Source organism: Clostridium sp. (assembly GCF_036781005.1).
Lineage (GTDB): Bacteria > Bacillota > Clostridia > Clostridiales > Clostridiaceae > Clostridium_B.
Genome location: NZ_DAIQBT010000007.1, coordinates 1 through 57,671 on the forward strand (window position 1 = coordinate 1; position 57,671 = coordinate 57,671).

Consider the following 57,671-nt stretch of genomic DNA (forward strand, 5'->3'; position numbering starts at 1 on the left):
ACCAGGGACACGAGGATTTTCAGTCCTCTGCTCTACCGACTGAGCTATCTGGCCAAATGGCGACCCAGAAGGGACTTGAACCCTCGACCTCCGGCGTGACAGGCCGGCACTCTAACCAGCTGAGCCACTGGGCCGTAATGGTGGGCACAACAGGGCTCGAACCTGTGACCCTCTGCTTGTAAGGCAGATGCTCTCCCAGCTGAGCTATGCGCCCACGAAACTTTAATTACGTGACAAATAATATTATATATTCACATCTACATATTGTCAATACTTTATTATAATTTTTTAATATATTGCTAAAATCAGAGTCTGTTTTAAAAACTTGGATGAATTTCATCTATGAAGGTTAGATGTCTTTTAATATAATATGATTTATTTCTAAAAATTAGTACTGTCGATATTTGACAACAGAAAATTGAATAGAGATTTTGTTTAGACATATACTACTTTGGAAGGGAGTGTGAATAGATGCTGTTGTTAACCATAGTATATAATAAAGAAAGATATCATATAATGCAGGGAATAAGAGAGATAAAAGAATATTTTAAATACAAAGATATACTTATTGGAATATATGAAAGTATTGAGTGTAGTACTCACTTCCTTAAAATATTTTGTGATAGGGAAATCGATATTAAACTAAATAATATATTTGATATACATGCTGCCAACATTATATATAACATAGTGATAGATGAATTTTGTAAAAAAGATATGGCAGCTTTTTTGTCTGATGCATACTTTTTTTTAACACATGAGGAATTAGAAGAAATTAAAAAAGAAAGCTTAAAAGTATTAAGAGGAGAAATAGAAATTAAAGATGAGAACTCTATTTATTGTATAAATAAAAAGAATGATATAATAGATAAAATATGTGGATGTATAAATGAAAATAGGGAGATAAATATAGAGGGATTTATAACCTTTAGAATGAAAGATCTTTTAGAAGATTTAGAGGCAATTATTGATCGTGTAGTGGAAAAATATATGGCAGAAAAAGAATATAATGAGTTTATAAAGCTTTTAAAGTATTTTGTGGAAATTCAAGAAAGTAAAATCAACTATTTAAATATAATTGTCTTAAGTGATGGAAAATATATCATAAATAATGAGCGTGAAGAAGATATAACAGATAGTTTCTTTAAAGATTTGACGGAGTTAAAATACAATGACAACACAGATTTAGATGATATTTTAATAAGTGCACTTATAACAAACTCTCCTGAAAATATAGTGATACATTGTGTTCATAATTGCAAGAATAAAGAACTGATAGATACTATAAAAAATGTATTTACCAATAGAGTTAAATTTTGTGATGATTGCAAAACCTGTAGGCTTATAAAAAATAATTTAAACAGAGTATAGGGTATTAGTTCTTGTAAGATTTAGATAAAATTTATATATTAAAATACTGTTTCCACCTGAGTCTTTAGAGAAGTTAAATTAGTCAACTGTCGTATTTAAATAAAAACTTATGTCATTATATTGACATAATAATTTTAGAATAATATAATAAATTAAAATAGAAGTAAAGACTATGAAGAGGAAAGTAGATAGATTATTTGCTTTAAGAGAGAAGGATTATAAGCTGAAATATCCTTTAAGTAAAATTTATTGAAAACCACCTTGAAGTTGTATACTGAAATTTAGTAAGTATTTCCGTTACTCTGCGTTAAGGACATAGAGATGGTAGCATATAAATGTGCTTTATATGAAGCAAGGTGCTATTAATTTGGGTGGAACCACGGCAAAACTCGTCCCATTTTTAGGGAAGGGTTTTTTTATTTGCTGATTTTTATTATAGTAATTTATCCAAAGGAGGAATAGATGTGATAAAAATAAGTTTAAAAGATGGCAAAGAAATAGAAATTGAAAAAGGGGCAAGGGTAATTGATGTTGCAAAGAAATTAAGTACTTCTTTATCTAAAAAGGTATTAGGGGCTGTAGTGGACGGCAAAGTTGTAGAACTTGATTATGAAATCAATGAAGATTGTAAACTTGAAATTTTAACCTTTGAAGATGAGGAAGGAAGGAAGATATTAAGACACACAGCTTCTCACATACTTGCTCAGGCTATAAAGAGATTATATCCAGAAGTTAAGCTTGCTATAGGACCAGCTATAGATTCAGGATTTTATTATGATATAGATGCCGAATTTTCCTTTACCCCTGAATTGCTTGAAAAAGTAGAAAAGAAAATGAATGAAATAATTAAGGAGAATATAAAATTAGAGAGGTTTGAGCTTCCTAGAGAAGGAGCTATAAAGTTTATGGAGGAAAAAGATGAACCCTATAAGGTGGAACTAATAAAAGATTTACCAGAGGATGCCATAATATCTTTTTACAAGCAAGATGATTTTGTAGATCTTTGTGCAGGTCCTCATGTACCATCTACAGGAAGAGCCAAAGCCGTAAAGCTTCTCTCTATAGCAGGGGCTTACTGGAGGGGAAATGAAAATAATAAAATGCTTCAAAGAATATATGGTACTGTATTTGAAAAGAAAAGTGATCTTCAGGATTATCTTAAATTGATGGAAGAGGCAAAAAAAAGGGATCATAGAAAATTAGGTAAAGAATTGGATTTATTCAGCATACATGAAGAAGGACCGGGATTTCCCTTTTTCCATCCAAAGGGGATGATAATTAGAAATACCCTTCAGGATTTTTGGAGGGAAATGCACTATAAGGCAGACTACAACGAAATAATGACTCCTATTATATTGAATGAAGACCTGTGGCATAGATCGGGACACTGGGATCACTATAAGGAAAATATGTATTTTACTAAAATAGATGATGGAAATTATGCTATAAAACCTATGAACTGCCCAGGGGCTATACTTGTATATAAGAATGATATAAAGTCTTATAGGGATCTTCCAAAAAGATATGCTGAAATGGGAATAGTTCACAGACATGAAAAATCCGGTGCACTGCATGGCCTTATGAGAGTACGCTGTTTTACTCAGGATGATGCCCATATATTTGTTACTAAAGATAATATTGCAGATGAAATAATAAAGGTAATAGACCTCATAGATAACTTTTATAAAATATTTGGTTTTGAGTATTTTGTTGAACTTTCCACAAGACCTGAAGATTCTATGGGTAGTGATGAAGATTGGGAAGCTGCAACGGAAGGATTAAAAAATGCGTTAAAAATTGTAGGACTTGATTATAAGATTAATGAAGGAGATGGAGCTTTTTATGGTCCTAAAATAGATTTCCATTTAAAGGATTGTATAGGAAGAACCTGGCAGTGTGGAACTGTACAGCTGGATTTCCAGATGCCTGAAAAATTTGATTTAAATTATATAGGGGCAGATGGAGAAAAACACAGACCTGTTATGATACACAGGGTGGTATTTGGATCCATAGAAAGGTTTATAGGTATCTTAATAGAACATTATGCAGGAGCATTTCCTGCATGGATTGCACCTGTGCAGGTTCAGGTTATGAATATTACTGATGCTCAGGCAGATTATGTGGCAGAAATAGCTAAGACACTTAAAGAAAACAATATAAGAGTAGAGTGTGATATTAGAAATGAGAAAATAGGATATAAAATAAGAGAAGCACAGCTACAAAAGGTTCCTTACATGATTATTTTAGGCGATAAAGAGATGAAAGATAAAAATATATCAGTGAGAAGTAGAAAAGAGGGGGATATAGGAACTATGTCCCTGGAAGATTTTGTATTAAAGCTTAAAAAAGAAATAGATGAAAAAATAAGTTATATATAATGTATTTATTGGTTTATATTAACATGAAAAAATGTATTGACTAAAAGGAGTTAAAATAGTATAATTTAATGCGTCAAGAAGAAACAGCCGTTTCTCACCTTACAGTGAAGACTGGTAAGGTTGTAGGTATAAGAATTTCTTATCACTAAGGATTCTTTACTATATGAGTAATGTATTCAAAGCGGCTTTAGGCCGCTTTTTTATGTGTGACAATAAGGTTCTGTATATTTGCACCTAAGATATTTTTATTCTGAACTTCGGGATATTTGTATATTAGAACATAACTAAAGCTTTAAAAAAAGGTAGTAATTTTGTAAGTGTAGTAAAAGCATGATTGAGAGGAGGAATTTATTATGCCAAAAATGAAGACTAAAAAAAGTGTGGCTAAAAGATTTAAACTTACAGGAACAGGTAAATTGAAGAGAGCACAGGCTTTTAAAAGTCATATATTAACAAAAAAGAGCAGAAAAACCAAAAGAAATCTTAGGAAAACAGCATATGTTTCAGAAACTCAGGAAAAAGTAATGAAAAAGTTATTACCTTATGTGTAACTGAATAATTCTAAAAGGAGGTTTTTATTATGGCAAGAGTAAAAAGGGCGGTAAATGCCCGTAAACATCATAGAAAAATATTGAAACTTGCAAAAGGTTATTATGGCGGCAAGAGTAAATTATTTAAAACTGCTAACGAAAGTGTTATAAGGGCTTTAAGAAATGCCTATGTGGGAAGAAAGCTAAAGAAAAGAGATTTTAGAAAACTTTGGATAGTGAGAATAAATGCTGCAGCTAGAATAAATGGTTTATCCTATTCTAAATTTATGAACGGAATAAAAACTGCAGGTATTGATATTAATAGAAAAATGCTTTCAGAGATAGCTATAAATGATCCTAATGCATTTACAGAATTGGCTCAAGTAGCTAAAGCACAGTTAAATGCTTAAATTCAAGATCACATAAAAATAAGTGGAGCAAAGTTTTGCTGCACTTATTTTTATCCGAAGGTTGTAATTAGCTAACACCCCCTATCTTCTTCAAGTGGAGATAAGCACTACATAGGCAAAATCCACCTGAACCTAAGAATCACTTTGATAATTATGGAGAGGATTATATGGATATAATTAAAAGTAAAGATAATTCACGTATAAAAGAAGCTAAAAGATTAAAAGAAAAAAAATATAGAATTCTAAGGAAGGAATTCATAGTAGAAGGTTTCAGATTTATAGAGGAGGCTATTAATTCTGAATTTTGTATATCTGAAATATTTTTGAGTGAATATTTTATAAAAAGAGAAGAAAAGCTTCTTTTAGAAATAAATAATAAAGTGAACTGCCCTGTATATTTTGTTTCAGATGAATTATTAAGGAGCATAAGCTGTACTGAAAATCCTCAAGGAATAATTGCTGTGGTAAAAAACAAAGAATTAAGTATTAAAAATGAAGAGGGGTTTTATATTTTGGCAGATAAAATACAAGATCCAGGAAACATGGGAACCATAATAAGAAGTGCCCATGCATCAGGAGCACTTGGAGTTATAACTACTAAAGGGACAGTAGATGTGTATAATGAAAAAACATTAAGAGCTACTATGGGGTCTGTATTTTATATACCTATAATTCAAGATGAGTCTCTGGAAAAAATGAAATATTTAAAGCAGATAGGTTTTAAACTAATATCTAGTTCTTTGAATTCAAATATTAATTTTTATGATATGGATTTAAAAGAGAAAATTATAATTGCAGTAGGAAATGAAGGAAAGGGACTTTCAGAAGATGTGAGGAAAATTTCAGATATAGAAGTGAACATTCCAATGCCAGGAGGGGCTGAATCTTTAAATGCAGCTGTGGCAGCTTCCATAATGATGTTTGAAGTAGTAAGACAAAATATGTATTGACAAGATTTAAATGTGTATGTAAAATCTAAAGGTATAAGTAAAAATTAAATAGTATATTTTGAATACTGTGAAAGAGAAAGTAGATATATGAAAATTTTTTAGAGAGAAAAAGTCATGGCTGAAAACTTTTTTGAAATAGGAATATATTGAAGTTCGCTCTGGAGTACTTGCTGTGAATTAAGGTGTTTTTTAATCAATAACAGGTTGAGGATATCAAGTAGTAGCTAAGCGGGAAATACCGATAAATATACAAAGAGGATATTGTTTTTGATATCAATTTGGGTGGTAACGCGGAGTAGTTCGTCCCTTAAAGGGGAGGAGCTTTTTTTATTTTAAATTTAGTGTTATTTTTAGAAAGGAGTATCTAAGGTGAAAAAAAAATTAGAAGAGATAAAGGAAAATGCATTTAGAGAATTACAGAATAAAAGAAAAGAGTTGGACATAGAAAGTATAAGAATTAAATATTTAGGTAAAAAAGGTGAACTAACTAATATATTGAGAGGTATGAAGGAACTTTCAAAAGAAGAAAGACCTATTATAGGGAAACTTGCCAACGATATTAGAGTTTCACTTGAGAAAGCAATAGAGGAGGCTTCTGAAAAAGTAAAATCCAGTGCCAGGGAATCGAGAGTTAAAAGTGAGACTATTGATATCACTATGCCGGGAATAAAACAAACTATAGGAAGACGTCATCCTCTAGAACAAGTTCTGGAGGATATGAAGGAAATATTTGTTTTCATGGGATTTACCATAGAAGAAGGGCCAGAGGTAGAACTTGATTACTATAATTTTGAAGCTTTAAATATACCTAAGAATCATCCAGCTAGGGGAGAACAGGATACTTTTTATATAAATGATAGTTTGGTTTTAAGAACTCAAACTTCGCCTACGCAGATAAGAACAATGGAAAAACAAAAACCGCCAATAAAAATGATATCACCAGGGAAGGTTTACCGTTCTGATTCGGTAGATGCTACCCATTCTCCTATATTTTATCAGATGGAGGGGCTTGTAGTTGATAAAGGTATAACTTTTGCAGATTTGAAAGGCACCCTTGAATTGTTTGCCAGAAAGATGTTTGGAGATGGAATGAAAACGAAGTTCAGACCACATCACTTTCCTTTTACAGAGCCTTCTGCAGAAATGGATGCTACCTGTTTTGTATGTAATGGAGAGGGTTGTAGAGTGTGTAAGGGAGAAGGATGGATAGAACTCCTAGGCTGTGGTATGGTTCATCCTCAGGTTTTAAGAAATTGCGGTATAGACCCTGAAATATATAGTGGATTTGCTTTTGGTATGGGGGTAGATAGAATGGTTATGTTAAAGTACGGAATAGATGATATAAGAAATATGTATGAAAGTGATATGAGATTTTTAAATCAATTTTAGTATGTAGATTAACAGTATAGAATCTAACAAATTATACTTTTAGAGAGGAGATTTTTATATGAAAGTTCCAGTAAATTGGCTTAAAGATTATGTAGATATAAATATTACAGGTAAGGAGCTTGGAGACAGATTGACTCTAAGTGGTTCAAAAGTGGAAGAAGTGGTTACAACAGGAGAAGATATAAAAAATGTAGTTACAGGTAGATTAATAAAAGTAGAAAATCATCCTGGGGCAGACAATTTATTTGTATGTCAGGTAGATGTGGGAAAAGAGGAACCTATTCAAATTATAACGGCAGCTAAGAATATGAAGGAAAAAGATATAATTCCTGTGGCATTACATGATTCAATCATTTATGGAGGAGTAAAAATAAAAAAGGGAAAACTCAGAGGGCTTGTATCAAATGGTATGTTTTGTTCTGAGGAAGAACTTGGAATATCAGGAGATAAACAAGCAGAAGGACTTATGATTTTACCGGAGAATACTCCTATTGGAAAGGACATAAAAGATGTATTGAATATGACAAGTTCCATATTGGATTTAGAAATAACTTCCAATAGACCTGATTGTTTGAGTATTTTAGGTATAGCCAGAGAAACTTCAGCGACTTTAAATGGAAACTGTAGATTCCCTGAAGTTAAATATAGTGCTTCTTCCAGTGAAAATATACAGGATAAATTAAAGGTTGAAATAAAAGATAAACTTTGCAGGAGATATATGGCAAGAGGAATAGAGGGTGTAGAAATAAAGCAGTCCCCTTCATGGATGGAAGAAAGGCTGATGGAGTCAGGAGTAAGACCCATAAATAATATAGTGGATATAACAAATTTTGTAATGCTTGAGGTAGGAATACCTATGCATGCCTATGATATAAGAGAAATAACTTCAAAAAGTATAGTGGTTGAAAGAGCAGAAGAAGGAGAAAAATTTATTACACTTGATGGTGAAGAGAGAGTATTGGATAAGGATATACTTACTATAAAGGATGGAAGCAGAACCATAGGAATTGCAGGAATAATGGGGGGACTTAATTCTGAAATCAGAGAAGATACTTCCTCAGTTGTTTTTGAGTGTGCTAATTTTAATGGAACTAACATAAGGATATCTTCTCAAAAGCTTGCCCTTAGAACAGAGGCTTCCACAAGATTTGAAAAGGATCTGGATCCTAATTTAGCTGAGTATGCCATAGATAGAGCTTGCCACTTAATAGAAATGATTGGCTGCGGAAAAGTAATGCAGGGTACCATAGATGTATATGAGGAAAAGGTTTATCCTCATAGTCTGGAGGTTGATTGTAATTGGGTGAATAAATTTCTGGGAACCGATATAACAAAGGAAAATATGGCAGAGTATTTAAACAGATTGGAATTACATACAAAAGTGGAGGGAAATGTTTTAAAAATAGATGTTCCAACTTTCCGTGGAGATATAAATATAAAAGAGGACGTGGCAGAGGAGATAGCTAGAATATATGGCTATGACAATATACCTTCTACCATAATAAAGAGTGTGAGTACAAAGGGTGGAAAAAGTGAAAAACAAAAATTAGATGATAAAGTCATAGAAGCAATGATTTCAAGCGGATTCAGTCAATCTATAAATTATTCTTTCATTAGTAGAAAGGCCTTTGACAGAATACTTCTACCAAAAGACAGTTCTCTTAGAAATACGGTAACTATAAAGAATCCTTTAGGAGAGGATTACAGTATAATGAGAACCACTACCCTATCTTCAATGATGGAATGTTTAAGCAGAAATTATTCTAGAAAAAATGAATTGGTAAGATTATTTGAAATAGGAAAAGTTTATATGCCTAATAAGTATATGGATAAACTTCCCAAGGAAAAAAATATTATAACCATTGCTATGTATGGAAATTCAGACTATTTTAATTTGAAAGGTGCAGTAGAAAATATATTAGAAATTTTGAAGATAGAAAAATTTTCTTTTGAAAGAGAGAGTGAAAATCCAAGTTTTCACCCTGGAAGAACTGCTCTGATTTACATAAAAAAAGATTTAGTGGGTATATTAGGGGAAATTCATCCAAAGGTTTGTGAAAATTATGAAATTGAAGAAAGGTGTTATGTAGCAGAACTTAACCTAGATATATTATATAAGTATGCTAGTTCTTATAATAAATATACTCCTCTTCCTAAATTTCCGGCAGTATCTAGAGATTTGGCAGTATTGGTAGACGATAATATATTAGTACAGGATATAGAAAGTATCATAAAAAAACAAGGAGGTAATATGGTAGAAAAAGTAAAACTATTTGATGTTTATAAGGGAAAACAAATAGAGGATGGCAAAAAAAGTATAGCGTATTCCATATCTTATAGACTTTCAAATAAGACACTTACAGATGCTGAAGTTAATAAAGTGCATGATAAAATATTGAAAGCACTGGAATATAAACTGGGAGCGCAGCTTAGATAGAGTTATTCTTAGGCTTAGATTGAAATTAATTTTTTTTTCTAAGCCTTATAATATGTTTTTTATTGTATATTATGGTATAATCTATATAGAAATATATGGAATTTTTAAATAATATGTTTAATATGTAAAAGATTTATGATAAAATATCCCTATGGGTTTAGAAAACATCATGATCTGAGAGGGTGTTTAAATGAATGTAGTGACAGTTTTTATAAATGGAATTGAATATAATTTAAAGGGAGAGGAACAAGAAGAATATTTACATAAGGTTGCCAGTTATGTGGATAAGAAAATAAAGGATGTATTAAAAAATAATAATAAGTTAAGCACTTCCTCAGCTGCTGTTTTGTCGGCAATTAACGTAGCAGACGATATGTTAAAAACACAGAAAATCAATCATGAATTATTAAAAGAGTTGGATAAAATGAGAGAAGTTGAAAAATCCAATAGAGAACAGATTGATTTTTTAAAAGAAGAACTTAGTTCTTTGGAGCAAGTTAACATGGAACTTAAAATCAAACTTGAAAATAGCAGTGACAGCAAGAATATAAGTGAGAAAGAACATAAAATTAGCAAGTTGCAGGAAGAATTGAAAATTGAAAAAGAATCAACTCAGAAGTATATCAATGAAAATAGAAAACTTATGTCACAAAATAAAGAATTAAAATTTCAGATACAATCGGAAAAGTATAAAGTAATAGATCTTCAACATAAATTAATGGAAAATGAAATAAGTCTGGCAAAGGAAAGAAAGCAGAAAAACCCTCTTTTAAATAATGATGGAGTAAAATAAAAAAACTCAAGGCTTGTTACCTTGAGTTATAATAATTTAATATGAACAAACTAACAGCATGAATTGGATCCACATGTAGCTACTGCTCCCAGAGTTGCGTTGTTAACAGCAAGGGTACCAACGGTAACTGCACTAGTAACAGTGGCAACTACAGTATAGGTACAGCAGCAGTCATTGCAGCAGGTATCATTGCAGTCACATACGAAGAACGAAAATGTCTGGCTAGAGAGTAATGCTACTAAGTTAAATGCCCATGCAGGTCCTACTGGTGTAGGGGTAATTTGATTTCCACACTGTTTAAATACTTGGATATTTAAAGAACCGGTAAAAGCAACAGCTGCTACAAGGTTACTTGCAAATTCAAGCTTGATGCAAGGATCTTTTAATTTGCAGGTATTTAGTGTCAGTGTAGCAAGGGTAAAAGTAGTACCAAGAACAGTAGCTGCAGGTATAGTAATTGAATTAGGGCATCCGCATTTTATAATAGTTTGACACTCATGTTCTGGTTTTTTATTGCAAGGATCATAGTGACCTTTGCCACAAGGATCATATTGATCTCTGTTACAAGGATCACAATCATAATATCTTGACATAGAGTTCATAAAAGAAATCCTCCTTTTTATAATAAAGTTAAAATACATTAGAGTAAAATAGCTTGCGAATAATGATTAATAATTTTGTCATTGGCTTCTACTATAATATATGATTCCCAGAAAAAAAGGTGATCACATATAAAAAACTTAAAGTATTTCAGCAGAATTCTCTTCGTTATCATGGTAAGGGAACAATGGCTCTAAGTTTTGATCAGGATAAAATTTAGGAACAGGAGTCCTTTCAAATATTTCACATGGATTTTCTTCAGATTCTTCACATGGCTCATCTGGAATTGGACAGTAACTGTAAGCTGGAATGAGCAGCTGTACAATAAGTTCACATTTTACGATAATGTAATACCCCAAGGTAATATCCAAAACAAGATTTCCAGAGCAGTCTTCTGTCAATTCACCATCTAGTGCTTCTGCCACCATTTCAAGTTTAATAATATTTGAATCCATGTCTTTAGGATAGGCAGCAGGTGTAAAGTTACCGGAAGTTTCAGCTATTGAGTCGGGACAATAAAATTTTCCAATTACATCCGTTCTGTTAATTTCATAAAATTCAGTTTTATTTACATTATTACAATCAATGTAATCTGCATAGAAAGATATAACATAAGAAATAATAACTTTCTTGAAACCTTCATTCCTTTTAATTGGAATCCTATCTACAGAAATTAATTTTATATTAAAATCTCTGCTTCCAAGATATCTCTTAGGATCAGCTAGAGCATTACTTCTTAATTCACAATCTGTTTTATTTGTATCAGGTCCTTCATTATATACAAGGCACCTTTTAATCAGGCATTGATCAAAAACTTTAGGCACTTCAATACAAACTAATTCAGAAGGATCAGGTAAACGTCCTTGTTTGTTTACAAGACCAGGACGTGGTACAAATTTATTAAAGTTAATGGACATAAATTCTCCTCCTTTTAAATAATTATCTTCAAAAAATATGCACTTCTACACTGATATAGTATGCTTCATTATTTATAGTTGTGATTTTAGTAATACATTTTATAAAGATTTTATAAAATATAATAGGAGGTAGGTGAGAAATGTTATGATAAATAAATATCCCTGGATATTCATAAATAATAAAAAGGAAGTGTGGAAGTTTTATTTAAAAACAAATGGGGAATTAATGTATAAAGTAATGTATGAAAAAGGAAAATGGACTGAAGAAAAAGTTATTGATACAGGAATAATTGAGTTTGCAATATGTGTAGAAGATGGGCTAGTTCACATATTATATATCAATAAAAGAAATGAAGTAAAATACTGTATGAGAAAAGAAGGAAATTGGATTGGAGAAAAGGTCTATAACATAAAAAAAGACAATTTTCAAGTGCAGGACTTGAAAGCTGTAATTTTACAGGGCAAGATGCATCTGTTTTATTTGTTGGTAGCAGAAGATGGAAGCAAGCGGGGGATCTTGAAACATTGTCTTTGGGATGGCAAAAAAATAAAACTATATACCATTCAATATATAATTTTGTCAGATAAGGCTCGTCGGTACTATGAAATACAATTAAATAAAAAAAATTATATTGATGTGTTTTTTATTTCAAATAGAGGTCATGAATTGTCCTTGAATTATTGTACTTATAGAAATTCCTGGACTGAAGCTAAAAGGCTCTATGGAATTCAATGTGATAATATGATGTTTAAAGTACTGAATACTCCTTATGCTTATAATATAGTTAATAAAATCAAAGAGGGAGAGGTATATTCCCTGGAACATGTTCGGATTGAAGAAAATGTGAGTATGAAAAAATATGAAATTTATAAAGGGAATTTAGAACCTGTTGAACCTATTATATTTTATATGGATGATAAAATATTTACTTGTTGGCAGGAAGAAGGACATATTTTTTGTTCTCAATATAAGTTTGGGAAATGGGAGATTCCAATGAGATTTAATGAAGATTTAGAAACTCCTGTTAACGTGTATAATTTTTTGAATACAGTGGATACAAGTGGATCAGATATAGTCTATGGTATAGAGGATAAAGATTTATATATTTTTACCTTTGAAGAGTTAACCAAAAATCATGTATCTTTGGTAGAAGAACAAAAATCATCAAGTGACTCCAGCATTGGAGCAGAAGATAAAGGCATAGAAGAAATAAAAGATAAGTTTAAAAGGATATGTTATGAAAATAGTCTCCTTAAAGAAAAAATAGATTCATTTAGTATTAATATGAAGAAGAAAAAATTTGCTGTGCAGGAGTATGAAAATAAAATCAATAGAATACTTGAAGAAAAAAAGAAGTTAAAGGAGCATTGTAACTTTTTTATGGAAGTTAAACAGAATGTTCAAAAGGAATTGGATGAAACTAAAAGTGAATTAGAAAAACAAAGAATGTTTAATAGTAATATTAAAAATGATTTAAATAAAAAGGTTAAGGATAACAAACTTCTTAAGGAAAAAATAGATTCTTTAATAGAAGAGAATACTAGATTAAAGGAAGAATTAGATTTTGAGAGAGGTCAATCTCTAGTGACAAAATTATTTAGAAAGAAGGAGTAGTTTAATGTGCTCCTTCTTTAAATTATGTCGTATTATAGGATTAGGTAATTATTCGTGATATAAAGGGTTTGTTTTATATGTCTACAAGCAATTTTATAATTTATAAATATATATTTATATATGACTTTAATTCTAAGACCCTAGTATATTCTGAAAAATTTTATAACTATGGAAATATGTGGGGAAAGATACGGGGAGTATATTAGTTTCTAGAATAATTCATTTGTATTCTTCTTCATTATCTTCTATACACTCTTCCTCGTATTCTTCAGGATATTCATCTTCATATTCATATTCACTCTCATTTATTTTTGAGGTGTTTTTCGAACCAGGAAATAATGGTTTTAAGTTTTGATCTGGATAAAATTTAGGTACTGGAGCCTTATTGAATTTATCACATAGATTTTCTTCAGGCTCAGGTGCACATGGTTCCTTAGGTATTGGACAGTAACTATAAGCAGGTATCAGAAGCTGTACAACTATTTGACACTTAACTATAATATAATAACCTAAAGTGATATCTAGATATTTTTTATTATTGCATTCGGTTAACACTCCTTGAAGTGCTTCTGCTACCATTTCAAGTTTTATGATATTTGTATCACAGTCACTTGAATCATTGGAATTAACAGAGGTATTAGATGATTTAGATAGTGAATCAGGACAATAAAAACTACCAATTATGTCTTTTCTATTAATTTCAAAAAGTTCAGATCTGTTTACTGCATTACAATCAATATAATCTGCATAAAAGGATATAACGTAACAAAGAATTATTTTTTTAAATCCGATTTTACCTATGATAGGAATTTGTTCTATGGATTTTAATGTAATTTTGAAATCCCTGCAGCCTGCAAATATTTTTGGTTCATCCAGGGGGTTGCTCCTTAATTCACAGTCTGAGTTGTTTGTATCAGGACCTTCTTTATAAAAAAGACATTTTTTAATTAAACACTGGTCAAAAACTTTAGGTACCTCAATACAAACTAATTCTGATGGGTCCGGCAGGCAGCCTTGCTTGTTTACAAGTCCAGGACGTGGTGTGAAATTATTAAAGTTTATTGACATAGTTTTCCTCCTTTTGAGAAGTATACAATATTTACATTATATATTATGCTTAAAAATCATAGGTGTGATTTTTTTATAATAAATAATGATTCAATAAATACGGTACTTACTTCCTTCATTAATGGGATTTATACAGTTAAATAATTTAATTTGTATTTTATCTTTGAATATATTACCCACATCAATATCCTTTGTGTATGTAGTTATAGGATGAGTATATAAATTTTTAGTATCCATACATTTTTGTAAATTTTTACTTTTTATATTATATTATGCGTTAAGATACATTTTGTTAACTACTAATAGGAGCTAGTTTTTAACCAGCTCCTACCTATATAGATACTATCTTTTTTGTTTTAATCTATCAATTGGGAAATTCCATTCTGAATCCAATGTAGGATATGGTTTTCTAACCTGTCTTTTAACGCCATTTTTAACGCCATTTTTAACACCATTAGTATTATCCTTACAATCATCCAGACCCCAAATCTGTTGTTTTTGAAGTAATTTCAAGCATAAATATACAACTGATTTGTCAGTGAATTCTTCAAATTCCTCTTCATTGATAAATCCATCAATTGGTATACCTTTATCATTAATATCTGCATCAAAAATTGCAGACCATTCAAGTTCACAAAAAACAGGCTCATTAAAAACTTCAATATTGGATCTATCTGCCTCTCTTATATTCTTTCCTTTTCTTTTAGAATCAAAATATCTAGCAACTAAAGGAGGAAGATTTGGCAAAATTTGTGGAAAATTTGTAAAATTTACATCAGTATAAGCTTTGATTGGAATGTGAACAGTAGTATCTTTAATGCTTCCACCTATTCCAGATTTCGTTGTGCACTCTCTTACAGCATATTCTATATTTTTTCTTATATAACCTTCAATAAATACTTTACTAGTTGGTGCAATATATCTGCATTGAGTTAAAAATATTTGTTTTTCTATTCTTTTTATTTCATAAGCAGGTTCATTTAACTTTATTTTTGATTCTGAATCTATTTGAAGTACAAGTTCTGCTAGAACTCTTGGAACTTTATATTGACCTTGTGGCCATGGATAATTAGTAGCAGGTGTAAGAGTATCTGCACTTATAACTCTAGCATTACAATCAGAATCAGGACAAAAATTATTGTTATCCATTTTATTATCTCCTTTTTAAAAAAGTTCAGGATAATAATGTTGTTATTTATATCCTAATACATACTATTCTAAAATAAGAAAAATGTACATAAACAATCCATAATTATATTTGAAAAACACTTATCCGGTTTAGCAGTAACTTTATTGTATAATGTGGCTATTTTATGATACTATAAATAAGAATTTATCCAAATAAATTGTAAATTGTGAATAGTGAATTATAAATTAATACATGGGAGAGAAATTTATGGAAAGAGTAGAGTTATTGGCTCCTGCAGGAAATATGGAAAGTTTATATGCCGCAGTACAGTCAGGGGCAAATGCCATTTATTTGGGAGGAGATAAATTTTCTGCTAGGGCATATGCTCATAATTTTGATGATATTTCTATAAAAGATGCAGTTAAATACTGTCATTTATATAATGTAAAAATATATGTGACCATGAATACTTTAATGAAAGAAGGAGAATTGAAGGAGGCCCTTGAGTATGCAAAATTTTTATATAATATAGGGGTAGATGCTCTTATAATACAGGACATGGGTTTTTTTTATATACTTCAGAAGAATATACCGGACTTTGAGGTTCATGCTTCTACTCAAATGACAATACATAATGGAGAAGGGGCACTTTTTTTAAGCAATATGGGATTTAAGAGAATAGTACTTTCAAGGGAACTTTCTTTAAAAGAGATAAGACATATATCCCAGGAACTTAAAATAGAAACGGAAATATTTGTACACGGAGCCCTTTGTATATGCTATTCAGGGCAGTGTCTTATGAGTAGTATAATAGGAGGAAGAAGCGGAAATAGAGGCAGATGTGCCCAGCCTTGCAGACTTCCCTATAAAATAGTAAATAAAAAAGAATGTACTGAAAAGAGTGGATATCTTTTAAGTCCCAAGGATATGTGTACTATTGAAGATATGAATGAAATAATAGAAAGCGGTACATCTTCTTTAAAAATTGAAGGAAGAATGAAAAGACCTGAATATGTAGCTGGGGTTGTGACAGAATACAAAAATGCTATTAAAAATTTTTATAATGCATCCTCATCAATATATACAGATAAGGATGTAAAAAAGAGACTTCTGCAATTATTTAACAGAGAGGGTTTTTCAAAAGCCTATTTATATGGGAACACTGGAAAAGATATGATGGCATACTCTTTTCCTAAGAACACTGGAATTAAAATGGGAAGAGCGGAAAATGATAAATATGTTTTTCTATACCAGGATATATCTTTAAGTGACGGAGTTAGAATCGGAAATAAAGGATTTACCATTTCTAAAATAATTAAATATGATAAGGAAGTAAATAAGGCCTATAGGGGAGAAAAAGTAAAGATTGTACCAGCTAAATATAATAGTGGGGATATACTATATAAAACCTCTGATTCTCATCAGTTAACACAATTACAGGCTATTTATAAGGAGCCTTATGGAAAAAAGCTAGGTTTGAATTTAAAAATACAATTTCAAAGAGGTAAACCTATTGTACTTTGCACTAATTTTAAAGGGAAGTATTTTAAGGTAGGGGGAGAAAAGGTTCTAGAAGCAGTAAAACAACCTTTAAGTAAGGATAGAATATGTAAAAGTATAAATAAAACAGGGGACAGTATATTTAAGTTTGACAATATAGAATTTGAAAATTTTGAAGAAGGATTTTTACCCATATCAGATATAAACCAAATTAGAAGAAAGCTTGTAAATGAGATAGAGAAATATATACTAACTGTAAATAGAAAAAAGACTGCTTTTAACAGTTTACTTTTAAAAACAAAATTTAATGAAATTTCCATTCCTGAAAAAATGGTAGTTGTGGATAATGGTGAACAGTTGGAGGCTGCTCTTGAAATGGGTTTTAACCATATATGTATAAATCCTTTTAAAAGAAATACATCTGTTGATTTAGGAATTATTGAAACTGTGAAAATATATATTAAGATACCTAATATAGTAAGAATGGAGTTTGATTATATAGAAGAATTTATAAATAAAAACTTGAGCAAAATACAAGGAATAATTACTGGAAATCTAGGTGTGATAAGTAAGTTCAGAAATAAAGTACAAATCTTTGGTGATTATAAACTTAATATAACAAATAGCTATGCTTTTAGTATGTATAATAAGTTTACTAATGGAAATTGTTTAAGTGTAGAATTGAATAGAAATGAAATAAAAGAAATTGTTTCAAACAGTAATTTTACAAGTCAGGTTCTTGTATATGGAAAAGTAGAAGCTATGATAAGTGAATACTGTGCTATAGGAAGCATTTTTGGCGACAAATCTACTGATAGGGATTGTAGTAAAGTTTGTGAAAAAGGGGAATTCTCCTTTGTAGATAGAAAGAGAAAAGAATTTACATTAAAAACAGATGGATTTTGCAGGAATTATGTGTACAACACAGTACCTGTCAATCTGATTTCCAATATGAAGGATTTAAGGAGTATAGGCATCAAGTCTTTTAGAGCTGATTTTATTGACGAAAGTTATAAGAGTACAAAAGAGATATTAAAATATTTTAAGGAAGAACAGTTTAAAGGTGATTTTAGTAAATTTACAAGATCACACTATAGAAATGGAGTAGAATAGGTATAGTTTTAAACTTGAAAGGAAGGATAAATTTAAATGAATGAAAAATCACTAAGGATTCTAGAATTTTATAAAGTAAAAGATGAATTGAAAAAGTACACAACTACCAATGCAGCCAAAGATTTAGTAGATAATTTAAATCCCTATAACAACATATATGATGTGAGAGAACATTTGGAAGAAACTGAAGAGGCATTAAGACTTGTCATATCCAGAGGGAATCCTCCCTTTGAGGGAGTTTATGATGTAAGGCAGGGTATAAAAATGGCACAAAAGGGTTCTATACTTATGCCGGCACAAATTTTTAGAATAGGATCTATTTTAAAAGCTTCCAAAAGATTTGAAAAGTATATAAGGGTAAAAGAAGAAGGAGAAGAATTTAGAATTATAGAGGATATTTCCCAGGGCATTGTATTGTTAAAGGATTTAGAAGATAAAATTTTTGTTTCTATAGAAGGAGAAAATGAAATATCAGATAGGGCCAGTTCTCTTTTGTATAATATCAGAAAAAGTTTAAGAGATAAAAATGCTTCTGTAAGGGATAAGGTGAACTCTCTTGTAAGAAGCTATTCCCCTTATTTGCAGGATAATTTGTATACTATAAGAGGAGATAGATATGTACTGCCGGTGAAGGCAGAAAATAAGGCTTCAGTACCGGGGCTAGTTCATGATCAAAGTTCCAGTGGGTCAACACTTTATATAGAACCTATGGCTCTTGTGAATTTAAACAATGAAATAAAAGAATTAAAATTAAAAGAAAAGGCTGAAATAGATAGGATATTGTATGAGCTGTCCCGAGAAATACAGGATAATATAGAGGTAATCAAAAATAATGCAGATATAATATGGGAGTTAGATTTTATATTTTCCAAAGCTAAATTTGGCAGTGAACTAAATGGCAGCATTCCTATGATAAATGATAATTGTGTAATAGATATAGTAGAGGGAAAGCATCCTCTTATAGATAGAAAATCAGTAGTACCTATGGATGTACATATGGGTAAGGATTTTACTTGTCTTGTTATAACAGGACCTAATACAGGAGGTAAAACGGTAACGCTTAAAACCATAGGACTTTTACACATTATGGCTTTAAGTGGACTTATGATACCTGCCAGAGAAAATTCAACTGTAGGTTTTTTTACAGAAATATTTGCAGACATTGGAGATGAGCAGAGTATAGAGCAGAATTTATCCACTTTTTCCTCTCATATGACTAATATAGTCAACATAATAAACAATTCTGACAATAGATCCCTGATATTGTTTGATGAGTTGGGAGCAGGCACAGATCCCACAGAAGGGGCGGCACTAGCAGTATCTATACTGGAAAATTTAAAAGATAGAGGTTCTATGATAGTTGCTACAACTCATTATAGTGAATTGAAAGTTTATGCTTTAAAAAGCAGCGGAGTGGAAAATGCTTCAGTGGAATTTGATGTGGACACTTTAAAGCCCACATACAAGCTTATGATAGGAATACCCGGGAAATCAAATGCCTTTGAAATATCTAAAAGACTTGGACTTCCTGAATTCATAATAAAAGCTGCAAGGAAAAATATAGCAAGTGAGGCTTTAAAGTTTGAAGATCTGATTCAGAGTCTTCAAGAAAAAAGGATAAAAGCTGAAAATTATTTTAGAGAAGCAGAAATTTTAAAAAGAGAAGCGGCTAAAATGAAAGAAAAATATGAACAGAAAGCTGTTAGATTGCAGGAGGTAAGGGATAAATCCATTGCAGAAGCCCATAGTAAGGCCAGAGAAATAATAAGGGAATCCAAAGAAGAAGTGGACAGAATTTTAAAAGATATAAGAGAACTGGAGAAAATGGGATATAATTCATCTGTAAAACATGAACTGGAGGAACGAAGGAAAATACTCAAAGATAAACTGGAAAATGCTGAGGAAAATCTATATAAATCCAAAAAGGAAAATGGACAGCAGCTTAAATCTGTAAAAGAGGGTGAAGAAGTTTTCATTCCATCCTTAAATCAAAAGGTACTTGTGCTATCAAAACCTGATAATAAAGGGGAAGTACAAGTTCAGGCAGGTATTATGAAAATAAGTGTTAATTTGAAGGAATTGAGAGCAGCTAAAGGAAATACCAAAAATACGGATAAAAAATTAAAAAGAGAGGCTAATTTGAATTTAAAAAGTGTTTCCACCTCAGTGGATTTAAGGGGAATGGATTCCATAGAGGCATCCTATATTACAGATAAGTACTTAGATGATGCGTATATGGCAGGACTTAAAGAGGTCACTGTAATACATGGGAAAGGCACTGGGGTATTGAGGACTTCTATAACAAATATGTTAAAGTCTCATTCCCATGTAAAAAGGTATAGAATTGGTGAGTATGGTGAAGGTGGAACAGGAGTTACCATAGTAGAATTGAAATAAGGTTTTTGGGAGGAAAAAGATGATATTAGTCAGTGCATGTTTATGTGGTATGAATACCAAATATAATGGGGGGAATAATATTTCTCAAAAGATTTTGGAACTTATAGAAAAAGAGGGTATGATACCTGTGTGTCCAGAACAGTTAGGGGGACTTACCACCCCGAGAGAACCCTGTGAAATATGGGGTGGTACAGGATGCGATGTGTTGAATAAAAAAGCTGTTGTAATAACTCAGGATGGAAAAGATGTTACAGATAACTTTTTAAGAGGTGCCTATGAAACTTTAAATGCAGCTAAAACATTTAATATAAAAAAGGCCATATTGAAATCTAAAAGTCCATCCTGTGGATATAATAAAATTTATGATGGTAGTTTTAAAAAAAATATTATAAAAGGAAATGGGGTTACAGCAGAACTGCTTATTAAAAATGGAATAAAAATATATACAGAGGAAGATGTATAGATAAATACAAGGTACTTAAAGTACCTTGTATTTAATTATATCACTACCTTTATATATTCTACTTCAGGGTCTTCAGTACCTTGAACATATAATCCGGTATCCTTTAGTTTTTGTACATAGTCTACAATTTCTTTTGTTATTTCTTCTCCAGGACAAAGTATTGGTATTCCGGGAGGGTAGGCCATGAGAAACTCTCCACTTATCATACCTATGCTATTTTTTAGAAGAAGTGATTTTTTAGGAGAATTAAATGCATCTCTTGGAATCCGTATTTGTTTTGGTATGTTGGGAATATCTAAAAAGTCGGATTTTTTATTTTCTTTAACGAAATATTCACTGCTTATTTCTCTTAATGCATGTAAAAGAGTATCTATAGCTTCTTTGGTATCTCCAAAAGATCCTACTGCTAAAACATTATATAAATCGGAAAGTTCCATTTGGATGTGATATTTATTGGATAAGATCATATCCAGATCATATCCTGTAATTCCAAGTTCTCTGCAGTTTATAGTTATCTTGGTAGGATCAAGGGCTGCCACTCCTTCATTTCCCAGTATTTCTTCTCCAAAACAGTAAAATCCTTTAATTCTATTTATTTCATATCGAAGATAATTTGAAAGTTCAATGGATTTGTTTAAAAGTTCCTCTCCATGTAATGCTATTTGTCTTCTGGCACAATCCAATGAAGCCATTAAAATATAAGAGGGGGAAGTTGTCTGCAAAAGAGATAAAACCTGATGTACTCTATTTATGTCAATACGCTCCGAACAGACATGAAGCAGGGAACATTGGGTTAAAGCACCGATTATTTTATGGGTGCTCTGGGAGCACATATCTGCACCAGCCTCTATGGCAGACATAGGTAGATTATCATTAAAACCAAGGTGTGGTCCGTGAGCTTCATCTACTATTAAAGGAATATTATAACTGTGTACAATATCTGAAATTTTCTTTATATCTGTAGCTACTCCATAATAAGTAGGATTTATTATTAAAACGGCCTTAGCATCGGTATTTTTCTTTAAAGTCTCCTCCACAGTTTCAGGAGTAACTCCCTGTGCTATGCCTACTCTTTTATCCAGGGCCGGCTGCATATATACAGGTATGGCACCGCTTAGTATAATTCCAGCGGTGACTGATTTATGCACATTTCTTGGAATTATTAATTTGTCACCTGAATTTACTACAGACATAATCATTGACTGTATGGCTCCTGATGTGCCATGAATGGAAAAAAAAGCAGCATCGGAACCATAGGCATCTGCAGCTAATTGTTGAGCTTTTTTTATTGGACCTGTAGGGTGGTGAAGGCTATCCACTAGTTTAAATACAGTAACGTCAATTTTAAAAGGGTTTTCCCCTATAAATTGTTTGAATTCCTTATCCATACCGACACCTTTTTTATGCCCTGGTACATGGAAGGGTATGGTTTCTCTGTTCACATATTCCATCAGTGCATCAAATAGTGGAGTTTCACTTTGATCTAATCTATACACCTTGATAAAGCACCTTCTTTCATAAAAATATCCCTTTAACTTTTTAAATTAAAGGGCGTACCACACGTTTAATAAAAACTAATATCATTATATGTTAATTGATTTATAAATTCAATAATATGCAGTTAATTTTTATATAATAATAAAATGTATTAATAACATATTTATAAATTATGTACATAAAGTAAAATATAATAATATAAGTATTTTTCACTATAAAATTTATAGTATAATAGTAAATGCTAAATATTGCATGTAGGAGGTAAAAATATGTATAGAGAAAAGTATGAATTCTGGTTAAATTCATCTTATTTGAATGATGAGGAAAAGTTAGAATTAAAGAATATAGGGGATGAAAAAGAAATAGAAGATAGGTTTTATAAGGATTTGGAGTTTGGTACGGGAGGTCTCAGAGGGGTAATAGGCCTTGGAACTAATAGAATGAATATACATACTATTGGAAAAACCACTGAAGGATTATCAAGATACCTTATAGAAACATATGGTAGTGATATTTCTGCAGCTATAGCCTACGATTGCAGAATAATGTCTGAAGAATTTGCAAAAGCTGCTGCAGCTAATTTATGTGCAAATGGTATAACAGTAAATCTTTTTGGTACACTTCATCCTACTCCCATGCTTTCTTATGCAGTAAGAGAACTTAAATGCAAAGCAGGTATTGTTATAACTGCATCTCACAATCCTAAAAATTACAATGGATATAAAGTTTATGGAGAAGATGGAGGGCAGGTAACAGATAAAGTTGCAAATAAAATACTTGGCTATATAAATGATGTGAATGATTTTTCCAAGATAAAGCGTATGGATATAAAGGAAGCAAAGGAAAGGAAAATTTTAAATATAATAGGAGAAGATATAGATAGACCTTATATAGAAAGAGTAAAACAGATGGTTATAAGAAAGGATATGGTATCCTTTTATGGAAAGAACTTGAATATAATATATACACCTCTTCATGGAACTGGAAATATTCCTGTAAGGAGAGCCTTGAAAGAATTGGGATATGAAAATTTATTTATAGTAAAGGAACAGGAATATCCAGATGGCAATTTTCCTACAGCAGCATGTCCTAATCCAGAAGATCCAAAAGTATTCAAATTGGCCTTAGACCTTGCAAAAGACTTAAAACCAGATATAATATTTGGAACGGACCCTGATTGTGACAGAATAGGAGTTATAGTAAGAGACGATGACAATAATTATAGAGCCCTCACTGGAAATCAAGTGGGAATTCTTTTGACAGAATATATTTTATCTTCACTTAAAGAGTTGAATATATTGCCTGAAAATGGAGTCATAATAAAAACAATAGTAACCACAGAAATGGTAAGAGATATAGTAAAAGAATATAATGTGGAACTTATCGATCTGTTAACCGGGTTTAAATATATAGGAGAAAAAATAAAGGAATTCGAACAGTTGGGAGATAAAAAATTCATATTTGGATTTGAGGAAAGTTACGGTTATTTGGCAGGAGATTTTGTAAGAGATAAAGATGCTGTAATTGCATCCACCCTAATATGTGAAATGGCCTTATATTATAAAATGAAAGGAATAAATATATACGAAGCTTTAATAAATCTTTATAAAAAATATGGATTTTACAGGGAAACCATAGTTTCCATAGAACTTAAAGGTAGGGAAGGCTGCGAAGAAATGGACACTATACTTGAATATTTGAGACATTCAATGAAAAGGACACTGGGTGGAGTAAAAATAATTAAAAAGCTGGACTATAAATTGAGTATCGAAAAGGATCTTGTAAATATAACTGAAAATACAATACAGCTCCCAAAATCCAATGTACTTAAATTTATTATGGAAGACAAGAGCTGGTTTGTAGTAAGGCCTTCAGGAACAGAACCAAAGATAAAACTTTATTTTTCAGTAATAGGAAATAGTTTTAAAGATTCAGAAGAGAAAATGGAAGTATTAAGACAAAATGTAATGGATATAATCAAAGATGCAAAGTGTTAATAATAAAATGTGCAGGTGACATAACTTATGAATATAAAATCGTATTTTGCAGAGAAATTGTCTAAATTACTATTTTTAGAAGTAAGAAAAGAAAATGTAAAAAAAATATTTCATGTTTTACTAAAGGAAGATATATATATACCCATAAACTCCAAATATATAGTAGATAGTGTGAAATTAAAGGATAATCTGGATAAAATACCTGTAACATATTTTATAGAAGGTATGTTTTATGTACTGGGGGCAGATGAAGATTTTAAATTTAACAAATACTATAAAGAGATAATTTCCAAAGATAAAAATAATAATAATTTTATAAAAAGTATAATTGGAAAAAATGTTAAAAATAAAAATTATGAAGAGGGCTACATAATTTTAAAAGGTTTGTCCCAAATAGAAGATACAATAGGAATATATGATAAGCTTATAATTATGGCAGAGGAATTAAGAAAAAAAAATAATGTATTTAAAGAAGAGGAATTAAATATATTACAAAAGGCCAAACTTAAAGATAACTATGCCCTGCCTTATCTATATGAGGCAATTATAAAGAAAGAAGAAGGAAATTATAAAAGGGCATTATTTTGTATAAATGACTATGTAGCAAAAGGGGGAGAAGAAACCCTGGATGTAACAGATATGAAGCAGTGGCTGAAGTCTTGTGTAGATTATGACAGGGGGAAAGAACTTTTAGAGAGTAACCCTATAGAAGCTCTAAAGTATTTAATTCCTCTCATAGATATTTTAGGAAACAATACTTCTATTTATTATTATATAGCTGTGGCATACAGGATGATTGCAAATCATGAAAAGGCTATTTACTATTTAAATGAAGCTTTGAATATAGATAGCAGTATAGTAGAAGTAGTTAATGAAATGGGAATAAACTATGCATCTTTGGGAAATTATGAAAGGGCTATAGCCTATTTGAGAAAGGCCTTTCAGGCCACTAAATCAGTGGAGGTATGTACAAATCTTATATTATGTTATTTAAATTCGGGGAATTTAAAAGATGCTAAAGTTCATTTGGAAATTGCAAAAAAGTTAGATCCAGAAGATCAAGTGGTAGTGGAATTAGAAGGTATAATTAACAACACAAGTAAATCAGGTGATTCTTAGGTTCAGGTGGAGTTTGCTACAGAGAAATACTTATCTCCATCTGGAGCCTTATTAACAGTATTCTTAGTGTCTTTAGCACTTAGAATACGTTATCCTTTAGGGGAAGAACTTATCCAGGCGTGTAGCAGTGTTTATCTCCCACTTTGAAGAAGATGGGAGTATTAGCAATGGCAGCGTTCGGATAAAAGTTAAAGATTAATTGAGAGGAGAGTTGTTATGAATGTAAAAAAAGCTATAATACCTGCTGCAGGACTCGGGACACGGTTTTTACCTGCTACTAAGGCTCAACCTAAAGAAATGCTTCCTATAGTAGATAAGCCCACTATACAATATATCATAGAAGAGGCTGTAGCCTCTGGAATAGAAGAAATATTGATAATAACGGGAAGAAATAAGAGGGCTATAGAAGATCATTTTGATAAATCTATAGAATTGGAAAGAGAACTTGAAAAAAAAGGCAAAGAAGAACTGTTGAAAATGGTAAAGGATATATCCAACATATCAGATATTTACTATATAAGACAAAAAGAACCAAAGGGTCTTGGTCATGCTATAGGCTGTGCTAAAACTTTTGTAGGAAATCAGCCTTTTGCAGTAATGCTTGGAGATGATGTGGTAGATAATGATGTACCTTGTCTAAAACAGCTTATAGATTGTTATAATGAATATAAAACCTCAATTATAGGAGTACAGGAAGTACCTGAGGAGGAAGTATACAAATATGGCATAGTTAAAGGTATGTACATAGAAAATAATGTATATAAGGTTAAAGACTTAATAGAAAAGCCTAAAGTAGAAGAAGCACCTTCAAATATGGGTATACTTGGAAGATATATAATAACTCCTTCCATATTTGAAATACTGCAAAATACCACTCCGGGAAAAGGAGGGGAAATTCAGCTTACAGATGCCCTTAGAACACTGGCAAAGAATGAGGCTATGTATGCATATACTTTTCAAGGAAGAAGATATGATGTAGGTGATAAGCTTGGATTTCTTCAGGCTACAGTGGAATTTGCATTAAAAAAGGAAGAATTAAAAAAACCTTTTATGAAATATCTTTTAGGATTAAAAGAACAGCCTATATTTAAAGAAGTTAAAGATGAATTAACGGAAAATGTGAAAGAAAAACAATTACAATCACGTTAATTGGATTTTGCTGTAATTTAACTAGGGGTTGAATTACAGCAAAAATAATTATGCCTGTGTTAAGCTTCTGTGCATAATTGGTGCATGGTAAAAATATGTTGATTAATTTTCTTTATGATGTAAAATAGATAAGGAGAGTTTTTATAATCCATGGAATTAGGAAGTGTTTAAATGCAGAAAGACAAAAAACTTATAGTATATGACATATTTTTTATCATAGCTTCTTTATATTTTGCTTTATTACTCAAGTTTGATTTTAATATACCATCGGAATATATGATATTTTTTAAATTATCTGTTATTCCAGTAGTCATAGTAACTTTAGTGTGTAATAAATTTTTCAATTTATATAGTAGTATATGGAAATATGCATCTGTGGAGGAGCTTATATCCATAGTATATTCTGTATCTCTATCCAATATTATTTTTATAATTTACAGTTACTTTATAAATTATAAATTTTTAGAAAACAGGTATTATAGATTTCCTTATACAGTACATATAATCCTCTGGATACTGTCTGTATTGGCACTAGGCGGAGTGAGATTTATATATAGATTGTCCGGGGACAAAAAAGAGGAGAGTTCTAAAAAAAGAAGAGATAAGAATCTACTTATAATTGGAGCAGGGGATGCTGCCGCCATGCTTATAAAAGAAATAAAAAAACATACAAATTTCAATTATAATATAATAGGGCTTGTAGATGATGATAAATCTAAAAAGGGAAAACTTATAAGGGGAGTGGAAGTTTTAGGTGGAAGAAGTAGAATAATAGATATATGTAAAAACAGAGGCATAGAAGAGATAATAATTGCAATGCCCTCTGCTGATCTTCATACAAAACGGGAGATTATAAATATATGTAAAAATACAAAGTGCAAGCTAAAAACTTTGCCGGGGATATATGAGATGATAGACGGAAATGTAAATATTACAAAACTTAGAGATGTAAATATAGAGGATTTGCTTGGAAGAGAAGAGGTTAAATTAAATACACAGGATATAAGCAAGTACATAAAAGACAAAATTATAATGGTTACAGGGGGGGGCGGATCCATAGGATCTGAACTATGCAGACAAATAGCTAAGTTTCATCCCAAACAATTACTTATATTGGATGTGTATGAAAACAATGTATATGATCTTGAGATGGAATTGAATTATAATTACGCTGATTTGAATAAAAAGGTAATTATAGCATCTATAAGAGATTATAACAGATTAGAGGATATATTTGAAAAATATACTCCACAGGTGGTTTTTCATGCAGCTGCCCATAAGCATGTTCCTCTTATGGAAAGCAATCCTCAAGAAGCAGTAAAGAATAATATAATCGGCACTTACCAGGTTTTAAGATGCTGTGATGAATTTAAAGTAGAGAAATTTGTACAGATAAGTACAGATAAAGCGGTGAATCCTACTAATGTTATGGGAGCTACAAAAAGATTTTGTGAGATAATGGTGCAGGCTTTTAATGAAGTCAGCAAAACTGAATATGTAGCTGTAAGATTTGGGAATGTACTTGGAAGCAATGGTTCTGTGATTCCTTTATTTAAAAGACAAATAGCTCATGGGGGGCCTGTTACAGTAACTCATCCTGAGATAAATAGATTTTTTATGACAATTCCAGAAGCGGCTCAATTGGTAATTCAGGCAGGTGCTATAGCTGCAGGAGGAGAAATTTTTGTACTTGATATGGGGAAACCTGTAAAAATAGTAGACTTGGCAAGAGATCTTATAACTTTGTCAGGATATGAACCAGATGTAGATATAAAAATAGAATATACAGGTCTTAGACCAGGTGAAAAATTATATGAAGAACTACTTATGAATGAAATAGCATTGACTTCTACAGAACATGATAAAATATTTGTAGAAAAGCCTAACAAAATAGATATGAATTTTATAGAAAAATCTATTGATGAATTTAAAGAAGTACTGGATCAGGATAGGGAACAGATAATTCAGATTATAGAAAAAAAGGTTCCTACCTATAAGAGAAAAAAATAATAAAAGGATGAATAAGCCCATGAAGAATGTACTAGTTATTTCCCATATGTATCCCTCGCCTTCAAATAGTGTTTTGGGTATTTTTGTCCATAAACAGGTGCAGAAGCTTATAAATGAGGGCTGTAAAGTGAAGGTAATATGTCCGGTACCTTATGTACCGTCTTTTTTAGGCATAATAAGAAAATATAAAACTTACATTGACATTCCAACTAAAATGTTTCTTGATGGGGTGGAGGTTTTTTATCCAAGATATATAGAATTCCCCAGGGGATTGTTTTTGCAGTATTCTGGAATTTTTATGTATCTTGGTATAAGAAGAACCATAAATAAATTATACAAAAGATTTAAATTTAATGTTATACATGCACATACTGCTATACCTGTGGGTTTTGCTAGTATTTTTTTGAGCAGAAAATATAAGGTACCTTTTGTAGTGACCATTCATGGCCAGGATTTCCAGTACACCATAAAAAAGAATGGTATGTGCAGAAAAAATGTATTTAAGGTTTTAAAAGATGCAGATAAAATAATAACTGTCAGTAATAAATTGAAAAATGTTATAAAGGAAAATTATATTTTAAATAAAACCACAGTTATAAATAATGGCATAAACCCTGAGGAGTATGTAATAAATGAACAGGTCAAATTAAAAGGAAGTCACATAATGTTAAGTGTTTCTGCCCTGATAAAAACTAAAGGTATAGATTTAAATATAAAGGCAGTATCAGAACTTGTAAAAACATACCCTGATTTAATGTATTACATAATTGGTGATGGAGAAGAAAATAAAAATTTAAGAAAGTTGGTAAATGATCTTAATTTAAATAAAAATGTAGTTTTTCTTGGCAGATTGCCTCATGCAAAAGTAATAAAATATATGTCTTCAAAGTGTGATGTTTTTTCACTTCCCAGCTGGCAGGAAGGGTTTGGAATAGTATATATAGAAGCCATGAATAGTGGAATACCGGTTATAGGAGTCAGGGGACAGGGAATAGAAGATGTTATAGAAGATAAAAAGAATGGCTTTTTAGTTGAACCCTGCAAGGTAGAAGATTTGATTTTTACTATAGATTATATATTAAGTCACAAGGACAAAGCCAGTGTAATAGGTGAAAATGGTAAAAATACTGTGCTTAAGGAGTTCACCTGGCTTAGAAATGCACAAAAAACTATTGATATATACAATGAAATTATGAGGTGAATAAAGTGAATATTGCAATGATATTGACCAATGGATTTGATCCGGATCCCAGAGTATATAAAGAAGCAAAGTCACTTAAAAAACTTGGACACAAGGTAACAATTTTATGTTGGGATAGAGAAGGAACCTATATAGATAAACAGGAAGAGGACTTAGAGGGGATACATATAGTAAGATTTTTTGGAAATGCAGAATATGGTACAGGATATAAACAAATTTTCAAATTTTTGAATTTTAAAAAAGATGTCTATAGGTACCTAAAAGATAAAAATTTTCAGGCACTGCACTGTCATGATTTTGATGGACTTTTTATAGGATATAATGTAAACAAGAAACTTAAGTTAAAGCTTACCTATGATGAACATGACTTATTTTATATGTATTTTTACAATAGAAAAAGGTTTTTAAATAAGCTTGTGTATTATTCTGTTATTTTTCTGGAAAGACATATGATAAGGAGAGTGGATACCCACATAGTAGTCACTCCCAAGATGAAGAAAGTTTATAAAAAAAGAAGTAAGAATATTTACATAGTAAATAATGCACCTTATAAAAGTTTATTTAAGGATATAGAAAAAACTTCAGATAATTTACTTAGAGTTGGATTTATAGGTTCTGTTAGATATTATGATGAGATAAAAGCTTTAATTGATGCCTCTCAAAAGTATAATAAAGCTGTAAAGATAATAATTTGTGGATGGGGAATATATGCAGAACAGCTTGCAAGTTATTCTAAAAAGTTTTCAAATGTAGAAATAAAAGGTGCTTATAATATAAGTGAGCTTGAAACTCTTTATAAAAACATAGATGTAACTTATGCCTTTTATCCAGGGGATACGGCTACCATATCCATGCCCAATAAATTCTATGAAAGCATAATAACAGAGACACCTATTATTGCCAATAAGGTTACGGAGTTTGGATATGAGGTGTGGAAAAATAATTTTGGCTATGGAATAGAAGGAAAGAATCTCAGAGAAGAAATAGAACATATTATAGGGAAACTTCTAAAGGATCCCCAGGAAAAAGATAATATAATAGAAAATATGAGAAAAGCAAAAAGTAATTATTTTTGGGAAAGTAATGAACCCAAGTTGGATTCAATTTATGGTAAATAGTTACACAGGTTATTTCCTGCCTTTCCATGGAAAATTTATTAAAGGAGAATCATATGTATAATAAACATACGGTTTCAATAATAATTCCCGTGTATAATGAAGAACTTTATATAGAGGAATGTTTAAAATCCATAGTTAATCAAACTTATGAAAATATTATTGAAATATTAGTTATAGATGGTATGTCTACAGACTCTACAAGAGATATATTGAAAAATTTTCAAAATGAAAAGATAGTCTTAATAGACAATGAAAAAAAAATTCAGTCTGCTGCCCTAAATAAAGGTATAAAAATGGCAAAGGGTGATATAGTGGTCAGGGTTGATGCCCATGCATTATATGATAAAAATTATGTAGAAGAATGTGTAAATACATTAAATAAGTTTAAAGAGGATAATGTAGTAAATGTAGGAGGGCCCACCTATTTGCTCACCTCAAAATCCTATGTGGAAAACTCTATTGTTTTTCTTCATGAAAGTAAATTTGGAATAGGCGTAGCAAAATTCAGACAGAAAGATTATGATGGATTTGTGGATACGGTGTGGAATGGGGCTTTCTACAGGTGGGTATTTGATAAAATTGGTTTTTACAACGAAAGTTTTATGAGAAGTGAAGACAATGATTTAAACAATAGAATATTAAAAAATGGATATAAAATATATCAGAATAAAAATATAATAGCCTATTATAAACCTAGAAGCAGTATAAAGAAGGTATTATCCCAAAATTATGACAATGGAAAGGCAATAGGCCAGTCTCTTGTTAATAATAGAGAGATAGTGAGAATAAGACATCTTGTGCCTTTGATATTTTTCCTTACCATAGTAATATTTGGGTTAAGCTATAAACTATTTTTCCCAAGTAGAATAATAGAAATTATGGCTTTAGGAAGTTATTTTATCGTAGATATGATAGAATGCATAAAAATAGGTGTAAAAAATGGAATAAAATACATACCTTTAATGTTTGTACTATTTTTTCTACTTCATATTATGTATGGATTAGGAACTATAGTTGGCTTTTTTACTGGCTTAAAAAAGCATCTAAAAACAAATAACCAGTGAAAGGAAGGATATTCCAAGATGATACATAAAATTTGTAATAGGGGAAATGAAAATAGTAAAATAACCTCATTTGTTTTATATATGCTTATGATAGCGGGATTGATAACAGGATATATTGGTTCCATTACATATTATAAATCCTTTAACTTTATAATAAACACAGGTATTTTAAAAAGAGTATTTGTTATGGCACCTTTATTTGTAATTATAGTTTATACTTTAATATTTTTAGTCCCTTCAAGGATTGAGAAACTGTCAAGTTTATATTGGTTTTTATTTTTAACTTTAAATATAACACCTCTTTTAATAGTATATAGTATGAGTGGATTGGCAGAGAGTAAAAATTCAGAAATATACATATATCTTATAACTTTCATTGCTGTAATAGGCATATTGCTTGTAAGTAAACCGGATTTTGAAATTCCAAGGATTAAAATTACCCCTAAAGTATTCTGGATAGGGATTATAGCTTTTATGGTAATTGCATATTCATATCTCATTTATACCTTGGGACTTCCTACCAAGATAATAGAAGCCTTTAAGGACGTGTATGGCGTAAGACTTAATTATAGGGATACAGCAGGAAAGTTTGATGATTACTTCATACAATGGCTTGGCAATGTAATAAATCCTTTTATACTTACATTTTTAATATATAAGAAAAAATATAAGCTTATATTTATACCTTTTATACTGCAATTAGTGTTATATGGTTATGCGGCATATAAAAGCCAGTTTGCTGTTTTGCTTTTGGCTCCATTTTTTGCTATGGTTTTGAAATCAGGGATAAAGAGAAGTTTTATAGAGAAAATGATGCTTTTGTCCATAGTGGTGGGTCTTATTGCATTTTATTTTAAAAAATTATCCATATACCTTCTTATAATTATAAGAATATTTTTATTTCCTCCATTAATAGCACTAGAATATTATGATTTTTTCTGGATGTATCCTAAAATGCTATTATCTCATAGTATATTTGGCCATTTCTTCAAAAATGTATATAATATGGATCCTAATTTTTACATGGGAACAGTATATTATGGCAGATCAGACATGAGACTTAATGTAACTTGGTATGGAGATGCATATATGAATTTTGGTATTATAGGAATAATTTTATTTGCAGTACTTCTCTATTTTATAATGATAGTTATAAAATCTGTAGAAAATAAAAATATATTTTTAGTATCGGCACTGTTATTTGGAGGGGTAATGGCATTATTCAATGGTCCTATATTGACAACTCTGCTCACCAATGGACTTGGACTTGGTTTGCTTCTAGCATATCTGATGCCCGAAGACCTATGACACTCCTTCAACTGTAAATCGTGAATCGCAAACTGTGAATTGTAAATCGTGAATTGAACAAAGGGTGGTAAATCATTATGAAAAAACATTATAAGGATATGGATATAGCCAGGGGAATAGGTATATTTCTGGTGGTTCTTGGACATTCTTTCCCTGATGCACAATTTAATGGCAGTAGTTTCTATGCTTATATATACAGGTTTATATATTCATTTCATATGCCATTGTTTTTTGTTATATCAGGTTTTTTTGCCCATAAAATATATGAGATAAACTCTTTGAAAAGTTATGGAACATTTATTTATGGAAAATTCAAAAGGCTTATGGTGCCTTATATTTCTGTATCTTTAATTGCAGTGCCTATAAAGCTATATATGAATAATTATGCTGCAAGGCCTATAAATTTAAATGATCTAATAATAAATATAATATTTTATCCTTTGGATATTCCTATACAGTATTTTTGGTTTATATACACATTATTTTTCATATTTGTAGTGGCACCATTATTTAAAAAGCTTCCTTTAAATATAACTCTTTTAGTAACTTTAATATTAAATTTACTATTTACAACACAAATAGGATTTATGTATGTTTATGGAGTAGTTCACTATTTATTTTATTTCTTCTTTGGAATTTACTTAAATAGTACATATAAAACATGGTCAAATATTAAGAATAAACAGATAGCAATTACAATATTTTTCATATTAATTGTAATCTTAAATTTGAAATCCCTCCAGCCTGCGAAGGTAATGTATCCTTATCATAATTTAATTACTTCTCTTTTAGGAAGCAGTATATTTTTAATGTTGTCAAATTTAATAGTGAATGGTTATTTTGGAAGGTTATTTGAGGGTATAGGAAAATACAGTTATGATATTTATCTGTTATCCTGGTTTTTTCAGACAGGAGTGAGGGTAGCAATTTATCAGGTACTTGGTGTAAACTACAATATTGTAATCTTTATAATGTTTTTTGCAGGATTTTTACCAATAATAATATCTATGTATATTCTTAGTAAAAATCAGCTGCTCAGCAAAATATTTTTAGGACATAAATAAAATTTAGTCATAAATTATTCACTAAATAGTAAGAATTATACATCATTGTATATGAAATTAATTAGTGATAAAATACTTAAAGATAGAATCTGTTGTATCTAAATATGTAAAAATAGCATTGGGATAACGTTGCAGAAAGATTATTTGGAGGAAAACATGAAAAAAGATAAACTTGTTAAAGCTGCTGGAGTAGTGATGGTAATTTCAATGGTAAGCAGAGTGATGGGATTTGTAAGGGATGTGCTTATTGCCAGTGCCTTTGGTGCATCTAACAGTTCAGATGCATATTTTATGTCACTTACAATACCAAATCTTCTGTTTAATTTGTTTGGGCTTGCTATTACTACTACTTTCATTCCTCTACTTAGTGAAAGTTATAATAAAGAGGGTAAGGATGGGATGTTCAGATTTGCTAATTCCATAATGAATATTCTCATGCTTATCTCAATTATTCTGTGTGTGCTGGGATGGGTATTCACTAAAGAAATAGTAGCTGTTATTGCGCCAGGTTTTACAGGAGAAAGATATAATCTTGTTATATTTTTGACTAAAATAAGTATGATAAATATACTGTTTCTAAGTTTAAACAGCGGATATACAGCAGTACTTCAGACACTGGATGATTTTGTGGCACCGGCACTGGTTGGAATAGTGATGAATGTACCTATAATAACTTACATATTAATTGGAAATCACCATGGAATTGTAGGCCTTACTGTAGCTACAATGCTTGGAAATGCTCTTCAGATAGTAATACAAGTTCCCTGGCTTATAAGAAATAAATATAAATATAGCTTTAAGATAGATTTTAAAGATAAAAAGATAAGAAAAATGCTTATGCTTATTGCACCAGTTATTATAGGAACAGGAGTTAATCAGGTAAATGAGGTAGTTCAAAAGAGAATGGCATCAGGTCTTGCAGTAGGAAGTATAGTGGCACTGGATTATGCCAATAAACTTAATATGCTTGTGTATTTCACTTTTGCATCTGCCATAGTTACAGTAATATATCCTTCACTGTCAAGAAGTGGAAATATGAAAAAATATGATGAGTTTAAAGATCATATAAGCAGTGCAGTAAATAACATAAACATTATAGTAATTCCAGCAATAATAGGGCTTTTAATACTCAGGGTTCCTATAATAAGCGTGCTTTTCATGCACGGTGCCTTTAATGAAAAAGCAGTTAACATGACTGCAGAAGCTTTGTTTTTCTTGGTATCGGGTCTTGTGTTCTGGGGTATAAGAGACATATTCAATAGATCTTTTTATGCTATTCAAGATACTACTACTCCTATGATAAATGGAGCTATAGGTGTGGGAGTAAACATAATTATGAGTATAGTGCTGGTGAAAAAGATGGGAATAGGAGGTCTTACCTTAGCTACTACAATTTCTGCTTTTGTAAGCTGTGTGCTTCTTGTTAAGGATTTAAGGAAAAAAATTGGAAGTGTCAATGGAGTTAATATGTTTAAATGTGGAATAAAAATATTGACTTCAGGGGTAGTCATGGGTGTAATCATATTTTTTATAAATGATTACTTATCATTATTTTTAACTGGATTTAAAGGTGAGATTGTAATAATAATGGTTTCAATTATAGTGGGTATATTGGTATATGTAATTATGCTGTTACTTTTAAAGGTAAATGAACTGAATACTATAATAAATTTAATCAAGGGGAAATTTAAAAGATCACAATGTGTTTAATTGATATACAAAATGTAAGTGAAAAGGAGAAGAAAGTTCCTATGAAAAGATTTTATAAATATATTTGTACTTTATTAATATGTATACTCTTTTTAGGAGGATGTACTACTACCTCCGGGGATAAAAAAGAAATAGTTATCTGGTCACACCTTACAGATGCTGAAATATCAGAACTTAGGATTTTGGCAGACAAGTGGTCTGAAACTTCTGGCTACAAAGTTAAAATTCATTCTGATAAAGGAGATAACAGAGCCTATATAGAAGCGTCGGAGCGGGGGATGGAGCCAGATATAGAGTTTGGGGTATCTCATGACAGAATGGAAAAATTAAATAGTGAAAAACTGTTGGCAGAGGTTCCTGACAACTTAATAGATAGGAATAAATATGTATCTTCTTCCCTTGAAACTGTTACCTTTGGAAATAAAATGTATGGCATACCTATATCTATAGAAACCTATGGACTTTACTATAATAAGAATAAAGTCAAGAAGGTACCTGAGACTTTAGAGGAATTGATTTCCCAGGGGGAAAAGCTGGGATTTCAATATGATATAAATAATTTTTATTTAAGTTTTCCTATATTACAGGCCAACGGGGCATACATATTTAAAAAACAAAATGGAGGTTATAATGTAAAGGACACAGGATTGAATAATGAAGGGGCAGTTAAGGGATATACCATGATTAGAGATATGGTTCAAAAATATAAATTAATGCCTGAAAATATAGAAAGTATAACCGCCAGAAATAATTTTAAAAATGGGGAGACTAGTTTTTATATAAGTGGTTCCTGGGATTTGGAAGAGTTGAATAAATCGGGACTTAACTATGGCGTAGCAGCTTTTCCAAAATATAATGGAAAACAGATGATGTCTTTTATTACATCACAGGTGGTTTATGTAAGTTCAAAGTCAAAGCATAAGGAAAAAGATTGGGAGCTTGTAAAATATCTTATTGATAATTCCAAGGAAAAGCTATTTAATATAACAGGGAGAATTCCTCCTTTTAAGATAGATTATAATATAAAAGAAGTGAAAAATAGTGAAAAATTAAAAACATTTATAGAACAATCCAAATATGGAGAAGTACTGCCTAACGTATCTGAAATTCAGGCACTTCAAGATGCCAATAAGATAATGATGGAATTAACTTCAGGGAGAATAACTCCTAGGGAATGTGGCAAGAAGATAGAGAAAAATATACTGGACTTTATTGTGAAAGAAAAACAAAAATAAGAATAAACACAGGAACTACTTTAAATAGGGAGGTTGAAACAGTGTCACGGTTAAAAAAAGAACTGGTAAGTAAGATAGAGGATAAAAAAGCTAAATTAGGTGTAGTGGGGTTAGGATATGTAGGACTTCCGCTGGCGGTAGAGAAGGCAAAGGCAGGATACAAGGTTATTGGATTTGATGTTCAGAGTAAAAAAGTAAAGCTTGTAAATGAAGGACATAATTATATTGGAGACATAGTGGATTCGGATCTTGAAAAATTAGTTGAGTCAGGTTCTCTTAAAGCTACTACGGATTTTAGTTTTGTAGAAGATGTGGATGTGGTATCTGTGTGCGTTCCCACACCTTTGGATAGGTATAAGCAGCCAGATATATCTTATGTGGTGAATTCTGCAAAGAGTATTGCAAAGTATCTTCATAGGGGAATGCTTGTGGTTCTTGAGAGTACTACCTATCCTGGTACCACAGAAGAGGTGTTAAAGCCTATACTTGAAGAGAGTGGATTAAAATGTGGAGAGGATTTTTTTCTGGCCTTTTCCCCTGAAAGAGTAGATCCTGGTAATAAAAAGTTCAAGACTAAAAATACTCCAAAGGTTGTAGGGGGATGTACCAAGGAGTGTACGGAAGTGGCAGCAACATTATACAGGAACATATTGGAGGGTGAAATATATACTGTGTCCTCTCCTGCTGTGGCAGAAATGGAAAAGATACTTGAAAATGTATTTAGAAATATTAATATAGGTCTTGCCAATGAAATGGCAATACTATGTAAGAGAATGGGCATAGATGTATGGGAGGTTATAGATGCAGCTAAAACTAAACCCTATGGATTTATGCCATTTTATCCGGGACCAGGTCTTGGAGGACATTGTATACCGCTTGATCCTTCTTATTTATCCTGGAAAGCTAAAGAATATGATTACCATACCAAGCTGATAGAAACATCAGGAGAGATAAATGATCTTATGCCTGAATTTGTTGTAGATAATGCCATGAAGCTTTTGAATGAACACAAAAAAGCAATGAATGGTGCAAAAGTACTTATTATGGGAATGGCGTATAAAAAGGATATAGATGACTTAAGAGAATCTCCATCTCTTAAGGTAATAGATCATTTGGAGAAAAACGGGGCAGAGGTAATCATAAATGATCCTTATATTCCAAAGTTTAAATATAAGGGAAAGGTGTACTATACTATAGATTGGGAAGAAGTAATAGATGAATCAGATATAGTAATTATAACAACGGATCACAGCTGTTATGATTATGAAGGTATAGCAGAGAGAGCTAAAATAATTTATGATACAAGGAATGCTACAAAAAACGTAAAAAACAACAGAGATAAAATACATAAATTATAATCAATTATTTTTAAGAGGTGTTTTTATGAAAAAATTAAAATTTGCCATTATAGGTTGCGGCAGAATTTCCTATAAACATGTGGAGGCTTTAAGAGCTAATTACGAGGAAGCTGTTTTAGTGGCTCTATGTGATATAGTAAAAGAAAAAACGGAAAAGTTAAAAAGTGAGTATATAGAAAAATTGAAAAAAGATGAAAAAGTATCTCTTTATACTGATTATAAAAAGATGCTGGAATCAGAGGATATAGATGTGGTGACCATAGCCACTGAAAGTGGCTATCATTTCGAAATAGCTAACTACTGTATGGATAATAAAAAACATGTTATATGTGAAAAGCCTATGGCTCTTTCCTCAAAAGATGCACAGGAAATGATAGATTCCAGTGAAAGAAACAATGTTAAATTGTGTGTAAGTCATCAAAACAGATTTAATAAACCAATTCAGCAGCTTAGGGAAGCCTTGGAAGTCAATAGATTTGGAAAGCTGATAAATGGAACTGCAAGAATACTCTGGAATAGAAATATGGATTATTACAAACAGGCTCCATGGAGAGGAACATGGAAGCTTGATGGGGGAACCCTTATGAATCAATGTATACATAATATTGATCTTCTTCAATGGATGATGGGAGGAGAAGTGGATACCGTGTATTCCCAGTGTGACACTTTTTTAAGAGATATAGAAGGAGAGGATTTTGGAGCTATTATAATAAGATTTAAAAATGGTGCCATAGGAATAGTTGAAGGAAGTGCCTGTGTTTATCCTAGAAATTTGGAAGAAACTTTAAGTGTATTTGGAGAAAAGGGTACAGTATGCATAGGGGGGCTTGCAGTAAATAAAATTGAGACCTGGAAATTTAAGGATCATAAGGATATAGATGATGAAATATTAAAATCCCAGCAAGGAGATCCAGATACTGTATATGGATTTGGTCATATACCACTTTTCAAGGATATGATAGATGCTGTAAACCTTGGTAAAAACCCTCTTGTAGATGGAAATCAGGGAAAAAAGGCATTGGATATAATATTGGCTGCGTACAAGTCAAGAGTTACAGGAATGCCTGTAAAATTTCCTATAGGAGATTTTTCTACTATGGATATGGTTTCAACTAAAGGAAAGTAAAGTATATTTTGAGGTATGCAGTAAATTTAAGGAGGCAGGTCATGGGTGAAAATTATATATCGGATACTTCAAGGATTGGAGACAATGTAACCATAGGAAGATTTTCAGTTGTTGAGGATGAAGTGGTTATAGGAGATAATTGTGTAATAGGCCATAATGTTATAATACATAGAGGAAGTAAAATTGGAAAAAATGTAAGAATAGATGACAATACTGTAATAGGGAAGCAGCCCATGAGAAGCATAAACAGTATATTCAAAGACGAAGATAAACTTCCATATGCTGTGATAGATGATAATTGTCTCATAGGTGCAGGGGTTATAATATATTGTGGGTGCAGTATAGGAGAGCACACCCTCATTGCAGATTTGGCTACAGTGAGGGAAAATGTTACAGTAGGTGTCAAGACTATAATAGGCAGAGGGGCAGCTGTTGAAAATTTCTGTAAAATAGGTTCTAGTTGTAAGATTGAAACTAATGTGTATATCACTGCCTATTCACAGATTGAAGATAATGTATTTATTGCTCCGGGAGTTGTAACTTCAAATGATAATTTTGCAGCAAGATCTAAAGAAAGGTATAAGCATTTTAAGGGAGTTACTGTTAAAAAAGGAGGAAGAATAGGGGCACAGGCTACTATACTTCCGGGGAAAATTATAGAAGAAGATGGATTTGTGGCAGCGGGCAGTGTAGTTACAAAAAATGTAGAAAGTGAAAATATAGTTGCAGGAAATCCGGCAAAAAAATTAAAAAAAGTTCCAGAGGATCAACTTCTTAAAAATCAGCAGTGAATTTCACAAGGAGGGAATAAATGAAGATATTAACAGTGGTAGGGGCCAGACCGCAATTTATAAAGGCCTCTGCAGTATCAAATGTAATAAGGAAGTGTCATGAAGAAATATTGGTTCATACAGGACAGCATTATGATAAAAATATGTCTCAGGTTTTTTTTGAAGAGTTGAATATACCAAAACCAGATTACAATCTGGAAGTGGGTTCAGGGAATCATGGAAAACAAACAGGAACCATGCTTATAAAACTGGAAGAGATATATATAAAGGAAAAACCAGATTTTGTACTTGTTTATGGAGATACCAATTCAACTCTGGCAGGTGCTCTTTGTGCAAGTAAGCTTTTAATTCCACTGGCTCATGTGGAGGCCGGTCTTAGAAGCTTTAATAGGAAAATGCCAGAGGAGCAAAACAGGGTAATTACAGATACACTATCTAATATTTTATTTGTTCCTACAGAATCTGCTATTTTAAATTTAAAAAGGGAAGGCATTGAACAGGGAGTATATAATGTAGGAGATGTAATGTTTGATGCAATTTTAAATTTCAAAAAACTAGCAGAAAGTAAAGATCAGATCATTAAAAAGCTGGATTTAAAAGGAAAAGACTATATACTTACCACCATACATAGAGCAGAGAATACCAATTATATACACAGATTAAAAAATATAGTAGAAGCCTTAAATGAATGTGGAAAACCTGTAGTGCTGCCCCTTCACCCTAGAACTAAAAAATATATTATAGATTATGGATTGAAATTTAATGACAACGTAAATGTTATAGAACCTGTAGGCTATCTGGAAATGATAAATCTTGAAATGAATTCGCAGAAGATAGTTACAGACAGCGGAGGAGTTCAAAAAGAGGCTTTCTTTATGAAAAAACCCTGTATAACTATGAGAGATGAAACGGAATGGGTGGAAACTGTAGAGAATGGATGGAATATAATAGTAGGAACAGATAAAGATAAAATATTAGAGGGCATACTGAATTTTATACCAGACAGGAATCAGAAAAGTATATTTGGAAAGGGAGATGCTGCCGTTAAAATACTTGATGTGCTGAAAGGATAATTTCTACAAAAGATGTTTTGAGAAAGAGGTGAGGTTTTGTTTTTAGATAGATTATTGTATTTATTTATGTGTGTATACATAATATTGCTGCCATTATTAGGCAGTAATAAGGTAGCTGTAATGAGAATTCATATTACACCTTCAGATTGTATACTTGCTTTGATTATATTTATGTACATAGTAAAGTTTATAGCTTTTAAAAAGTGCAGAGAAAGATTTTTTTCTGGAATAAAAGATTTTTTTACCAATTATTTGACTATATTTATGAGTATATTGGTTCTTATAATGGTTATTTCCGTAGGCTATGCAGGAGAAAAAACAATAGCTTTAAGTGAAAGTTTCAGGTTTATATCTTACATAATATTATTTTTTATAATTAAATATGAATATAACAAGAAGCAGTTTTTAAATGGAATACTGGGGTGTTATATAGCTACAAGTGCTGTATTATGTTTCTATGGCATATACCAATATTTTACAGGTTTTGGCTTAAGTCAAAAGTTTGAGAACTATGAATATACCAAATTTAAAATAGCAGCCACCATGGATAATCCAAATAACCTAGCCGCTTTTTTGATATTGGCTATTTTTCCTATGGCTATGCTTAGTATATATGAAAAAGAGAAGATAAAGAAAAGTATATACATCTTACTGACAATTCTAATGCTCTTCAATGTAGCATTTACAGGTTCAAGAAATGCTATTATTGGAATAGTAGTGGGAATGGGAATATTAATTATTTTATATAGTTTTAAATTAATTGTGCCTCTTATTGTAATGGGAGTTGCAGCATTGTTTATTCCAGGTATAAAGGATAGAATTTTTGCCATAGGGGATCCGGTACAAAACCAATCCAGAATATACCTTTGGAGTATTGCAAAAAAGATGATAGTGGATCATCCCATATTTGGAGTTGGAAATGGAAACTATGTAAGTTTATATGATAAATATGTGGAAATATATCCACAGTACAAATTCTATGGATATACCAGATATCCATGTCATAATTCTTATTTAAAAGTTGAAAGTGAACTTGGAATTATAGGAGGCATATCCTTTGTGGCAGTGCTTGTTTCCTCTTTAATTCAGGTTAAAAAATTCATAAATACAGTGAAGGATGATTTTTACAAATATTTTTATACAGGATTTTTGGCTTCCATGATAGCATTTTATGTTATGAACTTATTTGATAATCTGTTCTTTGTACCTAAAACAACTGCTTATTTTTGGATATTACTGGCTGTATCTCAGGGAATGATGTATAGAGAAAAAAATAGCGGTATTTTTATTAAGTGAGTTTAATATAGGGGGTGAGAGATATTAAAGTACTTCAGATTATATCTTCAAATGATACCGGAGGAGGGGGAATTCATGTATTGAATCTGGCCCTTTACTCAAAAGATATATTTCATTGTATCATTGGAACTTTGGGAGAAGGAGAACTTTATAAAAGAAGTAAAAGCCTTAAAATAGATACAGTAAGCTTTCAAAAAAATTCACTGTATGGAAAGGACATATTGGATTATATAGTAAAAAATCATATCCATATTGTAAATTTCCATGGGGCAAATCCTTTTTTTCTCCACTGCCTTTTAAAAAATAACATAAAAATACCCACAATTGCCACACTGCACAGTGATTATAGAAAAGACTTTTTAAACAATAAAATTAAATATTTATTTTTCACTCCTTTAAGTTTCATAGGATTAAAAAGTTTTACAAATTATATATGTGTATCAAAGTATCTTAAAGATTTACTTGAGAAAAATAATTTTACAGGGAAAAAATTTATAGTAAGTAATGGAATGGATTTTCAACATACAAGCATAAGTTGCTCCAGGGAAAATATAAGAGAGAAATATTGTATTTCAGAAAGTGATTTTGTATATGTAAATGTAGCTAGGATGCATCCTGTAAAAAATCAGCTGTCTCTTATAAAAGCTTTTAGTTTTCTTGAAAAAGGCAGAGAAAATGTAAAGCTTATTATAGTGGGAGAGGGAGTTATGGAAGAAAAGTTAAAAAGAGAAATATTAAAATTAAAGCTGCAGCATAAAGTGATACTTACAGGATATAGGGAAAATAGCATAGATTTTATAAATGCAGGGGAAGTAGGAATTTTAACTTCTTTTAATGAGGGAGGAGCTCCCCCTATGGTTTTACTTGAAAGTGCTGCAGTAAAGAAATTTTTTATAGCCCCAGATGTGGGGAGCATAGGGGATGTAATTGGCAGGGATTTAATTTATCTGGTAAATCCCTTATCTGTAGAAGATATATATGAAAAGATGAAGTCGGCTTATGATAAAAGAAGAGAAATTGCCCTTATGGGGGAAATTTTATATAATAATACCATAGATAGATTTTCCATGAATAATTTTTGCAATCAGTATTTAGAAGCATATAATGAAATACTTTCAGGAAAATAGTTGGAGTGAAAATGATGACAGGAAAAAGAGTAATAAAAGGTTCAGCTGTAGTTATGATTTTGATAATCCTGGGGAAAATTTTAGCACTGATAAGAGATTCTCTTATAGCTGCGAAGTTTGGGGCAACCTATACTACAGATATATATAATTTTGCTCTTGGTATAGTGTATTTACTTACCACGATAAGTTATGGACTTACCACTACTTTCATACCGCTGCACTGGGAACGTATGCAAAAAGGAAGTAAAAGAGATAGAAATAATTTTGTGAATAATGTAATAAATATATCTTCTATTTTTACTATAATTTTAACTGTGCTGCTTATAGTGTTTTCAAAAGAAATAATATATGTTTTTGGACATGGATTTACATCCAGTAATTCAATATTTAATGAATCTGTGGAAATAGTTAGAATATTACTCCTGTCTTTGATATTTGTAACTCTTCAAAGTGTGGTTACCGGAGTACTTCAGTGCCATAAAAATTTTTATGAACCTGCAGCTATGGCACTTATGTCAAACCTGGTTTACATAATTTATCTTGTTTTTTTAACTTCTAAATATGGAATGAAAGGTTTTGCAGTAGCGACAGTATTAGGCTTTTTCATTCAATTTGCAATAAATCTGCCAAAGTATAAAAAATTAGGGTACGGGTATAAATTTGTACTGAATTTTAAAGATAAATATGCAGTTAAGATGTTTAAAATGATGATACCTGTAATTATAAGTACTTCATTAATTCAATTAAATGTATTTGTAAATAGATCCTTTGCAACCAATATATATTTTGGAGCGGTTACGGTATTGGATTATGCAAATAAAGTGAATACTCTGGCTTATGAGGTATTTGCCATTGGCATAGCTATGATAGTATACCCTACTCTTTCTGAATTGGCAGTTAAAAACCATACTCTGGAGTATAAAAAAGCCCTTTCAACTTCCATAAATGCTATAATGATAATAATGGTACCTGCGGCAGTTGCCATAGGAATACTAAGATATCCTCTTATAGATATAATTTTTAAAAGAGGAGCCTTTACTTTGCAGGCTGCCAATTTAACTTCAAATGCACTGCTTTTTTATTGCCCTGCCATGGTAGCCTATGGATTGAGAGATATTTTAAATAAGGCATTCTATTCTATTAAGGATGTAAAAACTCCAATGGTAAATAGTTTTATAGGTATAGTATTAAATATAGTTATAAACTTTTTTATAATAAAATATATGCAAGTTTCAGGATTGGCCTTGGCTACATCCATATCTGCAATTACAACCACCTTACTTATGATGTGGAATTTGGATAAAAGGTTAAAAGGTATAAAACTTTATAAAATGTTTGTGGGCTTTTTCAAGGTAATTATTTCATCAGGCATAATGGGCATAGCCATATACATTATAAATGATATATGCATAAGTGTAATCTCTTCTACAATGGGAAATTTAATTTCTATAGTAATGTGCTTCATATTTGGAAGTATAATTTATTTTATATGTTTATATATTTTTAGAGTTGAAGGGTTTTCATATTTAGTTAATCAACTTAGAATGAAAATTTCAAAATAATTATTATGTAAAGAAGGTGGGGGGAATTATAAAAAAACGTGTTTTAGAAATGGATGTAGTAAGGGTAGTATCTATAGTGGCAGTAATAGTATTACATGTTTCAGCTATTGTACTTTATAGATGCACACCCTATTCCACTACTTATGATATAACATTTTTTTTTAATCAGCTTTCAAGGTTTTCAGTACCTGCATTCATAGCTGTTTCAGGAATGGGATTAACTATAAATTATAAAAAGGATTCCAGTTATTCAGAGTTTATAGTTAAAAGGCTTTTAAAGATTGTACCCCAATACATATTGTGGTGTATTCTATATATATTAATAATAACTAAAAATTTTAATATATATAGCGATTTAAATGATATGGTATATGGAAATGTATTTTATCATTTTTATTTTGTGCCTTTGATTATAGAATTTTATATCATATTTCCTTTCATATATAAGTTTATAGGGAAGAGATGGTGGCTTTTTTTCAGTTTTTTCATCACAGTTTTTTTCCTGATATATTTTTATTATTTTAAAAGAGGAGCAGAAGAGTTATGGTTTTGGAATAAAAAAAATTTATGTTACTGGCTTTTTTATTTTTCGTTGGGGGGATATATGGGAAAAAATATTGAAATTATTTCGAAAAAGTTAAATAAATACAAATATATAATTTTAATCATGCTTTTATTATCAATATTTATAATACTTTATAATTTCATATCTGGAAATCAATATAATAAAGATATAGATTACATTACCACATTTCAACGTCCCGCAGTACTTGTATATTCTACACTATTTATATTATTTATATTTAGTTTAAAGTGGAAAAAAGGATTTTTTATGGATATAATAAAATATATATCTGGAGTCTCTTATGATATTTATTTATGTCAGTCGGGTATATTATATTTATATGGACAATACTATACAGAAAAATATGGTTCTATGGGAAATATACATTTTTTTTTAAGTGGTTTTATAGTTACATTTTTCGGTGCTATAGTTTTAAATAAATTAAAAAAAATATTATGAAATGTTACAAGGAGCGAAAGCAGGTGGATATATGCAGGCAGAAGATATAAAAATAGATTTAGATAAAGATATAAAATGTAGGAGCATGCAATTTTTTTTAAAAAGAATATTTGATTTCATAATTTCACTTTTGGGAATAATTGTGCTTAGTGTAGTGTTTATAGTATTGGCTTTGTGGATTAAGTTGGATTCAAAGGGACCTGCCATATTTAAGCAAGTGAGAGTGGGCAAAAATGGAAAAGAGTTTGTAATATATAAATTTAGAACTATGGTAGTGGATGCTGAGAAGAAGATGGTACTGGATATAAAACCTGAAAATTTAAAAAATTTTGTATTTCAAAGCAGAAGTGACAACAGAATTACAAAATCCGGTGCTTTTTTAAGAAAAACAAGTTTGGATGAAATTCCCCAGCTATTTAATGTACTCTTTGGAAGTATGAGTTTAGTGGGACCAAGACCCGAAATACCAGATGTGGTTAAATTTTATCCAGAAGCCTATAAACAAAGACTTTTGGTTACCCCAGGAATAACAGGATTGGCTCAAATAAGCGGCAGAGGGGAAATAGAACTTGGAAAAACTGTTTATTACGATTTGACATATATAAAAAATTTTTCACTATGGTCAGATATAAAAATTTTGTTTAAAACATTTTTCTCTGTATTTAAAAGTGAAGGAGCATTTTAATATGTTTACTAGAATATTAAAATTTGATGTATTTAATAGGAGTAAATTGGAATTTTTAAATTACATAGAGAGACTTTCAAAGGTTAATATAGTATCTGGCAATCCTGAAATACTTTATAGTGGACTTAATGACAGCAGACTTTTAAAGAGTTTTACCTCAGAAAATACTATAATAATTCCTGATGGATTAGGTACTGTATTGGCCTCTAAAATGGTAAGGTCCCCTGTAAAAGAAAAAATAGCAGGTATAGAAGTAATGGAAGCTCTGATAGAAAAATGTAGCAGGGAAGGAAAATCCATATATCTTTTGGGAGCCAGGCAAAATATATTGGAAGATTGTATCAAAAATTTAATAAACAAATATCCTGACTTAAATATAGCTGGAAGTCACAATGGATATTTTGATTTGGATAATTGTGAAGATATTATTTATGATATAGATAAGAGTGGAGCTTACATACTCTTTGTGGCCATGGGTGCACCAAGACAGGATATTTTTATAGCAGATAACATGAATAGACTTCCCTGCACCATATATATGGGAGTAGGAGGAAGTTTTGATGTTTTTTCAGGAAAGATAAAAAGGGCACCTAGCTGGATGATAAAATTAGGGCTTGAATGGCTTTACAGAGTTTTCAAGGAGCCTTGGAGGATAAAAAGACTTTCTTCAATACCTAAGTTTTTATTAAAGGTAATGCTCTATAATAAAAAGTTTAGTTGATACTTAGTATTTGGCAAATCAGAGGTTCAGGTGGAGTTTGCTGTGGAGAAATATTTATCTACACCTGGACCTTAGAGAGCTTTTAATTAAATTTTATTTAAGTTTTCCAGTATATACCCTTTTTCTTTCCACTCTTTTATTACAGAATCTAGTATTTCAGAATTTGTTTTTGAAACTGCATGAAGTAAAACAATAGCTCCATTGTGGGTTCTGCGGCTTATCATTTTTTTACATTCCACAGGGGAAGGCTGCCTTTTTACATTCCAATCATTATAGGCAAAACTCCAAAAAATTGTTTTATAGCCTAATTTTTTAGTGTAGAACAAGGATAATTCGCTGTATTTTCCCATAGGAGGTCTGAAAAATTTAGGCATTTTTTTACCTGTAATTTTTTCATAGGTATCCTCTGCTACAGTAAATTCTTGTTCAAATTTTACAGGATCTTTTGCAGTTTCTGCCATAGAAGGGTGATGTGTAGAATGATTACATACAAGATGGCCTTCTTCCACCATTCTTTTTATAAGTTCAGGATGGTCTTTCATATAAGGGGTAGTAACAAAGAAAGCTGCACTGACGTTATTTGACTTTAATATATCTAATATTTTGGGAGTATATCCATTTTCATATCCTTCATCAAAAGTCAAATAAAGTACTTTTTTAGAGGTATCCCCCAAATAATATGAAGAATATTCATTTAAAAGTTGTAAAATTTCCTCTGGTTCTTCAGAAGGAGTGCCCCTATTGTTAGGTTTAAAAAACCAATTTTTTTCACTTCTGTCTAATTTGGATATATCCAAATTTTTTAAATTTTGAGGGCTATTATCAGACTCACCCGTATTTAAATTTTTATTGACAGTTAAAGTATCACTATTTTTAGAAATAACCTTGTGTTTATAATAATTTTTTGTATTAAAAAAACATAGAAAAATTATACATAATAGAATTATTGATGTAAACTTTTTTTTCATTACTATCACCTACCTTACAATATATATTTTATGGTATACTTAATCGGATATCTTATACTTAAAATTTACAGGAATAATTTCAATTATCAGGTACATTGAAACAGCTATAATTGAAACATAATTTACATGAAAATGGAGATAAAGATGTGAATGATTTTATTGAAAGAATTAAGAAAGTTTATAATTTTTTAGATACATCAATTTCAAAAAGAAAAAAGTTAGAAATGATAAAAAATTTCAAACAACAGTTTAATATATCTGAAAAAGAATATATTTCTCTGAAATATTATGATCTGGTAAATAAAAATAAAAGAGAAGGAGTAGTATATACTCAAAGGGAAATTTCATATTTTATGATTAAAAGTCTGATGGAAGAAGATGATGTAATTCACAATCCTTTTATAAAAATTGTAGATCCGGCTTGTGGCTGTGGGAATATACTTTTGCCATGTTTTTTTTATCTTAGACATATATTTGTTAAAAATATAAATGTAATAAATACTGTGAATAATATGGATTTGAAAATTAAAAATATAGATTCTCACATAGTATGTAATAATTTATTTGGATTTGACATAGATGAAGTTGCACTTGAAATTTTAAATATAGATTTGTTTTCAGTAAGTGGAGAGTTTCAAAAGCAAAATTTTGTTTTAAAAGATTTCTTAATAGATGAGGTAGAAGAAAAGTTTGATATATTCATAGGAAATCCACCCTATATAGGGCATAAATCCATAGAAAAAAAGTACTCTGAAATTTTAAAAAGGCTTTATAAAGATATATATAAAGACAAGTCAGATGTTTATTATTGTTTTTTTGAAAAATCACTGAGAACTTCCAGGGAAAGAGGGAAATATGCCTTTATTACTCCTAGATATTTTTGTGAAGCTTGCAGTGGGAAACAGCTTAGAGAGTTTTTAAGCATTAATACAACCATATTTAAAATTGTAGATTTTTATGGCATAAGACCTTTTAAAGGGGTGGGAATAGATCCCATAATAATATTCTTGAGGAATAAAAAAAGTGTTAATAATAAAATAGAGATTATAAAACCTGAGAAAAAGGATAGAGATAAATTTTATGATACCCTATTTCTAAATAAAGATAAAATAGGGTATAAAAAATTTTTTGTATATCAAAATTCCATAGATGATAATGGATGGGTTTTTGTAAGTAGGTTTGAAAAAAATATAATTGACAAGATAAAGAAAAAGTGTAATTTTACATTAAAAGATATATGTGAAAGTTACCAGGGAATAATAACAGGTTGTGATAGAGCTTTTATAGTAGATAGAGACACTATATCAAGCAATAAAATTGAATTGGATATAATAAAACCCTGGATTAAGAACAGCTATATACACAAAAACCGTATAGATGGAGATGAAAAATTTATAATTTATTCCAATCTTATAGAAGATGAAAATCAATATCCAAATTCTATAGAATATATAAGTCAATATAAAGAAAAACTTCTTAGACGAAGAGAGTGCAGAAAGGGAATAAGGAAGTGGTATGAACTTCAATGGGGAAGAAAAGCTGAAATATTTGAAGGCAGGAAAATTATATTTCCTTATAAATCTGAAAATAATAGATTTGCATTGGATAAAGGAAGTTATTTTAGTGCAGATGTATATTCTTTAGTAATAAAAAAAGAAGAACTTATAGGTTATTATACCCTTTTAAATATATTAAATACACCCATATATGAGTTTTATTTTAAAACCTTTGGGAAAAAATTAGGATATAGTTTATATGAATACTATCCTAGTAATTTAATGAAATTGTATATTCCTGACATAACCTTTTCAGGGGAACCTGATTTTCACAAGGAATTATGTGATTATTTCCAATTAACATATGAAGAAGTTAAATTTATAGAAAATGGCATAGATCCCTGAAATTAAGAATAACCTTATCGTGAATTGTGAATTGTGCATTGTGAATTGTATAATCACAATATTACTGTTATAATAATAGCTGCAATCAGTGAGGCTCTGATAAGTTGATTGTGTTTTTAAATTTTAAAATTAAAAATCGGGAAAGGAGTTTCGTCAATGGATTTATGGTTGAAAGAAGGTCAAATTGAAGATGCTGCTATGACCTATAAAATAAAAGAAACTTTAGTTACAAAGAAGACTAAATATCAGGAGTTAGCTATAGTAGATACTTATGCACTAGGGAAAATGCTGGTCTTAGATGGTATAGTACAGACTACAGTTAAGGATGAATATGTGTATCATGAAATGATAACTCATGTACCTTTATTCACCCATCCCAATCCTCGAAAAATACTTATAGTTGGAGGGGGAGATGGAGGCGCAGTAAGAGAAGTGCTAAAACATGAAACTGTAGAAAAGGTTGTGCTTTGTGAAATTGATGAACAGGTTGTGTACCAATGTAAAAAATACCTTCCAGAAATAAGTTGTGAACTCGACAATCCAAAATGTGAAGTTTTTATTGGAGATGGAATAAAGTATGTCCATGATCATAAAAATGAATTTGATATAATAATAGTAGATTCTACAGATCCTTTTGGTGCTGCAGAGGGATTATTTGGAGGAAGTTTTTACAAGGAAATATATAACTGCCTCACAAAGGATGGAATATTCATAGCTCAGACGGAGACGCCTTTTTATTTGCCAGAAGTGGTAAAACAGGTGTACAAGGATGCTGAGAAAATTTTCCCCATTACTAGATTGTTTATGGCAGGGATACCTACATACCCAAGTGGATTTTGGAGTTTTACCATAGGTTCCAAAAAGTATGATCCGAAAGAAGTAAAATTGGATTCTGATTTAAACATAAATACAAAATACTATACCAGGGAATTGCATAAGGCATGTTTTGTACTTCCCAAATTTATAGAAGATTTAACCTATAACTCCAAGTAATGTATAATTGATTTTAGCACATTGAAATAGCACTGATTTAGTCTTGTGATACCAACTAAGTCAGTGCTATTTCCATATAATTTAAATGATTGAAATTTATTAAAAATTTTAAATATATGTTTAAAAATATATTAACTGTAAATAATATGAATAAAATATCGATAAAAATACAAAAAAATAGAGGGAAACTGTTTCCTATGTAGAATATATTAAAAACACATATTTTAATATATATAAAATTTTGTATTTAAAGGATTTAATTATTTAATGTTCTATATTATTTAAAATAGGAAATAAGTACTGCATTGTGAGTTGTAAACTGAAAATCGTAAATTGTGAATCGTAAATTGTAAACTGTAAATCGTGAATTGTAAACTGTAAACTGTAAACTGTGAACTGTGAACTGTGAATTGATATTATAAGAGGGGGGGTAAGAAGGTCTGACTCGGACTATGCAATATTTTGCATATGCTAAAGTTTATGTATTAAACTTTAGTCATATAACATAAGCTCATATGTTATATGGTAAATTAAAGTTAAAAGTATATTTTAACGCTAAAACTATGTTAAAGCATGATATATATTAGTTTTAGTAGAGTTTTGTATAGTATATGAATTTACAATTTTATGTGAAGGAAGATAATCTTGTAGTTATTATGGAAGGAGAATTAGATCATCATAGCACAGAAGAAGCTAGAAATAAAATCGATAATCAACTGGATGTAGAAGGTATAAACAAGTTAATATTGGATTTTTCAAAGGTAAGCTTTATGGATAGCTCTGGAATAGGGGTGGTAATTGGAAGATATAAAAAGCTTAGTGCCAAGAACGGAAGAGTATGTATTGTAGGTGTATCACCCTCAGTGAAAAGAGTGTTTGAACTATCGGGGATGTTTAAAATCATAGGGCTTTATGACAGTATTGAGGAAGCAATTCAGAATATTTAATGGGGGGATAAATTATGTATGATAACAGTATGAAAATAGAGTTTATTAGTAAATCACAAAATGAAAGTTTTGCTAGAGTATCAGTAGCGGCCTTTGTATCCCAGCTAGATCCTACACTGGATGAATTAACAGATGTAAAAACTGCAGTTTCAGAAGCAGTGACAAACTCTATTATTCATGGTTATGAAAACAAAGAAGGTATAGTTAAAATTGAAGCCAGCATTAAGGGAAGAGAACTGATTTTAGTAGTAGAGGATAATGGTATAGGTATAGAAAATATAGATGTGGCAATGCAACCTCTTTACACATCTAAGCCTGAACTGGAGAGATCGGGAATGGGATTTACTGTAATGGAGACATTTATGGATTCTCTTCAAGTGGAATCTGAAAAGAACAAAGGGACAAGATTGATTATGAAAAAAGTTTTTAATTCATTAAGTTAGGTGAATGATATGGGTGAGGAAACAGTAAAAAAAATTAAATATAGCTACAATGATAATCTAAAATTGATTAAGTGTGCAAGAGAAGGAGACAAAGAATCATTAAATAAGCTGGTAGAATTGAATCTACCTTTAGTTTCAGCCATAAGCAAAAAATTTTTAAACAGAGGATATGAATATGAAGATATATTTCAAATAGGCTGTATGGGACTCATGAAAGCAGTGAATAATTTTGATGAAACTTATAATGTTAAATTTTCTACATATGCTGTACCTATGATATTGGGGGAGATAAAAAGATTTCTCCGAGATGATGGAATGATAAAGGTAAGTAGAAGTATAAAAAATACAGCTAAAAAGCTCCATTATGATAGAGAGGCACTTACAAAGAAACTGAATAGGGAACCTACCATAGAGGAATTATCAGAATATTCAGGAGTAAAAACGGAAGAATTGCTCTTTGCCACAGAATCTACTAATAGCTTGCAATATTTATATGATATTATACATCAAGATGATGGTTCTCCAGTTCTTCTAATAGATAAGATAAGTGAAAATCCAAAAGAAGATGTAGAAGTCATAGATAGAATTGCATTAAAAGAGGCTTTGAGAAACTTAGATGTAAAATCCAGGCAAATTATAATGCTTAGATACTTTAAAGATAAAACTCAGGTACAGGTGGCAAAAATGTTAGGAATAAATCAAGTACAGGTTTCTAGAATTGAAAAAAAGGTACTTAAAACTATGAGGGAAATTTTAAGTGAGTAATTTTAGGAATATGGTAACAAGAAAGTTAAGATATCCTTAAAAAGTGTTATCTTTCTAAATAGTATTACCCCAAAAGTTAAAGGGCTGCCACACTATTTTCTTAGTGTCACAGCCCTTTTTATAATATATTAAAATATGTCAGTTGTCTTTAACAGATGTTTCTGTTTGGGAATTGCCTGTATGCGTTTCATGCTCTGTTTCTGGATTGTTTTTTTCAGTGTCGTTTTTTTCAGAAGAATTATTATTATCCACAGTAGAAGTACTATCTTTATTATTTTTTTTATCCTTATTAGTATCTGTAGCTTTGCTGTTATTTTTCTTTTGTTGATTCTTATTAGGAAGTGTGTCAAATATGTTCCAGGAGTGGGATAAGTTACAGTAACTTGTAGGTACAGTACCATCTATAAATAATTCAGTGTAAACTTTACTGCCGGTAAGATCTTTATAACAATTGGATCTTGCCAGTTTACCGGATTCAGAACAGATTGATGCAGTTACCACTCCAGAAGGCATTTCAAGTTCTTTGGATTCTAAATTTTCATGGAAAGGAGACATTATATCTGCCCATAGCTTTGCTGCAGAATTACTATTAAGTGAAGTATCATTTAATATAGAATTATCGTCATTACCAATCCATACTGCTGCAGAATAATAAGGAGTCAATCCACAAAACCACAGATTCTTACCGTCGGTGGAAGTACCGGTTTTACCTCTTACAGCCATGTCTCCAAAATTGGCATTATATCCTGTACCCTCTGCACTGACAGGTCCCTTTAACATATCATATAGTATATAGGCGGTTTCACTGGATAAAACTGTTTTTGTGTGGGTTTTATTTTCCAGTAGAATTTTTTTGTTTCTATCTTCCACTTTAGTATAAAGTTTTGGAGTTGTATAATTGCCAGAATTTCCAAATACTCCATAGGCTGCAGCCATTGTAAGAGTATTTGTGCCATGGTGAAGTTCACCGAGAGATAGTGCTGCTATACTGCCTCTATCATGCCCGTCTAAAGATATACCGAATTTTTCTGCATACTGAGATGCAGTCTCAAGGCCCAATTTATCCTCCAGTTTAACTGCAACTAGATTTATAGAATACATTAAAGCAGTTCTCAAAGTCATATTGCCTCCAATATATTCATCATCTTTAGGCTGATAAGGTTCACCATTTGAGGCGTATTTATTGGCTACCTCATCAGATAATGGAGAATCTTCAAAAACGCTAGCAGATGTAAACTGCTGTGAGTTTATGGCAGGACTGTACACTGTTAATGGTTTTATGCTGGAGCCTGGAGCCTTCAAGTAATTTTCAGAGGCAGCTCTGTTAAAAGATCTGGCAGGCTGGGTGCCTCTACCACCTACCAGAGCTTTTACTTCTCCAGAATGATAATCCATAACTACTGCTGATGCTTCAGGCTGTAATATTCCATTTTCATCTGTGGTAGAATTTTGAAAGATAGCATTATTGGTTATAGTATCTTCTGTTTGTCTCTGCAAGTCTTTGTCCATTGTAGTATATATTTTAAGTGCTCCATACATAAGTAAATTATTTAGCTGTTCATCCGTATACTTGTACTTGGATTTTAAATCCTTCTTTACTTGAGTGATAACAGGCACTGTAAACCACTCATAGTTATATGTATTACTTACAGTAGGTTCTGGTTTAATGTCTAGATTACCTTCTGAAATGTCTTTTATGGCAGTAGTATACTGGCTTTGGGAAATATATCCATTCTCATGCATTTTAGTAATTACCGACTTGGTTCTGTTTAAATATATGGATGGATCTTTTTTAGCTTTATCGGAATAGGGATAATATACAGAGGGACTTTGGGGAATAGCCGCAATAAGGGCACATTCAATTAAATTCAAGTCTTTTGCAGACTTTCTAAAATATTGTTGGGATGCAGCTTCAACACCTAATGCTCTTCCACCTAAATATATGGTATTCATATATGCCGCCAGTATCTCATCTTTACTTAATTTATTTTCAAGCTTTATAGATAAGTACATTTCCTGAAGTTTCCTTTTAAAAGATACATCAGAAGATAGAAATATGTTTCTTACAAGTTGTTGAGTTATAGTAGATGCTCCTTGAATATTGTTATTACCTGTAATTTTATTTTTGATGTCTATAAATATTACACCTATAATTCTTTTTAAATCTATACCACTATGTTTATAAAATCTTTCGTCTTCTATACTGATAAAAGCGTTTTTTAAGTTTTGGGGCATATTATCAAAAGAAATTACTGTTCTCTGTTGGGGAGTAACTACCACATCCATGGTATTATTGCTATTGTCATATAGAACAGAAGGCTCATTTAAATTCAATATCTGGTTTACATCCAGTTTTGGAGAATTATTTATGATAGCTAGGCTTGCACCAATTATTGATACAAATGCCAGTAATAATAAACCAGACAAGGTGATAAATATAATCTTAGAAGTTTTAAATGGAGCCTTTTTATGTCTTTTTGCCATAATTGTCCTCCTTGCTCTAAATTGTTACTTTGATTTTAATTATTATAACATAAATTAAAGTATTAATGAAATATAAATGATTTTTGAAATTTTGGTAAATAAATATGTGAAAATGGTTTATACTTTATAAATATATAATGTATACTAGAGGAGTAAATGGTAAGATTAAAAATGTATGATTTTGATTATAGGGAATATAGAGGTGGTTTTTTGATATATGGAAATATAGAGGGCATAAAAAAATCTATATTGGATGAACTGGAGAAGATATATGATATTAAAATATCCAAAGACAATGTTTGTAGTATGGAGATTGTAGAGATACTTTGCAAAAATACCATATATTTAAATAGAGAGATAAGTGTACTTATTAATAGAAAAGGAAAGGTATTGAATATATCAGTAGGTGATAGCAGCAGTGTAAATGTTGAAATTGATACATGGTCAAATAAGCTTTCTGGAATCAGAATGATACATACTCATCCTAATGGGAGTTCACAGCTTTCAGAAATAGATATTTCAGCATTAATAAAGTTGAAATTGGATTGTATAGCTGCCATAGGAGTTAATGACAGAGGATATGCAGGAATGAGTCTGGGATTTTTAAGAGTTAGAGAAGATTTTGTAGAAAGTGAAACCATAGAAGATTTGAATTTAGAAGAAGCTGTAAACTATAATGTATTAAAAAAGGTAAGTGAAATAGAAGAATCCATAAAAAGAACATACAGGTCCCAAGAATATGGGGAAAGGGCTATTCTTGTAGGAACAGATAGCATGGAGAGTTTGGAGGAATTGGAGGAATTGGCTAAAGCCTGTAATGTGGAGGTTTTAGAAAAAATATTCCAAAAAAGAACTGTTATAGACACGGCTTTCTA

The 57,671-nt window shown here is 30.9% G+C and carries 46 protein-coding genes, 2 tRNA genes and 2 other annotated features (1 of these 50 running past the window's edge); of the genes, 39 read left to right on the forward strand and 9 right to left on the reverse strand.

Annotated elements, in window-relative coordinates:
* Positions 1 to 57 precede the first annotated feature (57 nt).
* Positions 58 to 134, reverse strand: a tRNA-Asp gene (locus V7Q02_RS04085).
* A 4-nt stretch (positions 135 to 138) separates the two neighbouring features.
* Positions 139 to 214 (reverse strand) — tRNA-Val (locus V7Q02_RS04090).
* A gap of 257 nt (positions 215 to 471) precedes the next feature.
* On the opposite strand from V7Q02_RS04090, the gene ytxC reads away from it, so the two are divergent.
* The 8 genes from ytxC (at position 472) to zapA (ending at position 10,258) form a co-directional block, all read left to right on the forward strand.
* Entirely contained in the window at positions 472 to 1,371 is a 900-nt protein-coding gene (gene ytxC, locus V7Q02_RS04095) for a putative sporulation protein YtxC (RefSeq protein WP_333859708.1), read from the forward strand.
* 163 nt (positions 1,372 to 1,534) lie between these two features.
* Positions 1,535 to 1,771 (forward strand) — a binding site (T-box leader).
* A gap of 64 nt (positions 1,772 to 1,835) precedes the next feature.
* Entirely contained in the window at positions 1,836 to 3,749 is a 1,914-nt protein-coding gene (thrS, locus tag V7Q02_RS04100; protein WP_333859709.1) for a threonine--tRNA ligase, read from the forward strand.
* A gap of 353 nt (positions 3,750 to 4,102) precedes the next feature.
* The gene (gene rpmI, locus V7Q02_RS04105) at positions 4,103 to 4,300 is read left to right on the forward strand and encodes a 50S ribosomal protein L35 (protein ID WP_012103540.1); all 198 of its coding nucleotides are present in this window, start codon (positions 4,103 to 4,105) and stop codon (positions 4,298 to 4,300) included.
* A gap of 29 nt (positions 4,301 to 4,329) precedes the next feature.
* A complete protein-coding gene (gene rplT, locus V7Q02_RS04110; RefSeq protein WP_333859710.1) occupies positions 4,330 to 4,689 on the forward strand; it encodes a 50S ribosomal protein L20 in 360 nt (119 codons plus the stop codon).
* Positions 4,690 to 4,856: 167 nt separating this feature from the next.
* Positions 4,857 to 5,639 carry a TrmH family RNA methyltransferase gene (locus V7Q02_RS04115; RefSeq protein WP_333859711.1) on the forward strand — a complete coding sequence of 261 codons (783 nt, stop codon included), beginning with the start codon at positions 4,857 to 4,859 and terminating at the stop codon, positions 5,637 to 5,639.
* Between the two features lie 58 nt (positions 5,640 to 5,697).
* Positions 5,698 to 5,950: a binding site (T-box leader), on the forward strand.
* Positions 5,951 to 6,008: 58 nt separating this feature from the next.
* A complete protein-coding gene (gene pheS, locus V7Q02_RS04120) occupies positions 6,009 to 7,028 on the forward strand; it encodes a phenylalanine--tRNA ligase subunit alpha (protein WP_333859712.1) in 1,020 nt (339 codons plus the stop codon).
* Between the two features lie 58 nt (positions 7,029 to 7,086).
* Positions 7,087 to 9,465: a phenylalanine--tRNA ligase subunit beta gene (pheT, locus tag V7Q02_RS04125; protein WP_333859713.1), complete on the forward strand. Its 2,379-nt coding sequence runs from the start codon at positions 7,087 to 7,089 to the stop codon at positions 9,463 to 9,465.
* A gap of 190 nt (positions 9,466 to 9,655) precedes the next feature.
* Positions 9,656 to 10,258, forward strand: a complete 603-nt coding sequence (gene zapA, locus V7Q02_RS04130; protein ID WP_333859714.1) for a cell division protein ZapA — start codon at positions 9,656 to 9,658, stop codon at positions 10,256 to 10,258.
* 50 nt (positions 10,259 to 10,308) lie between these two features.
* Here the strand turns inward: zapA and V7Q02_RS04135 are convergent, their stop codons facing one another.
* Both V7Q02_RS04135 and V7Q02_RS04140 read right to left on the reverse strand, forming a co-directional pair.
* Positions 10,309 to 10,860, reverse strand: coding sequence for a DUF4489 domain-containing protein (locus tag V7Q02_RS04135; RefSeq protein ID WP_333859715.1), 552 nt, complete (start codon positions 10,858 to 10,860; stop codon positions 10,309 to 10,311).
* Between the two features lie 138 nt (positions 10,861 to 10,998).
* Positions 10,999 to 11,775 (reverse strand): hypothetical protein, encoded by a 777-nt coding sequence (locus V7Q02_RS04140; protein WP_333859716.1) that lies wholly within the window; start codon positions 11,773 to 11,775, stop codon positions 10,999 to 11,001.
* Between the two features lie 145 nt (positions 11,776 to 11,920).
* Here V7Q02_RS04140 and V7Q02_RS04145 point away from each other — a divergent pair, with 145 nt between their 5' ends.
* The gene (locus V7Q02_RS04145) at positions 11,921 to 13,390 is read left to right on the forward strand and encodes a hypothetical protein (RefSeq protein WP_333859717.1); all 1,470 of its coding nucleotides are present in this window, start codon (positions 11,921 to 11,923) and stop codon (positions 13,388 to 13,390) included.
* A gap of 219 nt (positions 13,391 to 13,609) precedes the next feature.
* Here V7Q02_RS04145 and V7Q02_RS04150 read toward each other — a convergent pair whose 3' ends face one another.
* Both V7Q02_RS04150 and V7Q02_RS04155 read right to left on the reverse strand, forming a co-directional pair.
* On the reverse strand, positions 13,610 to 14,458 hold the full coding sequence (locus V7Q02_RS04150) for a hypothetical protein (protein ID WP_333859718.1): 849 nt from the start codon (positions 14,456 to 14,458) through the stop codon (positions 13,610 to 13,612).
* A 342-nt stretch (positions 14,459 to 14,800) separates the two neighbouring features.
* Entirely contained in the window at positions 14,801 to 15,607 is an 807-nt protein-coding gene (locus V7Q02_RS04155; protein WP_333859719.1) for a CsxC family protein, read from the reverse strand.
* 247 nt (positions 15,608 to 15,854) lie between these two features.
* Between V7Q02_RS04155 and V7Q02_RS04160 the strand changes: the two genes are divergently transcribed.
* The 3 genes from V7Q02_RS04160 to V7Q02_RS04170 are packed head-to-tail and all read left to right on the forward strand — an operon-like array spanning position 15,855 to position 21,060.
* Positions 15,855 to 18,200 carry a U32 family peptidase gene (locus V7Q02_RS04160; RefSeq protein ID WP_333859720.1) on the forward strand — a complete coding sequence of 782 codons (2,346 nt, stop codon included), beginning with the start codon at positions 15,855 to 15,857 and terminating at the stop codon, positions 18,198 to 18,200.
* 36 nt (positions 18,201 to 18,236) lie between these two features.
* Positions 18,237 to 20,597, forward strand: a complete 2,361-nt coding sequence (locus V7Q02_RS04165; protein WP_333859721.1) for an endonuclease MutS2 — start codon at positions 18,237 to 18,239, stop codon at positions 20,595 to 20,597.
* A 19-nt stretch (positions 20,598 to 20,616) separates the two neighbouring features.
* The gene (locus tag V7Q02_RS04170; protein ID WP_333859722.1) at positions 20,617 to 21,060 is read left to right on the forward strand and encodes a DUF523 domain-containing protein; all 444 of its coding nucleotides are present in this window, start codon (positions 20,617 to 20,619) and stop codon (positions 21,058 to 21,060) included.
* A 35-nt stretch (positions 21,061 to 21,095) separates the two neighbouring features.
* On the opposite strand, the gene V7Q02_RS04175 is transcribed toward V7Q02_RS04170, so the two are convergent.
* Positions 21,096 to 22,556: an aminotransferase class I/II-fold pyridoxal phosphate-dependent enzyme gene (locus V7Q02_RS04175; RefSeq protein ID WP_333859723.1), complete on the reverse strand. Its 1,461-nt coding sequence runs from the start codon at positions 22,554 to 22,556 to the stop codon at positions 21,096 to 21,098.
* Between the two features lie 270 nt (positions 22,557 to 22,826).
* Between V7Q02_RS04175 and V7Q02_RS04180 the strand changes: the two genes are divergently transcribed.
* The 21 genes from V7Q02_RS04180 (at position 22,827) to V7Q02_RS04280 (ending at position 48,295) form a co-directional block, all read left to right on the forward strand.
* Positions 22,827 to 24,554 (forward strand): phospho-sugar mutase, encoded by a 1,728-nt coding sequence (locus V7Q02_RS04180; protein ID WP_333859725.1) that lies wholly within the window; start codon positions 22,827 to 22,829, stop codon positions 24,552 to 24,554.
* 27 nt (positions 24,555 to 24,581) lie between these two features.
* Positions 24,582 to 25,673, forward strand: a complete 1,092-nt coding sequence (locus V7Q02_RS04185) for a tetratricopeptide repeat protein (protein ID WP_333859726.1) — start codon at positions 24,582 to 24,584, stop codon at positions 25,671 to 25,673.
* 216 nt (positions 25,674 to 25,889) lie between these two features.
* Positions 25,890 to 26,822 (forward strand): UTP--glucose-1-phosphate uridylyltransferase GalU, encoded by a 933-nt coding sequence (gene galU, locus V7Q02_RS04190; RefSeq protein ID WP_333859727.1) that lies wholly within the window; start codon positions 25,890 to 25,892, stop codon positions 26,820 to 26,822.
* A gap of 171 nt (positions 26,823 to 26,993) precedes the next feature.
* Complete coding sequence (locus tag V7Q02_RS04195) at positions 26,994 to 28,832, forward strand: polysaccharide biosynthesis protein (protein ID WP_333859729.1); 1,839 nt, start codon at positions 26,994 to 26,996, stop codon at positions 28,830 to 28,832.
* A gap of 19 nt (positions 28,833 to 28,851) precedes the next feature.
* Positions 28,852 to 30,033 carry a glycosyltransferase gene (locus tag V7Q02_RS04200; RefSeq protein ID WP_333859730.1) on the forward strand — a complete coding sequence of 394 codons (1,182 nt, stop codon included), beginning with the start codon at positions 28,852 to 28,854 and terminating at the stop codon, positions 30,031 to 30,033.
* Between the two features lie 5 nt (positions 30,034 to 30,038).
* The gene (locus tag V7Q02_RS04205) at positions 30,039 to 31,151 is read left to right on the forward strand and encodes a glycosyltransferase (protein ID WP_333859731.1); all 1,113 of its coding nucleotides are present in this window, start codon (positions 30,039 to 30,041) and stop codon (positions 31,149 to 31,151) included.
* Positions 31,152 to 31,204: 53 nt separating this feature from the next.
* Positions 31,205 to 32,215, forward strand: coding sequence for a glycosyltransferase family 2 protein (locus V7Q02_RS04210; RefSeq protein ID WP_333859732.1), 1,011 nt, complete (start codon positions 31,205 to 31,207; stop codon positions 32,213 to 32,215).
* An 18-nt stretch (positions 32,216 to 32,233) separates the two neighbouring features.
* The gene (locus V7Q02_RS04215) at positions 32,234 to 33,523 is read left to right on the forward strand and encodes an O-antigen polymerase (protein WP_333859733.1); all 1,290 of its coding nucleotides are present in this window, start codon (positions 32,234 to 32,236) and stop codon (positions 33,521 to 33,523) included.
* Positions 33,524 to 33,600: 77 nt separating this feature from the next.
* Entirely contained in the window at positions 33,601 to 34,587 is a 987-nt protein-coding gene (locus V7Q02_RS04220; protein WP_333859734.1) for an acyltransferase family protein, read from the forward strand.
* 156 nt (positions 34,588 to 34,743) lie between these two features.
* Positions 34,744 to 36,297, forward strand: coding sequence for a murein biosynthesis integral membrane protein MurJ (gene murJ / locus V7Q02_RS04225; protein ID WP_333859735.1), 1,554 nt, complete (start codon positions 34,744 to 34,746; stop codon positions 36,295 to 36,297).
* Positions 36,298 to 36,338: 41 nt separating this feature from the next.
* On the forward strand, positions 36,339 to 37,532 hold the full coding sequence (locus tag V7Q02_RS04230) for a sugar ABC transporter substrate-binding protein (RefSeq protein ID WP_333859736.1): 1,194 nt from the start codon (positions 36,339 to 36,341) through the stop codon (positions 37,530 to 37,532).
* A gap of 41 nt (positions 37,533 to 37,573) precedes the next feature.
* Entirely contained in the window at positions 37,574 to 38,890 is a 1,317-nt protein-coding gene (locus tag V7Q02_RS04235) for a nucleotide sugar dehydrogenase (RefSeq protein WP_333859819.1), read from the forward strand.
* Positions 38,891 to 38,915: 25 nt separating this feature from the next.
* Entirely contained in the window at positions 38,916 to 40,016 is a 1,101-nt protein-coding gene (locus V7Q02_RS04240) for a Gfo/Idh/MocA family protein (RefSeq protein WP_333859737.1), read from the forward strand.
* 41 nt (positions 40,017 to 40,057) lie between these two features.
* A complete protein-coding gene (locus tag V7Q02_RS04245; protein WP_333859738.1) occupies positions 40,058 to 40,807 on the forward strand; it encodes an N-acetyltransferase in 750 nt (249 codons plus the stop codon).
* Positions 40,808 to 40,827: 20 nt separating this feature from the next.
* Positions 40,828 to 41,880: a non-hydrolyzing UDP-N-acetylglucosamine 2-epimerase gene (wecB, locus tag V7Q02_RS04250; RefSeq protein ID WP_333859739.1), complete on the forward strand. Its 1,053-nt coding sequence runs from the start codon at positions 40,828 to 40,830 to the stop codon at positions 41,878 to 41,880.
* Between the two features lie 36 nt (positions 41,881 to 41,916).
* A complete protein-coding gene (locus V7Q02_RS04255) occupies positions 41,917 to 43,176 on the forward strand; it encodes an O-antigen ligase family protein (RefSeq protein ID WP_333859740.1) in 1,260 nt (419 codons plus the stop codon).
* A gap of 14 nt (positions 43,177 to 43,190) precedes the next feature.
* On the forward strand, positions 43,191 to 44,303 hold the full coding sequence (locus V7Q02_RS04260) for a glycosyltransferase family 4 protein (protein ID WP_333859741.1): 1,113 nt from the start codon (positions 43,191 to 43,193) through the stop codon (positions 44,301 to 44,303).
* Positions 44,304 to 44,317: 14 nt separating this feature from the next.
* On the forward strand, positions 44,318 to 45,865 hold the full coding sequence (gene murJ, locus V7Q02_RS04265) for a murein biosynthesis integral membrane protein MurJ (RefSeq protein WP_333859742.1): 1,548 nt from the start codon (positions 44,318 to 44,320) through the stop codon (positions 45,863 to 45,865).
* 49 nt (positions 45,866 to 45,914) lie between these two features.
* Positions 45,915 to 46,889 (forward strand): acyltransferase, encoded by a 975-nt coding sequence (locus V7Q02_RS04270; RefSeq protein ID WP_333859743.1) that lies wholly within the window; start codon positions 45,915 to 45,917, stop codon positions 46,887 to 46,889.
* A gap of 31 nt (positions 46,890 to 46,920) precedes the next feature.
* On the forward strand, positions 46,921 to 47,574 hold the full coding sequence (locus tag V7Q02_RS04275) for a sugar transferase (protein WP_333859820.1): 654 nt from the start codon (positions 46,921 to 46,923) through the stop codon (positions 47,572 to 47,574).
* A gap of 1 nt (position 47,575) precedes the next feature.
* On the forward strand, positions 47,576 to 48,295 hold the full coding sequence (locus V7Q02_RS04280; protein ID WP_333859744.1) for a WecB/TagA/CpsF family glycosyltransferase: 720 nt from the start codon (positions 47,576 to 47,578) through the stop codon (positions 48,293 to 48,295).
* 86 nt (positions 48,296 to 48,381) lie between these two features.
* Here the strand turns inward: V7Q02_RS04280 and pdaA are convergent, their stop codons facing one another.
* Complete coding sequence (gene pdaA / locus V7Q02_RS04285; RefSeq protein ID WP_333859745.1) at positions 48,382 to 49,263, reverse strand: delta-lactam-biosynthetic de-N-acetylase; 882 nt, start codon at positions 49,261 to 49,263, stop codon at positions 48,382 to 48,384.
* Positions 49,264 to 49,409: 146 nt separating this feature from the next.
* Here pdaA and V7Q02_RS04290 point away from each other — a divergent pair, with 146 nt between their 5' ends.
* From V7Q02_RS04290 to sigF, 5 genes are all read left to right on the forward strand, one after another.
* Positions 49,410 to 51,164, forward strand: a complete 1,755-nt coding sequence (locus tag V7Q02_RS04290) for an Eco57I restriction-modification methylase domain-containing protein (protein ID WP_333859822.1) — start codon at positions 49,410 to 49,412, stop codon at positions 51,162 to 51,164.
* A gap of 156 nt (positions 51,165 to 51,320) precedes the next feature.
* On the forward strand, positions 51,321 to 52,157 hold the full coding sequence (speE, locus tag V7Q02_RS04295; protein WP_333859746.1) for a polyamine aminopropyltransferase: 837 nt from the start codon (positions 51,321 to 51,323) through the stop codon (positions 52,155 to 52,157).
* 611 nt (positions 52,158 to 52,768) lie between these two features.
* Positions 52,769 to 53,104 carry an anti-sigma F factor antagonist gene (gene spoIIAA / locus V7Q02_RS04300; RefSeq protein WP_333859747.1) on the forward strand — a complete coding sequence of 112 codons (336 nt, stop codon included), beginning with the start codon at positions 52,769 to 52,771 and terminating at the stop codon, positions 53,102 to 53,104.
* 14 nt (positions 53,105 to 53,118) lie between these two features.
* Positions 53,119 to 53,547: an anti-sigma F factor gene (gene spoIIAB / locus V7Q02_RS04305; protein WP_333859748.1), complete on the forward strand. Its 429-nt coding sequence runs from the start codon at positions 53,119 to 53,121 to the stop codon at positions 53,545 to 53,547.
* A gap of 9 nt (positions 53,548 to 53,556) precedes the next feature.
* Positions 53,557 to 54,312, forward strand: a complete 756-nt coding sequence (gene sigF, locus V7Q02_RS04310) for an RNA polymerase sporulation sigma factor SigF (RefSeq protein WP_333859749.1) — start codon at positions 53,557 to 53,559, stop codon at positions 54,310 to 54,312.
* A 138-nt stretch (positions 54,313 to 54,450) separates the two neighbouring features.
* Here the strand turns inward: sigF and V7Q02_RS04315 are convergent, their stop codons facing one another.
* The gene (locus tag V7Q02_RS04315) at positions 54,451 to 56,796 is read right to left on the reverse strand and encodes a transglycosylase domain-containing protein (RefSeq protein WP_333859750.1); all 2,346 of its coding nucleotides are present in this window, start codon (positions 56,794 to 56,796) and stop codon (positions 54,451 to 54,453) included.
* Positions 56,797 to 56,952: 156 nt separating this feature from the next.
* Here V7Q02_RS04315 and hflX point away from each other — a divergent pair, with 156 nt between their 5' ends.
* Positions 56,953 to 57,671, forward strand: partial view of a GTPase HflX gene (gene hflX, locus V7Q02_RS04320; RefSeq protein ID WP_333859751.1) — the beginning only. The gene runs 1,114 nt beyond the window's last position; the window shows 719 of its 1,833 coding nt (coding positions 1-719); the start codon lies at positions 56,953 to 56,955; its stop codon lies off the right edge, out of view.

What these genes read in the sequence shown, in the direction of transcription:
- V7Q02_RS04245 (WP_333859738.1), top strand. Translation starts at nt 40,058, where the DNA reads ATGGGTGAAAATTATATATCGGATACTTCAAGGATTGGAGACAATGTA.
- V7Q02_RS04215 (WP_333859733.1), top strand. Translation starts at nt 32,234, where the DNA reads ATGATACATAAAATTTGTAATAGGGGAAATGAAAATAGTAAAATAACC.
- ytxC (WP_333859708.1), top strand. Translation starts at nt 472, where the DNA reads ATGCTGTTGTTAACCATAGTATATAATAAAGAAAGATATCATATAATG.
- V7Q02_RS04220 (WP_333859734.1), top strand. Translation starts at nt 33,601, where the DNA reads ATGAAAAAACATTATAAGGATATGGATATAGCCAGGGGAATAGGTATA.
- sigF (WP_333859749.1), top strand. Translation starts at nt 53,557, where the DNA reads ATGGGTGAGGAAACAGTAAAAAAAATTAAATATAGCTACAATGATAAT.
- V7Q02_RS04180 (WP_333859725.1), top strand. Translation starts at nt 22,827, where the DNA reads ATGTATAGAGAAAAGTATGAATTCTGGTTAAATTCATCTTATTTGAAT.
- V7Q02_RS04210 (WP_333859732.1), top strand. Translation starts at nt 31,205, where the DNA reads ATGTATAATAAACATACGGTTTCAATAATAATTCCCGTGTATAATGAA.
- murJ (WP_333859742.1), top strand. Translation starts at nt 44,318, where the DNA reads ATGACAGGAAAAAGAGTAATAAAAGGTTCAGCTGTAGTTATGATTTTG.
- V7Q02_RS04200 (WP_333859730.1), top strand. Translation starts at nt 28,852, where the DNA reads ATGAAGAATGTACTAGTTATTTCCCATATGTATCCCTCGCCTTCAAAT.
- wecB (WP_333859739.1), top strand. Translation starts at nt 40,828, where the DNA reads ATGAAGATATTAACAGTGGTAGGGGCCAGACCGCAATTTATAAAGGCC.
- V7Q02_RS04280 (WP_333859744.1), top strand. Translation starts at nt 47,576, where the DNA reads ATGTTTACTAGAATATTAAAATTTGATGTATTTAATAGGAGTAAATTG.
- V7Q02_RS04145 (WP_333859717.1), top strand. Translation starts at nt 11,921, where the DNA reads ATGATAAATAAATATCCCTGGATATTCATAAATAATAAAAAGGAAGTG.
- V7Q02_RS04195 (WP_333859729.1), top strand. Translation starts at nt 26,994, where the DNA reads ATGCAGAAAGACAAAAAACTTATAGTATATGACATATTTTTTATCATA.
- V7Q02_RS04155 (WP_333859719.1), bottom strand. Translation starts at nt 15,607, where the DNA reads ATGGATAACAATAATTTTTGTCCTGATTCTGATTGTAATGCTAGAGTT.
- V7Q02_RS04170 (WP_333859722.1), top strand. Translation starts at nt 20,617, where the DNA reads ATGATATTAGTCAGTGCATGTTTATGTGGTATGAATACCAAATATAAT.
- pheT (WP_333859713.1), top strand. Translation starts at nt 7,087, where the DNA reads ATGAAAGTTCCAGTAAATTGGCTTAAAGATTATGTAGATATAAATATT.
- pdaA (WP_333859745.1), bottom strand. Translation starts at nt 49,263, where the DNA reads ATGAAAAAAAAGTTTACATCAATAATTCTATTATGTATAATTTTTCTA.
- V7Q02_RS04150 (WP_333859718.1), bottom strand. Translation starts at nt 14,458, where the DNA reads ATGTCAATAAACTTTAATAATTTCACACCACGTCCTGGACTTGTAAAC.
- V7Q02_RS04275 (WP_333859820.1), top strand. Translation starts at nt 46,921, where the DNA reads ATGCAGGCAGAAGATATAAAAATAGATTTAGATAAAGATATAAAATGT.
- galU (WP_333859727.1), top strand. Translation starts at nt 25,890, where the DNA reads ATGAATGTAAAAAAAGCTATAATACCTGCTGCAGGACTCGGGACACGG.
- spoIIAB (WP_333859748.1), top strand. Translation starts at nt 53,119, where the DNA reads ATGTATGATAACAGTATGAAAATAGAGTTTATTAGTAAATCACAAAAT.
- V7Q02_RS04115 (WP_333859711.1), top strand. Translation starts at nt 4,857, where the DNA reads ATGGATATAATTAAAAGTAAAGATAATTCACGTATAAAAGAAGCTAAA.
- V7Q02_RS04270 (WP_333859743.1), top strand. Translation starts at nt 45,915, where the DNA reads ATGGATGTAGTAAGGGTAGTATCTATAGTGGCAGTAATAGTATTACAT.
- V7Q02_RS04165 (WP_333859721.1), top strand. Translation starts at nt 18,237, where the DNA reads ATGAATGAAAAATCACTAAGGATTCTAGAATTTTATAAAGTAAAAGAT.
- rplT (WP_333859710.1), top strand. Translation starts at nt 4,330, where the DNA reads ATGGCAAGAGTAAAAAGGGCGGTAAATGCCCGTAAACATCATAGAAAA.
- speE (WP_333859746.1), top strand. Translation starts at nt 51,321, where the DNA reads ATGGATTTATGGTTGAAAGAAGGTCAAATTGAAGATGCTGCTATGACC.
- V7Q02_RS04230 (WP_333859736.1), top strand. Translation starts at nt 36,339, where the DNA reads ATGAAAAGATTTTATAAATATATTTGTACTTTATTAATATGTATACTC.
- V7Q02_RS04135 (WP_333859715.1), bottom strand. Translation starts at nt 10,860, where the DNA reads ATGAACTCTATGTCAAGATATTATGATTGTGATCCTTGTAACAGAGAT.
- spoIIAA (WP_333859747.1), top strand. Translation starts at nt 52,769, where the DNA reads ATGAATTTACAATTTTATGTGAAGGAAGATAATCTTGTAGTTATTATG.
- V7Q02_RS04185 (WP_333859726.1), top strand. Translation starts at nt 24,582, where the DNA reads ATGAATATAAAATCGTATTTTGCAGAGAAATTGTCTAAATTACTATTT.
- zapA (WP_333859714.1), top strand. Translation starts at nt 9,656, where the DNA reads ATGAATGTAGTGACAGTTTTTATAAATGGAATTGAATATAATTTAAAG.
- murJ (WP_333859735.1), top strand. Translation starts at nt 34,744, where the DNA reads ATGAAAAAAGATAAACTTGTTAAAGCTGCTGGAGTAGTGATGGTAATT.
- V7Q02_RS04140 (WP_333859716.1), bottom strand. Translation starts at nt 11,775, where the DNA reads ATGTCCATTAACTTTAATAAATTTGTACCACGTCCTGGTCTTGTAAAC.
- V7Q02_RS04160 (WP_333859720.1), top strand. Translation starts at nt 15,855, where the DNA reads ATGGAAAGAGTAGAGTTATTGGCTCCTGCAGGAAATATGGAAAGTTTA.
- V7Q02_RS04240 (WP_333859737.1), top strand. Translation starts at nt 38,916, where the DNA reads ATGAAAAAATTAAAATTTGCCATTATAGGTTGCGGCAGAATTTCCTAT.
- rpmI (WP_012103540.1), top strand. Translation starts at nt 4,103, where the DNA reads ATGCCAAAAATGAAGACTAAAAAAAGTGTGGCTAAAAGATTTAAACTT.
- V7Q02_RS04315 (WP_333859750.1), bottom strand. Translation starts at nt 56,796, where the DNA reads ATGGCAAAAAGACATAAAAAGGCTCCATTTAAAACTTCTAAGATTATA.